General features: G+C 69.5%; 48 protein-coding genes and 1 rRNA gene (1 of these 49 running past the window's edge). 21 read left to right on the top strand and 28 right to left on the bottom strand.

Annotated elements, in window-relative coordinates:
• The 3 genes from G9Q41_RS09865 to G9Q41_RS09855 all read right to left on the bottom strand — a co-directional run.
• A protein-coding gene (locus G9Q41_RS09865) for a 6-phosphofructokinase (RefSeq protein WP_165632710.1) crosses the window boundary here: on the bottom strand, positions 1-903 show its 5' portion. Its footprint begins 135 nt before the window's first position; 903 of the gene's 1,038 nt are visible here — the first part of the coding sequence; its start codon is at positions 901-903; its stop codon lies beyond the left edge, outside the window.
• A 364-nt stretch (positions 904-1,267) separates the two neighbouring features.
• Complete coding sequence (locus G9Q41_RS09860; protein WP_165632711.1) at positions 1,268-1,771, bottom strand: polyadenylate-specific 3'-exoribonuclease AS; 504 nt, start codon at positions 1,769-1,771, stop codon at positions 1,268-1,270.
• A gap of 81 nt (positions 1,772-1,852) precedes the next feature.
• Entirely contained in the window at positions 1,853-2,650 is a 798-nt protein-coding gene (locus G9Q41_RS09855) for a lysophospholipid acyltransferase family protein (RefSeq protein ID WP_092520139.1), read from the bottom strand.
• Positions 2,651-3,052: 402 nt separating this feature from the next.
• On the opposite strand from G9Q41_RS09855, the gene G9Q41_RS09850 reads away from it, so the two are divergent.
• Positions 3,053-3,538 carry a DUF308 domain-containing protein gene (locus G9Q41_RS09850; RefSeq protein WP_165632712.1) on the top strand — a complete coding sequence of 162 codons (486 nt, stop codon included), beginning with the start codon at positions 3,053-3,055 and terminating at the stop codon, positions 3,536-3,538.
• Here the strand turns inward: G9Q41_RS09850 and G9Q41_RS09845 are convergent.
• Genes G9Q41_RS09845 through G9Q41_RS09830 form a run of 4 tightly spaced genes read right to left on the bottom strand, consistent with a single transcriptional unit; the run spans position 3,529 to position 6,615 of the window.
• Positions 3,529-4,032, bottom strand: coding sequence for a hypothetical protein (locus G9Q41_RS09845; protein ID WP_165632713.1), 504 nt, complete (start codon positions 4,030-4,032; stop codon positions 3,529-3,531). The genes G9Q41_RS09850 and G9Q41_RS09845 overlap by 10 nt on opposite strands.
• 6 nt (positions 4,033-4,038) lie before the next feature.
• Positions 4,039-5,280 (bottom strand): ArsA family ATPase, encoded by a 1,242-nt coding sequence (locus tag G9Q41_RS09840; RefSeq protein WP_165632714.1) that lies wholly within the window; start codon positions 5,278-5,280, stop codon positions 4,039-4,041.
• Positions 5,281-5,322: 42 nt separating this feature from the next.
• Positions 5,323-5,766 carry an SRPBCC family protein gene (locus G9Q41_RS09835; RefSeq protein ID WP_165632715.1) on the bottom strand — a complete coding sequence of 148 codons (444 nt, stop codon included), beginning with the start codon at positions 5,764-5,766 and terminating at the stop codon, positions 5,323-5,325.
• Between the two features lie 60 nt (positions 5,767-5,826).
• On the bottom strand, positions 5,827-6,615 hold the full coding sequence (locus G9Q41_RS09830) for a metallophosphoesterase (RefSeq protein ID WP_207630954.1): 789 nt from the start codon (positions 6,613-6,615) through the stop codon (positions 5,827-5,829).
• A 323-nt stretch (positions 6,616-6,938) separates the two neighbouring features.
• Here G9Q41_RS09830 and G9Q41_RS09825 point away from each other — a divergent pair, with 323 nt between their 5' ends.
• The gene (locus tag G9Q41_RS09825; protein WP_165632716.1) at positions 6,939-8,753 is read left to right on the top strand and encodes a long-chain fatty acid--CoA ligase; all 1,815 of its coding nucleotides are present in this window, start codon (positions 6,939-6,941) and stop codon (positions 8,751-8,753) included.
• Positions 8,754-8,994: 241 nt separating this feature from the next.
• Here the strand turns inward: G9Q41_RS09825 and G9Q41_RS09820 are convergent, their stop codons facing one another.
• Positions 8,995-10,047, bottom strand: coding sequence for a C40 family peptidase (locus tag G9Q41_RS09820; RefSeq protein ID WP_092520126.1), 1,053 nt, complete (start codon positions 10,045-10,047; stop codon positions 8,995-8,997).
• A gap of 631 nt (positions 10,048-10,678) precedes the next feature.
• A complete protein-coding gene (locus tag G9Q41_RS09815; protein ID WP_175454930.1) occupies positions 10,679-12,070 on the bottom strand; it encodes an NYN domain-containing protein in 1,392 nt (463 codons plus the stop codon).
• Between the two features lie 107 nt (positions 12,071-12,177).
• On the opposite strand from G9Q41_RS09815, the gene G9Q41_RS09810 reads away from it, so the two are divergent.
• The gene (locus G9Q41_RS09810; RefSeq protein ID WP_165632717.1) at positions 12,178-13,893 is read left to right on the top strand and encodes a DEDD exonuclease domain-containing protein; all 1,716 of its coding nucleotides are present in this window, start codon (positions 12,178-12,180) and stop codon (positions 13,891-13,893) included.
• 58 nt (positions 13,894-13,951) lie between these two features.
• On the opposite strand, the gene G9Q41_RS09805 is transcribed toward G9Q41_RS09810, so the two are convergent.
• From G9Q41_RS09805 to G9Q41_RS09785, 5 genes are all read right to left on the bottom strand, one after another.
• The gene (locus G9Q41_RS09805; RefSeq protein WP_092520116.1) at positions 13,952-14,368 is read right to left on the bottom strand and encodes a PPOX class F420-dependent oxidoreductase; all 417 of its coding nucleotides are present in this window, start codon (positions 14,366-14,368) and stop codon (positions 13,952-13,954) included.
• Between the two features lie 138 nt (positions 14,369-14,506).
• The gene (locus tag G9Q41_RS09800) at positions 14,507-16,195 is read right to left on the bottom strand and encodes a cytochrome bc complex cytochrome b subunit (RefSeq protein WP_092520115.1); all 1,689 of its coding nucleotides are present in this window, start codon (positions 16,193-16,195) and stop codon (positions 14,507-14,509) included.
• Positions 16,192-17,376 carry a Rieske 2Fe-2S domain-containing protein gene (locus G9Q41_RS09795; RefSeq protein ID WP_165632779.1) on the bottom strand — a complete coding sequence of 395 codons (1,185 nt, stop codon included), beginning with the start codon at positions 17,374-17,376 and terminating at the stop codon, positions 16,192-16,194. The genes G9Q41_RS09800 and G9Q41_RS09795 overlap by 4 nt, the downstream gene beginning before the upstream one ends.
• An 11-nt stretch (positions 17,377-17,387) precedes the next feature.
• Entirely contained in the window at positions 17,388-18,194 is an 807-nt protein-coding gene (locus G9Q41_RS09790) for a cytochrome c (RefSeq protein ID WP_092520112.1), read from the bottom strand.
• A gap of 112 nt (positions 18,195-18,306) precedes the next feature.
• Entirely contained in the window at positions 18,307-18,918 is a 612-nt protein-coding gene (locus G9Q41_RS09785; protein WP_092520103.1) for a heme-copper oxidase subunit III, read from the bottom strand.
• A gap of 627 nt (positions 18,919-19,545) precedes the next feature.
• Between G9Q41_RS09785 and G9Q41_RS09780 the strand changes: the two genes are divergently transcribed.
• Both G9Q41_RS09780 and trpD read left to right on the top strand, forming a co-directional pair.
• Positions 19,546-19,956: a hypothetical protein gene (locus G9Q41_RS09780; protein WP_092520101.1), complete on the top strand. Its 411-nt coding sequence runs from the start codon at positions 19,546-19,548 to the stop codon at positions 19,954-19,956.
• Positions 19,957-19,979: 23 nt separating this feature from the next.
• A complete protein-coding gene (gene trpD, locus G9Q41_RS09775; protein ID WP_165632718.1) occupies positions 19,980-21,032 on the top strand; it encodes an anthranilate phosphoribosyltransferase in 1,053 nt (350 codons plus the stop codon).
• A 303-nt stretch (positions 21,033-21,335) separates the two neighbouring features.
• On the opposite strand, the gene G9Q41_RS09770 is transcribed toward trpD, so the two are convergent.
• The 3 genes from G9Q41_RS09770 to coxB all read right to left on the bottom strand — a co-directional run bounded on the left by G9Q41_RS09770 (position 21,336) and on the right by coxB (position 23,191).
• Positions 21,336-21,617: an Lrp/AsnC ligand binding domain-containing protein gene (locus G9Q41_RS09770; RefSeq protein ID WP_017976214.1), complete on the bottom strand. Its 282-nt coding sequence runs from the start codon at positions 21,615-21,617 to the stop codon at positions 21,336-21,338.
• Positions 21,618-21,774: 157 nt separating this feature from the next.
• Positions 21,775-22,173 carry a cytochrome c oxidase subunit 4 gene (locus tag G9Q41_RS09765; protein ID WP_092520097.1) on the bottom strand — a complete coding sequence of 133 codons (399 nt, stop codon included), beginning with the start codon at positions 22,171-22,173 and terminating at the stop codon, positions 21,775-21,777.
• A gap of 70 nt (positions 22,174-22,243) precedes the next feature.
• Positions 22,244-23,191, bottom strand: a complete 948-nt coding sequence (gene coxB, locus G9Q41_RS09760; protein ID WP_165632719.1) for a cytochrome c oxidase subunit II — start codon at positions 23,189-23,191, stop codon at positions 22,244-22,246.
• A gap of 447 nt (positions 23,192-23,638) precedes the next feature.
• Between coxB and asnB the strand changes: the two genes are divergently transcribed.
• Positions 23,639-25,567 carry an asparagine synthase (glutamine-hydrolyzing) gene (gene asnB / locus G9Q41_RS09755; protein WP_092520095.1) on the top strand — a complete coding sequence of 643 codons (1,929 nt, stop codon included), beginning with the start codon at positions 23,639-23,641 and terminating at the stop codon, positions 25,565-25,567.
• A 66-nt stretch (positions 25,568-25,633) separates the two neighbouring features.
• Here the strand turns inward: asnB and G9Q41_RS09750 are convergent, their stop codons facing one another.
• Positions 25,634-27,784 carry a glucan 1,4-alpha-glucosidase gene (locus G9Q41_RS09750; protein ID WP_092520094.1) on the bottom strand — a complete coding sequence of 717 codons (2,151 nt, stop codon included), beginning with the start codon at positions 27,782-27,784 and terminating at the stop codon, positions 25,634-25,636.
• A 292-nt stretch (positions 27,785-28,076) separates the two neighbouring features.
• On the opposite strand from G9Q41_RS09750, the gene G9Q41_RS09745 reads away from it, so the two are divergent.
• Positions 28,077-29,561 (top strand): alpha-amylase family protein, encoded by a 1,485-nt coding sequence (locus G9Q41_RS09745; RefSeq protein ID WP_142077745.1) that lies wholly within the window; start codon positions 28,077-28,079, stop codon positions 29,559-29,561.
• Between the two features lie 486 nt (positions 29,562-30,047).
• Here the strand turns inward: G9Q41_RS09745 and G9Q41_RS09740 are convergent, their stop codons facing one another.
• Positions 30,048-30,413: an iron-sulfur cluster assembly accessory protein gene (locus tag G9Q41_RS09740; protein WP_092520092.1), complete on the bottom strand. Its 366-nt coding sequence runs from the start codon at positions 30,411-30,413 to the stop codon at positions 30,048-30,050.
• A gap of 264 nt (positions 30,414-30,677) precedes the next feature.
• Between G9Q41_RS09740 and G9Q41_RS09735 the strand changes: the two genes are divergently transcribed.
• The 5 genes from G9Q41_RS09735 (at position 30,678) to G9Q41_RS09715 (ending at position 35,163) form a co-directional block, all read left to right on the top strand.
• Positions 30,678-31,313, top strand: coding sequence for a DUF3043 domain-containing protein (locus tag G9Q41_RS09735; protein WP_165632720.1), 636 nt, complete (start codon positions 30,678-30,680; stop codon positions 31,311-31,313).
• Positions 31,314-31,577: 264 nt separating this feature from the next.
• On the top strand, positions 31,578-32,564 hold the full coding sequence (locus tag G9Q41_RS09730) for an aldo/keto reductase family protein (RefSeq protein WP_092520089.1): 987 nt from the start codon (positions 31,578-31,580) through the stop codon (positions 32,562-32,564).
• On the top strand, positions 32,561-33,118 hold the full coding sequence (gene cobU / locus G9Q41_RS09725) for a bifunctional adenosylcobinamide kinase/adenosylcobinamide-phosphate guanylyltransferase (protein ID WP_165632721.1): 558 nt from the start codon (positions 32,561-32,563) through the stop codon (positions 33,116-33,118). The genes G9Q41_RS09730 and cobU overlap by 4 nt, the downstream gene beginning before the upstream one ends.
• Positions 33,119-33,296: 178 nt before the next feature.
• Entirely contained in the window at positions 33,297-34,406 is a 1,110-nt protein-coding gene (cobT, locus tag G9Q41_RS09720) for a nicotinate-nucleotide--dimethylbenzimidazole phosphoribosyltransferase (RefSeq protein ID WP_092522433.1), read from the top strand.
• A 4-nt stretch (positions 34,407-34,410) separates the two neighbouring features.
• Entirely contained in the window at positions 34,411-35,163 is a 753-nt protein-coding gene (locus G9Q41_RS09715; RefSeq protein ID WP_092520085.1) for an adenosylcobinamide-GDP ribazoletransferase, read from the top strand.
• 121 nt (positions 35,164-35,284) lie between these two features.
• Here G9Q41_RS09715 and G9Q41_RS09710 read toward each other — a convergent pair whose 3' ends face one another.
• Both G9Q41_RS09710 and G9Q41_RS09705 read right to left on the bottom strand, forming a co-directional pair.
• Complete coding sequence (locus tag G9Q41_RS09710) at positions 35,285-36,388, bottom strand: branched-chain amino acid aminotransferase (protein ID WP_165632722.1); 1,104 nt, start codon at positions 36,386-36,388, stop codon at positions 35,285-35,287.
• A gap of 213 nt (positions 36,389-36,601) precedes the next feature.
• Complete coding sequence (locus tag G9Q41_RS09705) at positions 36,602-37,846, bottom strand: amino acid permease (protein WP_347567531.1); 1,245 nt, start codon at positions 37,844-37,846, stop codon at positions 36,602-36,604.
• Between the two features lie 371 nt (positions 37,847-38,217).
• Here G9Q41_RS09705 and G9Q41_RS09700 point away from each other — a divergent pair, with 371 nt between their 5' ends.
• A complete protein-coding gene (locus G9Q41_RS09700; RefSeq protein ID WP_092520078.1) occupies positions 38,218-39,711 on the top strand; it encodes a leucyl aminopeptidase in 1,494 nt (497 codons plus the stop codon).
• Positions 39,712-39,776: 65 nt separating this feature from the next.
• Here the strand turns inward: G9Q41_RS09700 and G9Q41_RS22670 are convergent, their stop codons facing one another.
• The gene (locus G9Q41_RS22670) at positions 39,777-40,130 is read right to left on the bottom strand and encodes an oxidoreductase (RefSeq protein WP_092520077.1); all 354 of its coding nucleotides are present in this window, start codon (positions 40,128-40,130) and stop codon (positions 39,777-39,779) included.
• A gap of 227 nt (positions 40,131-40,357) precedes the next feature.
• On the opposite strand from G9Q41_RS22670, the gene lpdA reads away from it, so the two are divergent.
• The 4 genes from lpdA (at position 40,358) to lipB (ending at position 45,536) form a co-directional block, all read left to right on the top strand.
• On the top strand, positions 40,358-41,728 hold the full coding sequence (lpdA, locus tag G9Q41_RS09690; protein WP_092522431.1) for a dihydrolipoyl dehydrogenase: 1,371 nt from the start codon (positions 40,358-40,360) through the stop codon (positions 41,726-41,728).
• 66 nt (positions 41,729-41,794) lie between these two features.
• Positions 41,795-43,570, top strand: a complete 1,776-nt coding sequence (gene sucB / locus G9Q41_RS09685) for a 2-oxoglutarate dehydrogenase, E2 component, dihydrolipoamide succinyltransferase (RefSeq protein WP_165632724.1) — start codon at positions 41,795-41,797, stop codon at positions 43,568-43,570.
• Between the two features lie 167 nt (positions 43,571-43,737).
• Positions 43,738-44,622: a TIGR01777 family oxidoreductase gene (locus tag G9Q41_RS09680; RefSeq protein WP_092520070.1), complete on the top strand. Its 885-nt coding sequence runs from the start codon at positions 43,738-43,740 to the stop codon at positions 44,620-44,622.
• 167 nt (positions 44,623-44,789) lie between these two features.
• Positions 44,790-45,536, top strand: a complete 747-nt coding sequence (lipB, locus tag G9Q41_RS09675; RefSeq protein ID WP_165632725.1) for a lipoyl(octanoyl) transferase LipB — start codon at positions 44,790-44,792, stop codon at positions 45,534-45,536.
• 51 nt (positions 45,537-45,587) lie between these two features.
• On the opposite strand, the gene G9Q41_RS09670 is transcribed toward lipB, so the two are convergent.
• Positions 45,588-46,535 carry an LLM class F420-dependent oxidoreductase gene (locus tag G9Q41_RS09670; RefSeq protein ID WP_165632726.1) on the bottom strand — a complete coding sequence of 316 codons (948 nt, stop codon included), beginning with the start codon at positions 46,533-46,535 and terminating at the stop codon, positions 45,588-45,590.
• A gap of 179 nt (positions 46,536-46,714) precedes the next feature.
• On the opposite strand from G9Q41_RS09670, the gene G9Q41_RS09665 reads away from it, so the two are divergent.
• From G9Q41_RS09665 to G9Q41_RS09655, 3 genes are all read left to right on the top strand, one after another.
• Positions 46,715-47,647, top strand: coding sequence for an oxidoreductase (locus G9Q41_RS09665; protein ID WP_165632727.1), 933 nt, complete (start codon positions 46,715-46,717; stop codon positions 47,645-47,647).
• Positions 47,648-47,800: 153 nt separating this feature from the next.
• On the top strand, positions 47,801-48,802 hold the full coding sequence (gene lipA, locus G9Q41_RS09660; RefSeq protein ID WP_165632728.1) for a lipoyl synthase: 1,002 nt from the start codon (positions 47,801-47,803) through the stop codon (positions 48,800-48,802).
• A 238-nt stretch (positions 48,803-49,040) separates the two neighbouring features.
• Positions 49,041-49,766 carry a DUF4191 domain-containing protein gene (locus tag G9Q41_RS09655; RefSeq protein ID WP_092520065.1) on the top strand — a complete coding sequence of 242 codons (726 nt, stop codon included), beginning with the start codon at positions 49,041-49,043 and terminating at the stop codon, positions 49,764-49,766.
• A gap of 213 nt (positions 49,767-49,979) precedes the next feature.
• On the opposite strand, the gene G9Q41_RS09650 is transcribed toward G9Q41_RS09655, so the two are convergent.
• Positions 49,980-50,435 (bottom strand): RDD family protein, encoded by a 456-nt coding sequence (locus tag G9Q41_RS09650; RefSeq protein ID WP_245695528.1) that lies wholly within the window; start codon positions 50,433-50,435, stop codon positions 49,980-49,982.
• A 262-nt stretch (positions 50,436-50,697) separates the two neighbouring features.
• On the opposite strand from G9Q41_RS09650, the gene glnA reads away from it, so the two are divergent.
• Complete coding sequence (gene glnA / locus G9Q41_RS09645; protein ID WP_165632729.1) at positions 50,698-52,122, top strand: type I glutamate--ammonia ligase; 1,425 nt, start codon at positions 50,698-50,700, stop codon at positions 52,120-52,122.
• A gap of 157 nt (positions 52,123-52,279) precedes the next feature.
• Here the strand turns inward: glnA and G9Q41_RS09640 are convergent, their stop codons facing one another.
• The 4 genes from G9Q41_RS09640 to rrf all read right to left on the bottom strand — a co-directional run.
• Positions 52,280-53,215 carry an NADP-dependent oxidoreductase gene (locus tag G9Q41_RS09640; RefSeq protein ID WP_165632730.1) on the bottom strand — a complete coding sequence of 312 codons (936 nt, stop codon included), beginning with the start codon at positions 53,213-53,215 and terminating at the stop codon, positions 52,280-52,282.
• A 156-nt stretch (positions 53,216-53,371) separates the two neighbouring features.
• Positions 53,372-56,449, bottom strand: a complete 3,078-nt coding sequence (locus G9Q41_RS09635) for a bifunctional [glutamine synthetase] adenylyltransferase/[glutamine synthetase]-adenylyl-L-tyrosine phosphorylase (RefSeq protein ID WP_165632731.1) — start codon at positions 56,447-56,449, stop codon at positions 53,372-53,374.
• 177 nt (positions 56,450-56,626) lie between these two features.
• On the bottom strand, positions 56,627-57,379 hold the full coding sequence (locus tag G9Q41_RS09630; protein ID WP_165632732.1) for a type 1 glutamine amidotransferase: 753 nt from the start codon (positions 57,377-57,379) through the stop codon (positions 56,627-56,629).
• A gap of 175 nt (positions 57,380-57,554) precedes the next feature.
• Positions 57,555-57,671: ribosomal RNA gene (rrf, locus tag G9Q41_RS09625) — 5S ribosomal RNA — on the bottom strand; the annotation flags it as partial.

Here is a 57,671-nt window from a genome sequence, read left to right as displayed (position 1 = left end):
CACCGCGTCCATCGCGTGCAGCCCGAACCGGGTGGCCAGCACCCGGTCGTACGCCGTCGGGGTCCCCCCGCGCTGGGTGTGCCCGAGCACCACGGCCCTGGACTCGTTGCCGGTGCGCTGGGCCAGCTCCTCCGCCAGCCAGGTTCCCACCCCGCCCAGCCGCACGTGGCCGAAGGCGTCGCGCTCACCGGTCTGCAGCACTTCGGCTCCCCCTTCGGGGATCGCTCCCTCGGCCACCACGATGATCGGCGCGTACTGGCGCTCGAAACGGCGCGTCACCCAGTCGCACACCCAGTCCACGCTGAAGCGCTGCTCCGGTCCGAGGATCACGTTGGCCCCTCCGGCCAGGCCGGAGTGCAGCGCGATCCACCCGGCGTGCCTGCCCATCACCTCCACGACCAGCGCGCGGTGGTGCGACTCGGCCGTCGTCCTGAGGCGGTCGACGGCCTCCGTTGCGATGTGCACGGCGGTGTCGAAGCCGAAGGTGTAGTCGGTGGCGTCGAGGTCGTTGTCGATGGTCTTGGGAACTCCCACCACCGGGACTCCCTCGCCGGCCAGGCCGTGAGCCACCCCGAGCGTGTCCTCGCCGCCGATGGCTATCAGCGCGTCGACGCGGTTCTCCTCCAGGGTGCGCTTGATCCGCTCGACCCCGTCGGACTCCTTGTACGGGTTGGTCCTGGAGGAACCGAGAACGGTGCCCCCGCGGTCGAGGACGTTCTCGACCGCGTCGAGGTCGAGCGGCGTCGTCAGCCCCTCCAGCGGGCCGCGCCAGCCGTTGCGGAAACCGACGACCTCCTTCCCGTACACCTCGATCGCCTTGCGCGTGACCGCACGGATGACGGCGTTCAGCCCCGGGCAGTCCCCACCTCCGGTGAGCACCCCGACACGTCCGGTCCCCGACATCGCGCCTCCTCGAAACCCACCGTCGTCGATGTGACATTGATCTCGGTTGCGAGCTTTTCACGGGCTAAATCGGTGCAGCAAGCAGCGGTGGGAGCCCAGCGACCGGACCGGAAAGCGCCGCGGCATGCCGCTGACCGGGCCGGAAACGCCGCCGAATCGCCGGGATCGCTCCTGCGGAGCGGACGGAACCGATCGGACAATCTCACCCGACCGATTGAGTAGGCAGGCCTCCGCGAGACCACTCCCGCGGGGCCACTTCCCGCGGGGCCGCCCGCGGACCGGTTCGACCGGCGCCGCGGGGCGCACTCCGAGCTCGGCAACTCCCACCCGGTCCTACGCGACGACCGAGCGGCCGAATCCGGCGCTAGCGGCGGGGGTAACCGAGCTGCTGCCGGTGCTGCTCGATCACCTGCCAGCGCCGCAGGTTGTGCTTGGCATCGGCGAGGGCGTCGTGGGCGTTGGCCGGGGCGGAGGGCAGCTTCGGCTTGCCCACCGCCTCCCACTGCTGCCGGAGGTCCCGGGTGAACTTGGGCAGCTTCGCCGGAAGGGCGGGCATCGCTCCCCACAACTGCGCGAACGCGACATGGTCGTAGGCGGCGTACCAGGCCCACAGCTCGATGTCGGAGGCGGGCGCGGTCAGGAACTCGTAGAGCTCGTCCCGGATTCTGGCGCGGGGACGCCAGGCATCGGCCCCGGCCGCGGGGAGCTGGGGAAGCACGTGCTGACGCACCCATGGCCCCGCCCGGCCGGCGTCGAACTCGGTGGAGACGGCGTAGAACTCACGTCCCGTCTCGTCGACCACGCCGATCGAGACGAGATCGATCGTGTGGCCGTCCTCGATGAACTCGCAGTCGTAGAAAAACCGCACTGGAAAAGGGTATGCGCCGTCCACCGAAGGCGGGACACGCCCCGTCCGCGAAGGGGTTTGCGCCGGACTGGGCGCTTCCCGTCAACCGGCCTTGGACTCGGGCATCCTGTCGCCGCCCGTGGACTTGCCGTCACCGGCGGACTTGCCTCCGCCCGTGGACCTGGCCGCCTGGCGCTCCCGCTTGCTGATCACCCGGCCGCTCTCGGCGATGTCGTCCTTGGCCCGCTCGGCGTAGACGTCCACGTACTCCTGGCCGGAGAGCTCCATCAGCGAGTACATGATCTCGTCGGTGATGGACCTCTCCGCGAACCGGTCCCCGGCCATCCCCTCGTAGCGCGAGAAGTCGAGCGGTTCCCCCACGATGATCCGCACCCGGTGCGGGCGCCACAGCTTGGTTCCGATGGGGTTCACCTTCTCGGTGCCGATCGTGATCACCGGAACCACCGGGACGTTGGCCTCGAGGGCCATGCGGGCGACGCCGGTCTTGCCCTTGTAGAGACGCCCGTCGGGGGAACGGGTCCCCTCCGGGTAGATCCCGAGGAGCCTCCCCTCGTTGAGCAACCGGATCCCCGTGTCCAGCGCCGCCTGGGCCGCGGCTCCGCTGGAGCGGTCGATCGGAACCTGACCCACTCCGCTGAAGAAGTACCGCTTCAGCGCACCCTTGAGCCCTTTCCCGGTAAAGTATTCACGTTTCGCCAGGAAAGTGACCCTGCGCGGAAGCTTCAGCGGCATGAGGAAGGAATCGGCCACGGCCACGTGATTGCTGACCAGAATAGCGCCGCCCGAGTCCGGAACGTTGTGCGCGCCCTCCACTTTGGGGCGACACCACAGTTTGATGAGAGGACCGAGAAGAACGTACTTCATCACCCAGTACAGCACCGCGTCGCTGCCTCCCTCGTGGCCCGATTACGTTGCCAGGGTACGGAGCAGCGATACGGCACACAATGCGGGCCCACCCACGCGATCACGCGCGGGGAGCGGTAGTCGGCGGACACGCGGCGCACCGCCACGCCACGGGCGTGGTGCATGGCAGAGTGTGTTCGTGCGCGATTGTGTGAACGAGGGCGGCGATTCGACGCGCCGAAGAACCGGAGCGGAGTTCCTCCCGTGGTGGAAGACGACGCGACCTTGCCCGGCGGCCCGTGAGCGGCGACCCTGGGAGCGGGTGGCTCACGACCGACCCGCTCCCGCAACGACCTCGTCGTCCGGTCACGCACCGACGAACGCGGAAAGCACCGGCCCCGAACCCATCATCCACCGCGAGCGCGTCAGGGACTCCACATGAACACGCGCCAGGGCAATTCCGACGGCCCGGAAGACATCGACAAGGCCTTCGCGGAGATCGTGGCCGAGCTGGAGCGCGATTCCTCCGTGCCGCAGTGGCCGGAGGAATCCTCCGGGCGGCCGAGCTCGGAAACCGCCTCCGCCACCGAGACCTCCCCCGCTCCCGCCGCTGAGGAGCCGAGCGGAACCGAGAAGGGCCCCAGGGACTGGGCACCGACGGAGGCGGAGGAGGACGAGGGGCACTACGAGCCTCCGGAGCCCCCGCCGTTGCCCAAACCGAGCGCGGGGACCGTGGGGGCCGTGGTGCTCGTGATCCTCGGACTGCTCGTCCTCTTCGTGCCCGTGGCCGCGAGCTCGCTCGGTCCGCTGACCATGCCCGTCGGTCTGATCGCCATCAGCGCGGGCATCGGGGGGCTGCTGCTCAGACTGCGAAGAGGCGATTCCGAACCCGAGGACGGCTGGGACGACGGTGCTCAGGTCTGATCGCCCAGTACGCTTCCGGCGACCCGCCTGACCGGTATCGGACGCACCCGTCCCTCCGCGGAGTCCGCACCCCGCTCCGCACCCGCCTCCGGCGTCGCGGTGGCCTCCGCGCGTTCGTCCGCGCGGGGGTGCTCCTCCTCGGCGGGATCCGCGGGGAAAGCGGCCGCCCCGGATCCGCTCTCCCCGCGGTCACGAGCAAGCGCGGACTCGCGCAGGGTGGCCAGCAAGCCGGCCAGCTGCTCCGGAAGCTCCGCGGAGCGCACGTTCCTCCCGTGCTGCCGCAGCAGTGACAGCGCCCCGCACAGCGGGCAGTACCGCTCGTCCCGCTGCCCTTCGCCGCCGTCGGCTTCCGCGCTCTCCTCCCGTGCTGCGGTGCGCTCGGGATTGCTCAGCTCCAGCAGGAACTGCTCGACGCGGGCCGCCACGTCCCGCAGCAGGCCGCGCACTTCCTCGGCCAGCCGCTCGTAGTCGGATCCGTCGTGCTCGTCGTGCAAGAGGACTCACCGCATCCACTGCTCGGGGTCCGGTCGGAAACGCACGCGCAGCCCGTCTTCACCCGCCGCTGCGTCGACGACGACGCAGCGGCGCAGCACGGAGGGCAGGGTGATCAGCCTGCGACGTCCGTCCACGGTGACGGCGAGTTCGTCGCCGACGCGCGCGAGCTCGGGTTCGGCCTCCGGCCCCAGCGGCAGCGCGAGCCGCAGGCAGTAGCGCGCCCACGCATCGGCGCCCTCGTCGCTCAGCTCGATCACGGGCACGCGCTCGGCACCGCTCAGCGGATCGGAGTCCCCGTAGGTCCGCTCGCCCAGTTCGCGCAGCATCCGGGGCCCCGCGGGTTCGTCGGCGCGGTACTCGACCGTCCGCAGCGGCAGCCCCAGTCCCCGCAACTCGTCCACGACCTCCAGCTGCTCCTTCCGCCGGGTCCGCATCCAGGCAGCGGCCTGCCCACGCGCCGATCCCGGATCGGGAACCATGCGGTTGACCAGCAGGCCGTCCACGTGGATCTGGTGCAGGGACAGGGCGGTCAGCGTGCGGCGGGTCTCCGCGGCGACCAGGGATTCGGGGGTAGTCACCAAACGCACGCTCGTGCGGGGGTCGGTGAGCGAGCCTGCCAGCGCTCCCAACCGTTCGGCGAGCCGGCCCAGCGCGTCGGCGGCGGCGTCCCAACGCCCCGTGTGCGGTTCACCGGCCGCTCCGGCCAGCACGCCCCTGATGACACGCCGGTGCCTGGGAAAAGCCCGTTCGAGGTAGCCGGACAGCGCTTCGGGCAGGGTCAGCAGGCGGAGGGTCTCGGCGGTGGGCCCGCAGTCGACGACCACCGTGTCCCAGGGGCCCTCGGTGGCGAGTCGCCGCACCTCGGCCAGCGCCAGCAGTTCCTCGACGCCGGGGAACCCGGTCAGCTCGGCGGCTTCCACCTCGGCGATCCCGGAGGAGGCCAGCAGGGTGTGCAGGTGTTCGCGCAGTTCGCCCCAGACCTCGTCGAGCAGTCCCCGGGTGGCCGTCTCCGCCGCGTGGAGTCGGACTTCGGCGGTTCCGGAGCCCGCACCGGTCTCCTCCGCCGGTACGGTCACTTCGCGGGGGTCACCGCACAACGCGCTGCCCAGGCAGTCCCCGAGGGAGTGCGCGGGATCGGTCGAGACCACCAGGACCTTCCCGCCCCGCGCCGCCACCCGGGTCGCCGTGGCAGCGGCCAGGGTGGTTTTGCCGACCCCACCCTTTCCGGTGAACATCAGCATTCGCATTTCTCGCCCCGCTCGAGCGCGGTCACCACGGTTTTCGAAGGCTCACCGGGCGGCTTCCACACGCCGCTTGAGCTCCTTCAACGCGGTGTCCATGATCATCTTTTCGGCCTTGCGCTTGAACAGCCCGATCACGGGAATGGACAGGTCCACGGCCAGGCTGTAGGTCACCTCGGTGCGCCCCTCCTGCAACGGTCGCAACGTGTAGCTGCCCCGCTGCTCCTTCTGCACCTGCCCCTCCAGGAGGTTCCAGCTGACCGACAGCTCGTCCGATCCCCACTCGTAGACGAGCGTGTAGGTGTCCTTGACCACGCCCGCGTCCAGCACGAACCTCACGCGCTCGGCTCTGCCCCCCTCGTAGCGGGACAGCACCTCGGTCTCCTTGACCGCCTCCGCCCACTCGGGATACGCGCCGAAGTCCGCGATCACGGACATGATCTCCGTGGCCGGCGCCTCGATCACGATGGACTGGGTGGACTGGTCGACCATGCCGGGCAGATTACAGGTCATCGCCCGTCGGACGGCCACCGGCAGGCGGGCGCGGAGCGCTCACCAGCGCAAGACGTACGGCTCTCCGTGACGTTTGAAGTGGCCGACGTTGACGCACTCGGTGCGCCCGATCCGCGTCCTGCCGGACAGGGGCTGGTGCACGTGCCCGAACAGCGACCAGCGCGGGTTGTCCCGCTCCACTCGACGCAGCACGCCCGCCGAGCCCCGCTCCGCTCTCCGGGCCACCACGTCGTAGACCAGTTCGGGGACCTGCGGGGGCACGTGGGTGCACAGCACGTCCACCTCGTCCAGCCCCTCCACCAGCTCGTCGAACTCCTCCTCGGGGCGCAGGTTGGGCACCCAGGGGAGGTCTTGGCGCAAGGTCCCTCCCGGGGGGAGCAGCGCCCCACCGACGAACCCGAAGCGCAGTCCGCCGATCTCCACGCTCTGACCGTCCAGCGCCCGGACGCCCTCACCCGTGAACTCGGGCCACAGCCCCGGCGCGTCCACGTTCCCCGCCGTCGCGTAGGTGGGAACCGGCATGGCGGCGAACAGTTCCGCGTACTGCTCGCGAACCGCCTGGCGAACCACCGTCACCGGATCCGAGAGGCCGTCCCACAGCGAGCGCAGGTAACCGGCCATCTCCGCACCGCGGCGGTTGCGGCGCAGTTCGGCGAAGTGACCGACCTTCTCCGGCCCGAACACGGCACCGAGAATCCCCTTCTCGTGATCGTGGTAGTCGACGAAGTCGACGAGATCGCCCAGCACGACCAGCGCGTCGGCACCGTCGCCCGCCCGCTTGAGATCTTCCACGTTTCCGTGCACGTCCGAGACCACATGCACCCGCAAGGTGCCTCCGTTCGCCGCCGAATATCCTGCTCAACCAAACTAACCGCTCATGAAGCCGCGCGGCGAAGGACTCGCGCCAGGATCCCGCGCCCGCTCCGGGCCGCCGCGAGCGGCCCGAAAAGCGCTCGGGGCACCGCGGGAGGAGCGGCGGGCACCGGCGGCGCCGCTCACCGGCAATCCGCCCGTCGGTGAGACGGCTCGTCGTGGGCGAGCACCCGGACCACGCTATGATTCCGCCCCACAACGAACAGGGGGGCTACCGCCCAGTAGCGCTCGGGGTTAGGTTGGCCATCACAATTTGGCGTGCTTTCGGAGGATGCAAAGTGCGAGAGTTCAGCGCCCCCGCCACTGTCACGGTGGCCGCCGAGGAGAACCTCACCGACATGGTGTGGGCCAATGCCGAGCGGTTCGGCGACACGGTCGGCTTCCGCCGCAGGGTTGACGGCACCTGGGTGGACGTGACGACGGCCGAATTCGCCGCGCAGGTGCTCGCGGTGTCCAAGGGGCTCATCGCAGCGGGTCTGCAGCAGGGTGACCGGGTGGGGCTGATGTCCCGCACCCGCTACGAGTGGAACCTGTTCGACTTCGCCATCTGGTCGGCGGGATGTATCACCGTTCCCATCTACGAGACGTCCTCGGCCGAACAGGCGGAATGGATCCTGAGCGACTCCGAGGCCTCGGCGGTCGTGATCGAAACACCGCAGCACCGCTCCGAGCTCGACACGGTCCTCGACGATCTGCCCGCCCTTCGGCACGTCTGGCAGATCGACGGCCCCGTCTCCGGGGAGGGCACCACCGCCGTGGCCGAGCTCACCTCGCTGGGGTCGGAGGTGGCCGACGAGCGGGTGCACGAGCGGAGGCGCGCGATCGGGGCGGAGGACACGGCGACTCTGATCTACACCTCCGGCACCACGGGGCGCCCCAAGGGGTGCGTGCTCACCCATCGCAACCTGCTCGCCGAGGTGCGCGGCGACCTGAACGCGTTCCCCCAGCTGATGCAGCCGGGCAACTCGATGCTGATGTTCCTGCCCATGGCGCACGTGCTCGCCAGGGTGATCACCATCTCCTGCGTCTACGCCAGATTGACCCTCGGCCACACCGGGGACGTCAAGAACCTCGTGGCGGACCTCGGATCGTTCCGCCCGACCTTCGTGCTGGCCGTACCCCGGGTTTTCGAGAAGGTCTACAACACCGCCAAGCAGAAGGCCCACGGCGAGGGCAAGGGCAGGATCTTCGACCTGGCCGAGGAGACCGCGGTGGCCTACAGCCGCGCGTTGTCCGGCTCCGGGAAACCGAGCGCCGTGCTGCGGGCCAAGCACTTCGTGTTCGACAAGCTGGTCTACAGCAAGCTGCGCGCCTCGCTGGGAGGACGTTGCATCGCGGCGGTGTCCGGAGGCGCTCCGCTCGGTGAGCGCCTGACCCACTTCTTCTTCGGGATGGGCGTGCCGATCCTCGAGGGCTACGGGCTGACCGAGACCACCGCGGCCGCGGCGGTCAACGTGCGGGACAACTACAAGATCGGCACCGTCGGCCGTCCGCTCGCGGGGACCTCCATAAGGATCGCCGAGGACGGCGAGGTGCTGGTCAAGGGCGACGTGGTCTTCCACCGGTACTGGAACAACGAGGCGGCCACCGAGCAGTCCCTCGAGGACGGCTGGTTCCACACCGGCGATCTCGGTTCGCTCGACGAGGACGGCTTCCTGCGGATCACCGGCAGGAAGAAGGAGATCATCGTGACCGCGGGCGGCAAGAACGTGGCTCCCGCGGTGCTGGAGGACCACATGCGGGCGCACCCGCTGATCAGCCAGTGCATGGTGGTCGGGGACCAGAAGCCCTTCATCGGAGTGCTGGTGACCCTGGACCCCGAGTTCCTGCCCTCCTGGCTCGAGGCCAGGGGACGCCCCAAGGACACCTCGCCGAGCGAGCTGGCGAACGACCCCGAGATGTGCGCCGAGGTGCAGAAGGCCGTCGACGAGGCCAACCAGGCGGTGTCCAAGGCGGAGCAGATCAAGCAGTTCCGCATCCTGCCGCAGGACTTCGCCGAGGACCGGGGTGAGATGACCCCGAGCCTGAAGGTCAAGCGCAACAAGGTCGCGGAGAACTACGCCTCCGAGATCGAGGCGATCTACTCCTCCTGACCGGTACGCACCACCGACGCGGTTCGCGTGACGCCGCGGGGGGACGACCCCCGCGGCGACGCCGAGGACAAGCTTCGAATCCGCACCGAGGCGGCCGGACAGAATTCCGACGGGAAGCTCCTCCGGGCGGTTTTCCGAACCGGTTCGGCTCCGGGGAACCGGCGCGACCGAACGAAGGTTCCCCGGTCACCGACAGCCGCTCACCGACGCGGCCGGGGCCGTGAAACTCCGATCAACCGACTCAGCCCACCACGCGGCGCATCCGGTTGACGGATGCGATCTGGTCGTAGGGCACGACCTTGACGACCTGCCCGCTCGTCGGGGCGTGCACGGCGTTGCCGTTGCCGACGTACATGGAGACGTGGCTGATCGGGCTGTAGTAGAAGATGAGGTCACCGGGTTTGAGCTGGGAAGCCGAGATCGGCTTGCCCACCTGCGCCTGCGCACTGCTCGAACGGGGCAGATCCGTTCCCGCTTGCGCGTAGGCCCAGTACATCAGTCCGGAGCAGTCGAACTGGCTGGGTCCGTCGGCACCGTACACATAGGGCGAGCCCTGCTTGCTCAGCGCTGCCTGGACCGCGGCCGAAGCCGATCCGGCACCGCCGGCGTACTCGTAGTCGGTCTGCCCGCCCCCTTGCAGCGATTCCTGCTGCTCCTGGCTCAGCTCCTCGATGTGTTCCTTGACCTCGGAGACCCGCTCCTCCATCTTGGACTTCTTCTCGGAGATCTCCTGCTGCAGGCGAGCCGCCTCCTGCTCGGCCTTGGCCGCGCGCTCACGGGCCTGCCGCGCCCTCTGCTCAGCGGCTTCGGCCTTCTCGGTAGCACTGCTCACGGCGGCGACGGCCTGCTGGTTGTCCCTGGCCAGTTCGTCCATGATCGAGGCGCGGTCCAGGAAGGAGTCCGGCGACTCGCTGGCCATCAGAGCCGAGAGCTGGTTCATCCGGGATCCCTTGTAGACGGAGCTGGTCAGCTCGTCCACCTGCCCCCTGAACTTCTCCTCCTCGGCCCTGGCCCGCTCGGCCGCCTTCTTGGCCTTGGCCTCGGCCTCCTTTGCCTTGGCCAGCTCGTCCTTGCGGGCCTCGTGGTCGTCCTTGGCCCGCTTGTACTTCTCGGTGAGCTGTTCGGCCTGGCGGGAGAGCTTCTGAAGCTGCTCGACGGCTTCGGACTTGTCGTCGGGCAGATCGGGGTCCGCGAGAGCCGGCGCGGAGCTCACGGTGACGGCGGTGGCCACCGCCGTAGCCGTCAGTGCTCCCCGCATTGAGCGTTTGAGTCCGTGCGAGGCCACTTCGCGCATTGCTCCTTCGTTTGCTCGGCCGCCAACCGGGAGGCCCCGTTGGAAGAAGCGCGCCCGATTCGGCGGCGAGCAGCACCGTGGGCAGGAGAGGCTTGCTCGTACTCCCGCGTGGGACCGTCCGCGCAACACCGGTGGCGCGCTCGGGAATGCTCCCGGCTCGGCTCCCCCGACGAGCCGATCCGGCGACAACTCCGCGGAGCCACCCCGGTTTGGGCGACTGATCGCCGCGAAGTCTCGGCTAGATTACGAGAGGTGAGCCGACTAGTCCAGAGTGGGGGCCACAACACGACGCAGCGTGATCAAAACCCTCCAAAGGCGTGCACGGTTTGACCTGGTCGGGTGGTTTCGTGGCGGAACCTCTCGCGGGCTCACAGCGCCTGAAATGGCGTGAGCCTGTTGGTCGGGAGTTTCTGTTCCTGCCCGTGACCTCTGCGCACTTCAGATGGAAGGCTCCGTTCCACGCGAGCGCTTTGAGCCTAATCAGGACGAGAAGCTCCGGTGCGTGAGTCGGATGCATCGCAAGGCCGGGCCGCTCGCCGCGTAGGTCGCTACTCACCAGCGGCCCAACACTCCCGAGGCTCCGACTCACGTGACGGCTACCCGACCACCCGCGCAAAGCTCCGCTACGGGACTAAGCCGGGTTGATCCGCTCCAGCAGCACCGCCGAGGCCACAGCATAGGCCCCCCGCTTGCGCACCGAGTCCACCACTTCCCTGTCCGATGTGGCCACCACGAGCTGGCGCCCTCTGGGCTCGGACTCGACCAGCCCCCTGATCACGTCGTCGGCCTGGACCCCCTGCTCGCTGAACAGCACCCGCACGCCGCGCGGTCCCGCGTTCGGCACAGCCACCACGTTCGCCCCGTCGAAGACGACTGTCACCTCCACGCCCGAACGCGCGGCCAGCACCGCGGACTGCTGGGCCAACCTGTCCCGCTGCTCGGCCAGCGGAAGATCCGGATAGCCGGTCTTGGTGACGTTGTAACCGTCGATGATCAGGTGCACGGCGGGCAACGCCAGCAGCCGATCCAGCGCGGCCACGTCCGGCACCTCGTCCGTGGTTCCCGAGTGCGCACGGACCCCCGAGACCGTCTCGGCAGGACGCGGGCCGGAGATCTCGTCACCACGCTGGTTGGCCCCGATCTCCCGCCGGAGCCCGGCCACCGACCCCTCCAGGGTCTCCAGCAACAGCGCCAGTCTGACCTCGTCCCCGCGCCTGGCCTCCCGGGCCGACTGCCTGGCCACCTCCGCCTCGCGGTCGGCACGTTGCGCCTTGGCCCGCTCGTCCAGCGCTCGTCCCCGCTCCCGGTCGCGCTCCCCGGCTATCTCGGCCACTTCCCTGTCCTTGACCTCGGTGATCCGCTCCAGCTCGGTCCTGAGGCGGGTCACCTCGTCCTTGTACTCCTTGAGCTGGACGCCCTGCTGCCGCAGTCGTTTGCGCAGCCGGTCCGCGTCGGCTCCGCTGTGCTGCTCGGCACGCTGGGCCGCTTCCCTGGCCTCGGCGAGCTCGCCGCGCAGCTGCTCGTTCTCCTTCGCGAGCTTCTCGGCCCGCGAAACGGCCGAGTCGCACCGATCGCGGAGCTTGCCGTGCTCGGTCCGGTACCCGATGAGCTCCACGTAGTGCGGGGCCGTCACGGTCCCCAGCAGCACCGCGGCGGTGGCCGCCGCCAGCGGGTCCGACTGCCAGGGCTCCAACACCCCGGGTCTGTTCTTCCTGCACCACTCCAGCACCGTGGCGCGGAACACGGCGGAGTCCCGCATGGCCGCCAACAGGTTCGACTTGCCCAGCTTCGCCCTCTTGGCAACGGCGAAACGCATCACCGGACGCAGCGACACCGGAACGTCGCCCGCGCGCATCTCACCGAGAGCGGCCGCTGCCAACTCGGCCATCCGCGTGCACAGCGGCCCGGGCAGCGCGTCCCAGTCGACGGCACTTCCCCCAGTGCTCCCGACTTCGGGAGCGGGGGCGGAGTCCGTCTCGGCGCGCGGGTCCTCGGCGTTGTCGCCCGTTGTTGGCGGTATCACTCTTCCAGGCTAAGTGCTCGACCCCGCATTACCCGCATCCGGCGGTTGTTGCAACACCGGAAGACTGTTCAACGCATGATCGGAGCCACCGCATACGCTCGCCAACCATGAGCCGGTTACCGGAGTCCGCCCAGCTGTCCTTCGCCGATCTGGGGCACCCCCTGCGCGAAGTCACCTTCGTGGTGGTGGATCTGGAGACCACGGGAAAGCACCACGAGCGGGACGGGATAACCGAGATAGCCGCGGTCAAGGTGCGCGGAGGCGAGGTCGTCGAGGAGTTCTCCACCCTGGTGGATCCCGGGCGCCCCGTGCCCGCGGGAGTCACGGCGATCACCGGGATCAGCGACGCCACGCTCGCCGGTGCCCCCGCGCTCGACACCGCGCTGCCCGCCTTCCTCGAGTTCGCGGAAGGCTGCGTGCTCGTGGCGCACAACGCGCCGTTCGACACGGGCTTCCTCCGCGCCGGATGCGCCCGGCTGGACCTGACCTGGCCGAACCCCTCCGTGGTGTGCACGCTCCGGCTCTCGCGGCGCGTCCTGTCCCGGGGCCGGACGCCGAATCACGGGCTGACCGCGCTCGCCGAAACGCTGGGAACCACTCACTCCCCCGCGCACCGGGCGCTGCAGGACGCCAGAACCACCAACGAGGTGCTGCACGCGCTGCTGGGACTGCTCACCCCCTCGGGAGTGCACACCCTGGAGGACCTGCTGGAGTACCTGCCCGGCGTGACCGCGCAGCAGCGCCGCAAGCGGAACCTGGCCGCCGACCTGCCGGAGAAACCCGGCGTGTACCTGTTCCGCGGCCCGAACGAGGAGGTGCTCTACGTCGGCACGGCGACGAACCTGCGGCGCAGGGTCGGGCAGTACTTCACGGCGGGCGAGCGCAGGAACAAGATCGGGGAAATGGTCGCGCTCGCCGAGCGCGTCGAGCACATCACCTGCGCGCACCCGCTGGAGGCCGAGGTGCGCGAACTGCGCCTGCTCGACGCCCACCGCCCCTGGTACAACCGCAGGTCCAAGAACCAGCGCAAGGTCTGGTGGGTGTCGCTCACCGAGGAGCCCTTCCCGCGGTTGCGGATCTCCCGGGCACCCGCCCGGAAGTCACTCGGTCCCTTCCGCACCAGGAACACCGCGCTGGAAGCGGTCGAAGCACTGCACGACGTCACCGGGCTGCGCGAGTGCACCGAGCACATACCGGCGGCGGGCGCCGCCGCACGCCCCTGCGCGGTTTACGAGCTGGGGCGTTGCGGCGCGCCGTGCGCGGGCCACGAGGCCCCGCGGGAGTACGAATCCCACGTGGTCCCGGTGCGCGAAGTGCTCACCGGTGAGGGCGACTCCGTGCTGCACCGGCTCCGATCCGAGATCGACAGGCTCGCGGCGGACCAACGCTTCGAGGACGCGGCCGAGCACCGGGACCGCCTCGCCGGGCTCGTTCGCACGTTGGATCGCGGGCAGCGACTGTCGGCGCTGGCCCGGATACCGGAGCTGGTCGCCGCCCGGCCGGACGGAGCGGGGGGCTGGCTGTTCGCCGTGGTGCGGCACGGACGGCTGGCTTCCGCCGGGACGGCTCCGCACGGGACGCCCCCGTTGCCGGTGGTCGACGCCCTGCGGGCCTCGGGCGAGACCGTCGTGCCGGGCGAGGGACCGCTGTTCGGGGCTCCCCCCGAGGAGGCCCACGTCGTCCACAGGTGGCTGACCGCGGGCGACGCCAGAATGGTCCGCTGCGACCTCCCCTGGGCCGAACCAGCGGGCTCGGCCGGGAAGTGGCGCGACTGGGGCGATTCGGCCTCGCTGGCGCGCACCCCCTACCCGGGAGTCGACTGAGGGCGATCCCCGTCCCCGGCTCGCCCACGGAGGCCCCGGCCACCCGACCGGGGTGCGATCACTCGAGGTCGGCGCTGGAAACGATCCGGGTGGGCGTGAGGTACACGGCGAGCTGCCCCGGCCCCGCGATCTTCTCGCCGACCTTCTCGGCCTTCTCCGCCCCCACGTAGTACGCGGCCACGGTGGTGGCCACGCGCAGGACCTCGTCCGGATCGTCCGTGGTCTCCGCGTTCGCCTGGATCTGCACGAAGGTGTGCGCGCTCTGCTCGTCCACGCACAACGTCAAACGTGGATCCCTGGCCAGGGCCGCGGCCTTTGCGCTGGCGGTTCCGGTGGTGAGCACGATCCGCTCCCCGTCCACCGCGAACCAGACGGGGGCCACCAGCGGACGCCCGTCCGCACCGAGGTAGCCGAGCTTGCCCGTGCGACCGCCCTGATCCAGAAAGGACCGCACCTGATCCGTGATCGTCGTCATGGGCACGACGGTAGTAGCCACGTCCCCGCCGAACCCCACACCTCACCGGAAAGCGGGACGAAAAAACCGGCGGTTCCCGCACCTGCCGCAGGTGCGGGAACCGCCGGTCCGGTTCACACGTCACTTCTCCGAAAAGGATCACTCCTCCGGTTGACGCGCCTTGCCACCGACGAGCTCGCCCCGTTCGGAGTCCTCCGACTCCGGGACTTCCTCGTGCTCGTCCGTTGCCGCGTGATCCTCCGCGCGGGCGGCCTCCAGCGCGGCCGTCTCCCCGCTCGGGTCGGGCTTGAGCCAGCCGCCCTCGACCGGCTTGCCCGCGGCACCCAGCTTGTTCATCTTCTTCGGCACCGGAGCCCCCTGGTACTCGAGCTCCTCCGGGTGCCCGTGCTCGTCCACGGGGCCGAGCGGCTGGTGCACCTCGACGAACTCCCCGTGCGGCAGCCGCCTGATGATGCCCGTTTCCAGACCGTGCTCCAGCACCTCGCGATCGGACTTCTGCAGACCGAGGCAGAGCCGGTAGGTGATGTAGTAGGCGATCGGCGGGGCGACCAGCAGACCGATCCGACCGATCCAGGTCATCGCGTTCAGCGAGATGTCGAACTGGAAGGCGACGATGTCGTTGGCACCCGAGATCATCAGCACCGAGAAGAACGTCAGCGCCATGGCGCCGAGGCTCGTGCGCACCGGAACGTCCCTCGGACGCTGCAGCAGGTTGTGATGCGCGTCGTCACCGGTGAGCTTGCGCTCGATCATCGGGTAGGCCAGCGCCACGGTGAAGATCAGCCCCATGAACAGCACCGTCGGGAAGAACACCGCGGGGATCGTGTACTCGCCCCACAGGTAGACCTCCCAGGCGGGCCAGAGCCGGCTGGACCCGTCCGTCCAGATCATGTACCAGTCCGGCTGGGACGCGGCCGAGACCTGCGAGGCGTTGTACGGACCGAGGTGCCAGATCGGGTTGATCTGGAAGATTCCGCCCATGATGGCCGTGACGCCGGTGACGATGGCGAAGAAGCCGCCGCCCTTCGTGGCGAAGACGGGCAGGATCCGCACACCGACCACGTTGCTCTCCTTGCGCCGCACACCGGGGAACTGGGTGTGCTTCTGGTACCAGACCAGAGCCAGGTGCACCGCGATCAACCCGAGGATGATCCCCGGGAGGAGGAAGATGTGCATCATGTAGAAGCGCGGGATCAGCTCGGTTCCGGGGAACTCCCCGCCGAACAGGATCCAGTGGATCCAGGTCCCGACCACGGGGATCGACATCGTGATCCCGGAGGCGATGCGCACACCGGTGCCGGAGAGCAGGTCGTCCGGCAGCGAGTATCCGGTGAACCCCTCGAACATCCCGAGGATGAACAGCAGGATGCCGATCATCCAGTTGGTCTCCCGCGGACGCCGGAAGGCGCCCGTGAAGAAGATGCGCAGCATGTGGGCGACGATCGACGCCATGAACAGCAGCGCGGCCCAGTGGTGCACCTGCCTGGCGAACATCCCGCCCCGCACCTCGAAGGAGATGTCCAGCGTGCTGGCGAAGGCACGGGACATCTCGATGCCGCGCAGGTTGGTGTAGGCGCCCTGGTACTGCACCTCCGCCATCGAGGGGTCGAAGAAGAACGCCAGGTAGGTGCCGGTCAGCAGCAGCAGGATGAAGGTGTAGAGGGCGACCTCACCCAGCAGGAACGACCAGTGCGTCGGGAACACCTTGTTGAACTGCTTGCGCAGCCCCGGCGCGATCTGGAGCCGTTTGTCCACCTCGTCGGCCTGTTTGCTCGCCGCGCGGTAAACCGCACTTTCCGACTTTGTCGGGGTAGTGATCGAACTCATGAATTCCGCTCCCAGTAGGCCGGACCGATCGGCTCGATGAAGTCGCTCTTCGCCACGAAGTAGCCCTCTTCGTCAACCGTGATCGGCAACTGCGGCAGAGCGCGCGTAGCGGGCCCGAAGACCGGCTTGGCATAGCTGTTGGCCACGTCGAACTGCGACTGGTGGCAGGGACAGAGCAGCCTGCCGGTCTGATCCTCGTACAACGAGGTCGGACATCCCAGGTGGGTGCAGATCTTCGAGTAGGCGTAGTAGTCGCCGTAGTTGAAGTCCTCCTGCCCCTTGCGCTCCACGGGGGAGTCGCCGGGCCGCAGCCGGATCAACATGACCGGGTTGTCGGAACGACGCAGGGCGTGCAGCAACGCCTCCTCGTTCCCGCGTTCGGACTCGCGGAACGGGAACACCGTCTCGAATCCGCCCTGGGAGAGGTCCTGCGCCCGCACCAGCGAGACCTCGTGGGCGTTGCCGGTGTTGCGCCGCAGGTAGACCTTCTCACCGCCGGTCTGCATCCAACCGGTGTGGTTGAGCGAGTCGGGGCCGGTCTCGGCCCACGGGTTCTTGACCATTCCGCCGAGAACCAGCACGCCCGTGCCCAGACCGAAGGCCCCGGCACCGAAACCGGCGGTGCGCTTGATCAGCGAGCGGCGGGCGATCGTGCTCCGGGAACCGGCGTCGGCCAGCTCGGCCGCGGCCGTCTGGCGGTCCAGCTCGGAGGAACCGTGGCCGTCGTGCCGCTGCTGGACGGCGACCTCGTGCGGCATGAACTTCTTCGAGTACAGGATCGCGCCGATGCCCACCGAGAGGATCGACAGCCCGAGGAAGAAACCGATCAGGGGGTTGTACAGCGAGTACAGGAAGTGTCCCCGGTCGTCGGCCAGCGGGTTGACGTAGCGCCACGGCCAGAAGATGAAGACCCCGATGAAGGCCAGCGCCGAGAACCCGGCCAGCGAGAACCACGCGGCGACCGCGCGTTCGGCGCGCCGTTCGGCCCTGGTCCCCTTGACGGGCCACGGGTCGGGGTAGTCGACGAGTTCGACGTCGTCCTGGGCCAGACCGAGCCGGACCTTCTCGTCGCGACTCATCTCCGCGAGTTCCGCCTCGGTCGGCTGCTGTTCGCCCTTGCCTGCGATGCGCTCGTTGTCCGAGTCACCGCCGTGCTGTTCGCTGCTGTTCTGCTCGCTCATATCCCGCTCACTCATGCCCTGGCTCCGATCCACAGGGTGAGGCCGACGAGGCTACCGAGCCCGATGACCCAGGCCACGACCGTCTCGGGCCCCGGCCCGTAGCCACCGAGCGCGTTGCCACCGGGGTTGTTGTTGCCGTCGGTCACCGACTTCACGTAGGCGATGATGTCCTCCTTCTCGTCAGGGGTGAGCTGACGTTCGGAGAACTTCGGCATGTTCGCCGGCCCGGTGTGCATCGCCTCGTAGATCTGCTGCTCGGTGGCCTGGTCCAGGTTCGGTGCGTTCTTGCCCGCGGAGAGCGCGATCCCCCGACCGGTGAAGTTGTGACAGGAAGCGCAGTTCAGTCGGAAGAGCTCGGCACCGCGCGCGGGGTCGTCGCCCTGCAGCTGCTCCCCCTTGGCCGAGGGCTGCTTCGGACCGCCTCCGACGGACTGGGCGTAGGCGGCGAGCGCCTGGATCTCCTTCGGGGAGAAGTCCACGGGTTTGCGCGGAGCCTGGGCCTCGTGGCGCATCAACGGCATGCGACCGGTGGAGACCTGGAAGTGCACGGCCGCACCACCGGATCCGATCAGGCTCGGTCCCCGATCCTCAACGCCCTGCAGGTTCTCGCCGTGACAGCTGATGCAGGAGCTCTCGTAGAGTTCCTTGCCTTCCCGGACCAGTGACGGATCCTCCGCCGCCGTAGCGGTCTGCGGTTCGGGGAGCAGCACGCTGTAGAGGCCGCCCGCGGCCACCAAGGCGATCCCTAGCGCCAGCACACCGGAAAGCCGTCGCCGGAACTTGGAACCCGCGCGGTTGCGTTTCTTTTTGGTGGTCATGAGTGCGCAAAACCCTTGCTGTCATGTTCGGGACGATTCAGCGGCAACAACATCACGCTCTGCTTCGTATCGCTGCCTTGCCCCTGGTTCCGTCGGCCCGGGCGGGCCTCTGTCATGGCACCAGGTAGATGACCAGGAAGAGCCCGATCCACACGATGTCGACGAAGTGCCAGTAGTACGACACCACGATCGAAGCCACGGCCTGGGCCGGCGTGAACTTGCTCATCCGCGTCCGGATCATCAGGATCACGAACGCGACGAGGCCACCGATCACGTGCAAACCGTGGAAGCCCGTGGTCATGTAGAAGACCGTGCCGAAAGCCGAGCTCGCCATCGTCGTGTGGTGCTCGGTGACCAGCGTGTGGTACTCACCGGCCTGTCCCAGCACGAAGATCAGGCCCATCACGAGCGTGAGCATGTACCAACGACGAAGCCCGTAGACGTCACCACGCTCGGCCGCGAAAACGCCCCACTGGCAGGTGAACGAGGACGCCACCAGGATGACGGTGAACGGTAGGGCGTAGCTCACGTTGAGCTCGGCGGGCGGCGGTGGCCACGGGCCCTCGTTCTGGGCCTTCACCGTGAAGAACATGGCGAAGAGCCCGGCGAAGAACATCAGCTCGCTGGCCAACCAAACGATGGTGCCCACGCTGACCATGTTCGGGCGGTTCAGCGAGTGCACGCGTTGACTGATTGAGGGCGCTGCCGTTGTCACGCGACGCATTATGTCGCGAACGATTTCGGCACGCCCGCTCGGGTCCCGCTCTTGTCCTTTTCGTCGACCGCATCCACCGGACGGGTTACCCGGAGTGAACGTCACCGCGCCCGTTGGACGCCGGGCGACGCGCCGCGTGCCGAATCCGCCCCACACCGGCGAGAGCGGCGACCGCACCACTCCGGGACACGACTCCACCCCGGAAGGGGGTCGACTCACTCACCTGCACAGACCAGGGATCTCCACGCGCTTTCCCCGAAGAGGACACCCGACTCCCCTCGCCCGGAGGCGAACTCCGCCGCAAGGACAGCCCACCGCTGCCCACCTGCCGGAGCGGAACGAGCCGGGCCGGGGAGCCCAGGCTCGACCACTTCGCGGTGATCGCGCTACGTGTCCGGGAACTCGGCGCCTCGCACGCGGGCGGACGCGCCCGCCGAGCGCTTTCGTCCGCCCCGCGCGAGCGGGGAGGCGCTGTCACGCGCCACTGCTGGTTCCCCCAAAAGTGACGAGACCTTCGCAACAGTGAGGTGTATTACCCCTCCACGAGCGGAACCGGATACGATGCGGGCACTCGTGAACACGCGGCACGAGTCACAACCAGACCTCACCGGCAGCCCCGGCAGCCAAGGAGTCCCCATGAACACTTCGGCGAGCAACGTCTGCGTGTTCAGCCACCGCCAGGAGATCCGTGACTCGATCATCACGGCCGTCGGACGCCGCCCCGCTCCCGACGTCAAACGGGTGCACTACACGGAGGCCACCACGGTGGCCGAGGTCATCGGGGAGGTCGACGCGGGCGGGGCGGACCTGCTCGTCCTGGACGGTGAGGCTCAGCCCACCGGTGGGATGGGAGTATCGCGGCAGCTGAAGAACGAGCTCGCCGACTGCCCGCCGATCGTGGTCACCGTGCGGCGCAAGGACGATCGATGGCTCGCCACCTGGTCACAAGCCGACGCGGTCCTCGTCCACCCGCTCGACCCGCTGAACGCCGCCGAGACCGTGGCCGAGATACTGCGTGCGCACGCCTTGCCCGCACCCCACGGTTGACACGAGTATTCGAGGACACCAACGTGCGAACTGCGACGACGACATGGCCCGATCTGCTGAACCGGCTCGTCTCCGGGGAAACTCTGGAAAGCACGGAGACGGCCTGGGCGATGGATCAGATCATGAGCGGTGAGGCCACCCCGGCCCGGGTGGCCGCGTTCGCGGTCGCGTTGCGCGCCAAGGGCGAAACGTCCTCGGAGATCCTCGGCATGGCCGACGCGATGGTCGAGCACGCACGTCCGCTGGAGATCTCCCAGCACGCGATCGACGTGGTGGGCACAGGAGGGGACCGCGCCGGAACGGTCAACATCTCGACCATGACCTCGATCGTGCTCGCCGCTTGCGGGGCCACCGTGGTCAAGCACGGCAACCGGGCCGCCTCGTCGAGCTGCGGCACCGCCGATGTGCTGGAAGAGCTCGGAGTGGCCATCGATCTGCCCCCGGAGGACGTCCACAGGTGCGTCTCGCGGCTCGGCATCGGATTCTGCTTCGCGGCCCTGTTCCACCCGGCCATGAAGTACGCGGCGGGACCCCGGCGCGAGCTCGGCATCCCCACCGCGTTCAACGTGCTCGGCCCGCTGACCAACCCCGCGCGTCCCGGTTCCGGGCTGATCGGTTGTGCCGACCGGCGGATGGCTCCGGTCATGGCCGAGGCCTTCGCCCACCGCGGTCACTCGGTACTGCTGGTCAGCGGGGACGACGGTATGGACGAGATCACCACGACCACGACGAACACCGTCTGGGTGGTCGGGGACGGTGCGGTGCGGCGGGAACGCATCGATCCCACGGACTTCGGCATCTCGCTGACCGCCCCGGACAAGCTCCAGGGCGGTGACGCGACGGTCAACGCACGGGTCGTGCGTGAACTGCTGGCGGGCGCGCGGGGCCCCGTCCGGGACGCCGTGCTGTTGAACGCCGCAGGCGCTCTCGCCGCCTACAACGGCCCGATCGCTGATCTGGGGGCCGCTCTGGAGGACGGACTGCGCCGGGCGGCCGAGGCCGTCGACTCGGGAGCGGCGGACAGACTGCTGCAGGACTGGGTCGCGCTCTCCTCCGAACTGCGCGCGGAGCACTGAGCCGCGTCCGGGCACGGGATCGCTCGAGGTGCCCCGCTAAGCAGCAAGGCGCCGAGCGAGGTTCCGCCACGCAACCACCCACGCCGGCCGAGTCACCGGAAAACCTTCCGCTCCAACGCGAGCGCTCTGAGCCTGGGCAGCCCGACCGACCGACCGCGGGTTCTCTCGTGGTGCTCTCACGAGGACGGTCCCGACGTTGTGTAGGTGGCTACCCGATGTCGGGGCACCCGCAGCGAGAGCCCGCGAGAGGTTCCGCCACGGAACCACTCACGCCAGTCGAGTCGCCGACCCTCTCAAGCCCTCTCAAGACTCGAGGCCGATGGAGAAGGTCTCCTCGGCATCCCTCTTGGAGTACGAGCGGAACGCGATGTGCGTGTCGGTGTCGAGCACTCCGGCGACCTTGTTGATCCTGCCCGGAACGATGTCCGCGATGTCCTCGTGCGCCCGTGCGCGCACCATCGCGATCAGGTCCACGTCCCCGGCGCAGGAGTACACCTCGGCCACACCGTCGATGTCCGCGATTTCCTGCGCGGCCTGGGTGAGGTACTCGGCCGAGGTCCGAATGAGCACGATCGCGGTAATCACGGTTGTCCTCCGTAAGGATTGCGGAACGAAAGCGGCTCGGCAGGAGCTCGCAGTGCTCGCCGGACCGTTGACAGCGACTCCAGCGGTCCGGAAAAGAACGCGGCCCGGCCGCGACCGCCCACCGTCGTGGACGAGTCGGGCCGGGCCTGCACGTGGTTCACTCGTGGTTCGGGCCGGTGTGGTACTCGAAGACCAGGCCGGAGACCGTGATCAGCACGGCCCCCGAGGACAGCACGATCATCCATACGTGGCCGAAGGCCAGCGCGATGCCCGCGAACGCGGAGGCGGCAGCCACACCGATGGGCCAGTAGCTGCCCGGGCTGAAGAAACCGAGTTCACCCGCGCCGTCGCTGATCTCGGCGTCCGAGCGGTCCTCGGGACGCAGGTCGATGCGCCGGGCCACGAACTGGAAGTAGCTCCCGATCAGCAACGAGAGTGCGCCAACGAGGATCAGCGCGACCGTTCCCACTGGCTCCTTCGCCCAGAAGCCATAAACCACAGCCGACAGGAAGAAGAAGAAGGTGATGATGTTGAAGATCTTCGCTTCGACCCTCATGGAGTCCTCACTCTCGCCCCGTGCGCCTCACTCGAGCGCACTCGTCCTCGTTGCCAAACAGTTCCCGCGATCAACCGTTCGTCGTCCCGGCGCCGGCGGTCTGCTCGTCCGGCAAGGAGTCCTGCCGGTCGGGGTCGAAGGGGATGGTCGTCACCGAGTTCGGCGAGCAGAGCTGCCCGCAGTCCATGGCCTCCAGCGCCTCGGGGGCGGTGTAGGCCTGTCCGGTCTCCGGATTGATCTGCGTGCGCAAGTCCATGTAGCGCTCGAACTTGTCCGGCGAGAGCGCGCGAACCTCGAAGTTCATCATCGAGTGGTACGTCCCGCACAGCTCGGCGCAGCGCCCCACGAACGAACCCTCTTCGTCAATGGAGTTCTGGTAGACGTTGTCCTGGTTGTTCTTGTCCGGGTGCGGGAAGGTGTCCCGCTTCCAGTGGAACTTCGGGACGAAGAACGAGTGGATCACGTCCTTGGAGCTCAGCTGGTACTCCACGGTGGAGTCGGTGGGGAGCACGAGCAGCGGCGTCCAGTCGCTGGTTCCGACCGTGCTGACCGGATCTCCGTTCGGGGTCGTGTAGCCCGGGTAGCGGAACTCCCAGTTCCACTGGAAGGAGACCACGTCGACGGAGACGTCGGGCTCGCTCTCCTCCGCCTGGACCTCCTGCTGGGTGGTCGCGGTGAAGTAGAACAGCACGACGACCATCACGAACGGTATGACGGTGTAGATGATCTCCAGTGGGTTGTTGTACTGGAACTGACGTGGCAACTCATCGCTCTTCTTGCGATGGAAGGCCACCGTCCAGAAGATCAGTGCCCAAACCAGCACACCCACGGCGAGAGCCGCGATCACCGACCAGGTCCAGAGCTGACGCATCGCCGCGGCGTCACTGGTGACGCCGGTCGGCCAGCCGAACCGCAGCACCTGGTCAGGGGTACAGCCCGTGGCCACGACACACACCAAACCGATCAGCCCACCGAGCTTGACCAGCCGTGGCACTCGGGTCCCGTCCTTCAGGGCCACTGCGCGACGCCTCCTCCATGTGAAACTCACCGGCACGGCGCTGGCGTTTTTCCTCCGTCCACGACGGAGGATCGGCCGCCGGAATACTGTAGCGACCCTAGCCCAGTAGTAGCCGCGATACTGCTCCGGGGTCAGGTGACCGCCCGAACCATGGTCACCCCCAGTGGCCCAGATCACCAGTCCGGAACCCGCCGCCGCGCGCAGCCGAGCTCCGCGCGGCGGAGCCGCCGGGGCTGCCCGCGGCAATCCGATCCACACTCGCGCGCCTCGCGCGGGCTCCTCGCGCTCCCCACCCCCGAAAGAATCACCATCGGAAGAGTGAACAAAGAGTGACTCCGCCCCGTGCGTGCAGCCCGGCCGGGCGGACACGGCATACTGGGGTCCCGATCACCCGCATCGGGGGTCAGCGAATCGAAATCCCCGCGACACGAGAGGTGCGCGAGACGCGTGTGCGGCCTGCTTGGACTGGTTTGTCCCACCGAAGAGAACGCCGGCAACGCAACGAACGCGGTGGCCAACGCGCTGCCGTGTCAGCGGCACCGAGGACCGGACGAGAGTGACACCTGGCACGGTGGTGAAGTCGTGTTCGGCTTCAACCGCCTGTCGGTCATCGACGTCGAACACTCGCACCAGCCGTTGAGCTGGGGGCCGCCCGAGTCCCCCGGTCGCTACACCATCCTGTTCAACGGTGAGATCTACAACTATCTCGAGCTGCGCGCGGAGCTGACCGAGCAGTACGGCGCCGCTTTCCACACGGACGGCGACAGCGAGACGATCATCGTCGCCTACCACTACCTCGGCCCCTCGATGGTCGGGCGCCTGCGTGGGATGTTCGCCTTCCTGATCTGGGACAACGAGCGTCACGTCGTCTTCGGCGCCAGGGATCCCTTCGGGATCAAGCCGATGTACTACTCCAGCGGCCCGAACGGTGTCGCCTTCGCCAGCGAGAAGAAGAGCCTCCTCCACCTGGCCCCGACGCTGGGAGTCTCCGAGGACGTCGACCGCAGGTCCCTGCAGCACTACCTGGTCCTGCAGTACGTGCCGGAACCGGAGTCGCTGCACCGCTCGATCAGGCGCATCGAGTCGGGGACCTCGTTCACCGTGGCCCCCGGCGGCCAGCTGGTGACCGAGCGCTACTTCTCCCCGAACTTCTCGTCTCGGGAGATCAAGGACGACGGTGCTGCCGACCAGCTGCACAACGACATCGCCGACGTGATGCGCGACTCCGTGGCCAAGCACATGCGCGCCGACGTGACGGTCGGGGCGTTCCTGTCCGGGGGCATCGACTCGACCGCGATCGCGGCGCTGGCCAAGGAGCACAACCCCGATCTGGTCACGTTCACGACCGGGTTCGAGCGCCAGGGCTACTCGGAGGTCGACGTCGCCGCCGAGTCGGCGGCGGCCATCGGGGTCAAGCACGTGGTGCGCACCGTCTCCCCCGAGGAGATGATGGAGACCCTGCCGCTGATCATCTGGTACCTCGACGACCCGGTGGCCGATCCGGCGCTGGTGCCGTTGTGGTTCATCGCCCGGGAGGCGCGCAAGCACGTCAAGGTGGTGCTTTCCGGGGAGGGCGCCGACGAGCTGTTCGGCGGGTACTCGATCTACCGCGAACCGCTCTCGCTGGCTCCCTTCGAGCGCGTTCCCGGCTCGGTGCGCAAGGCCATGGGGCGCGTGTCCACGGCCATTCCCGAGGGGGTGCGCGGCAAGGACCTGCTCCGCCGCGGGGCACTCCCGCTGGAGGAGCGCTACTACGGCAACGCGCGGATCTTCCGGGACGAGCAGCTCAAGAACCTGCTGACGCACTTCGACCCGAACGTCTCGCACACCGACGTCACCGCGGCGGCCTACCGGAGCTCCCAGGGCTGGGATCCGGTGACCCGCATGCAGCACGTGGATCTGTTCACCTGGCTGCGCGGTGACATCCTCGTCAAGGCCGACAAGGTGACGATGGCGAACTCGCTGGAGCTGCGGGTTCCGTTCCTCGACCACGAGGTGTTCCGCACCGCCAGCACCATCCCGCTGGACCAGAAGATCACCAAGGACACCACCAAGTACGCGCTGCGCCGCGCCCTGGCCAAGATCGTCCCCGGCCACGTGCTCGAACGCCGCAAGCTCGGTTTTCCCGTTCCCATCCGGCACTGGCTGCGCGACGAGATGCACGACTGGGCGCGCAACATCATCCGCGAGTCGCAGACCGACGAGCTGCTGAACAAGACCGCCGTGCTGCAGCTGCTGGAGGAGCACCGCTCCGGCGTGCTGGACCACAGCCGCAGGCTGTGGGCACTGCTGGTGTTCATGATCTGGCACGGCATCTTCGTGGAGAACCGGCTGACCCCGAGCGTTCCCGAACCGCACTACCCGGTCAAGCTGTGACCTCCGGGTGGGGGGACGCGACGCCGCGTCCCCCCACCCGATCTCCTCCCGACTCGCCGTGGCCGGTCAGCGCGCGTAGCGCTCGGCCACGACGTCCGGGGTCTCCACGTTCTCGCCCGCGTCCATGTTGCGCGCCAGCTGGATGAACTGGCTCATCGACCAGGCCAGCGGTGTCGCGGAACCGGTCCCCTCACCGAACACGAACCCGTTCCCGGACTCCCGGTCCCAGACCTGCTCGGGGATGAGGTGGCCCTCGTTGGCCATGCGCGCCATGGTCTCCAGGTGCTTGCTGGCCGAGCCGCCCGCGGCCAGCTCGTACTCCCCGCGCTCACCGGTCAGCAGCGGCCAGAGCCTGCCGACGCCCTCCCCCGCGTAGGGGTCGCCGCCGGCCTTCTCGCCGTAGCCGTCGTGGTTGTACCGGTACCAACCGGGCCCGTTCGGGGTCCGCACCCGCAGCTGCGCGTCCGTCTCGGCCAGCGAATCGCGCACCGCGGGCGCGTCGGCCGGTTTGACTCCGAGCCGGACCAGGTCGAGGAAACCCGCGTCGATGATCGCGCGCTCATCGTGGCAGCCGCCTCCGTTGTTCAGGCACAGCTCGTTCCCGTTGTTCGGGTTCCCGTCGTCGTCGATGCGCTGGTAGTACGCGCCGTCGCCGTGCGGGCCCGAGGTGGTGAACGTCCAGTCATCGACCTTGCGCTGCCACTCGTCGGCCGTGTCCAGGTAACGCTGCGCCGACTGCTCGTCACCGTGCTGGCGCGCCATGTCCGCGGCCGTGACCAGCCCGGCGATCTCGGCCGCGATCGTCGAGGGCGAGTAGCCGCCCTCCTCCTCCCAGCGCTCCTGGGGAGTGGACGGCCCGTTCTCGACTATGAAGTCGGCCGACTTCTTGAGCTTCGCCCATTCCGCGTCACCGGTACGGCCGAGCTCGTGGGCGAGCACGATCGGGTAGGCGACCTCGTCCAGCTGCAGGCTCTGCCAGTGCGGCTCCCCGTCGAGCCAGGTGTTCTGGGGGAAGGAGCCGTCCTCGTTCCACTGCACGTTCAGCAGGTAGTCGAGCGCGCGATCGGCCGCGGCCCGGTCACCGAGCGCCAGGGCCGCCGTGGCCGTGTGGTACAGGTCTCGCGACCACACCAGGTGGTAGCCGGGGGTGCAGCACTCGTCGGCGTTCTTGGCCCCGCCCCACGGGATCGAGGTAGAGGCGACGAAGGCTCCCCTCCTGGTCTTGTCCTCCTGCGACTTCAACGTCATGGCCGCGACGTTGTACTGGGTGGTCAGCCCGCGCGAGGTGACCGACTCCGGTGTCTCGCGCAGGGAGGACAGGTAGTCGTGCCAGCCCGAGTCGTACTCGGCTCGTGCCGCCTCGTACGTCCTGTCCAGAGCGGCCGTCGTCGCCGCCTTCGCGGCGCTGCGATCGGGGCCGAAACCGAGGGTGAGCGTGAAGGTGGTGTCCTTCTCGACCGGGATCCGGGCGGTCTGCACCAGATTGCCGGGATCGGCGGCCTCGGTGTACTCGCGGTCGAGTCGGTGGTCCGCGGAGAGGTCCTGGTAGCCGTCGCTGGAGGTCCCGCTGTAACCGCTGGTGGCCGCGTCGAAGCCGACCGACGAGGCCAGCGCGCTGGAGACCTCACCGTCGCTGGCCACGAGCGAGCCCTGCGAGGTGGCTCCGGTGTCGCCCATTCCGCTGCCGTTCAGCGAGGGGTTGTACAGCGCGTAGAGCTGCAGCGGCCCGCCCCGGAGCACCTCGAAGCGGGTACGCACCATCAGCACCGAGCGCTGCGGGTCGGTGACGTAGGTCTTGGTGATGCGGTAGCGGCCGTCGGCGTCGGTGTTGATCTGCCGGTAGCGCAGCGAACGCGAGTCGGGCAGTTCGATCCGCTGCTCGGTGGCGTCGCGCTCGAGCTCGGTGAAGTTCTCCCCGTCGCTGACCACGTACTGCATGTCCTGGACGTTGGGCACGTCCAGCTGCGGGTAGTAGACCTCGTTGAGCACCCCCTGACCGAGGGTGTGCCAGACCTTCGAGTCCGTCGTGGTCGAGGTGCCGACCCCGTTCTTCGCGCCGGTCGTCCACGCCGCGGAGATCCCCGGGGCCCCGGGTGCCTCCCCGGCCGCCACTGCCGGGGGCGCTCCGGCAGCGGCCGTGATCCCGGCCAGTGCCGCCGCGACCAGCCCGACCACGCGACCACCGCGGCCGACGCGTCTTCTCCGTCCAGTACGCATCGTCGATTCCTTCCCTCCTGCCTGGGCTCGCGAAGCACCGCCGGAGTTCGTCAGCTCCTGCGGGGCTTTCGCCTGATCAGACCGTGGCGGATTATCTGCATTCCTCCGCCGGCCGGCGCAATCGATAAAGAAGAATTCCCAGGAAAAGGACTTCTTTCATTCGTTCAGAATGGAACGCCGCTCCACGGGGCACGCGATTCGAACGGGAGAACTACCCAAGAGGTGTTGACTTTATCCTTTCAAGAAGCTCTGCTGTGTGCCGTACGACACCGCTAGAGGAGGAGGCGGTTTGATGCGACCGGTTGCGCTGGCGACGATCACCGCGCTCGCGGGTGCTGTCGTGGTTCCCGCAGCCGCGACAGCACCCGCAGAAGAAGCGGCTGCCGCACCTGCCACGGAGGCCGAGGGGCCGATCGTGCAGATGTTCGGGTGGCCCTGGGACTCGCTGGCCGAGGAGTGCCGGAGCTCGCTGGGCCCGGACAGCTACACGGCGATCCAGGTGTCCCCGCCCACCGAGCACGTACAACTCGCCGACCAGAGCTATCCCTGGTACGAGGACTACCAGCCAGTCAGCTACGACCTCCGGAGCAGGAGGGGTGACGCGGAGAGCTTCGCGAACATGGTCTCCGCGTGCAACGCGGCCGGGGTGAAGGTCTACGTCGACGCGGTGCTCAACCACATGTCCGGCTCGGGGTCCCAGGGCTCCGGCCCGGGCAGCGGGGGCACGGAGTACTCGAAGTACGACTACCCCGGCACCTACGTCGACTCCGACTTCCACGACTGCCGCGAGAACATCGCGGACTACACGGACCAGTGGGAGGTCCGCAACTGCGAGCTGGTCGGACTGGCCGACCTGAGAACGGGTTCGAGCAAGGTGCGCGACACCCAGCTCGCCTACCTGAACAGGCTGATCGACATGGGGGTCTCCGGGTTCCGCCTGGACGGGGCCAAGCACATGCCCCCGGAGGACATCGCGGCGCTCGTGGACGGTCTCCACGAGACCACCTCCGGCAACGAGCCGTACGTCTACCAGGAGGTGATCGCGGACTCCACCACCGGTGGGACGGAGTACACCGGCAACGGGGACGTGACCACGTTCACCTACACCGACCGCGTCTCCAACGCCTTCGCCACGGGCTCCGTCGCAGACCTGAGGAACCTCCCGGAGGAGACGAACCTCGACAGCGAGCAGGCGGTCGTGTTCGTGGCCAACCACGACACCGAACGCGACTCGCCACCGCTGAGCTACCGGGACGGGGCCGCCTACGACCTCGCCAACGCCTTCACCCTGGCCTTCCCCTACGGCACCCCGCGGATCCTGTCCGGCTTCGAGTTCGGTGCCGACACCGACGCGGGTCCGCCCTCCGACGGCCGCGGTTTCACCCGGCCCGCGGATTGCGCGGACGACGGCGCCTGGGTGTGCACGCACCGGCACCCGTCCGTGGCGGGCATGATCGGGTTCAACCGGGCCGTGCGCGGTACCGGGCTGACCGACTGGTGGGACGACGGCAACGGCGTGATCGCCTTCGGACGTGGCGACGCGGGATTCGTCGTGTTCAACTCCGGTGGTGCTCAAGGGCAGGACTCCGGGGAGACGACTCGCCGGTTCCGGTCCTCCCTGCCCGCTGGCACCTACTGCAACGTGCTGACGGGCCGCTTCGACAACGGTGAGTGCGGCGGCGAGACCGTCGAGGTGAACTCGGACGGCACGTTCACCGCGACCGTCGAGCCGAACTCCGGAGTGGCACTGCACCGGGCCGCCGTGCTCGGCGGGTGACCGCTCGGCGATTTCCCCGGCGGGGCGGTCCCGCCGGGGCCCGCGCGCGGAGCCGCTTTCTTTCGGGCAGGACTGCGGGAGCGCTGCCTCCCGAAACCCGCCGGTGAAGAATTCCCGAACCGACCGGATCCGCCGAAAACGCACCGGAAGGTGACCACCCGAGATTAATTCCCCCGCAAGAAGGGGGGGGGAGGTGCTCCGCGAAGTGGGAGTTCCTCCGGACGAAGAATTCCCGCACCTCCTCCGGTCGTCCGAACCACAACGGGGCCGAATTCCGGAGGTAAAACCACACCACCGCGGGGGTCTCACCGAAATCCCGGTCGGCAGCCGGGAAGGGGCGCCTCATCTCGATTCGTCCCCACGGTGTGGCGACACCCGGAGAGCGGCACGCCCCACCACGGACCGCTCGGGGACGTTGAGCGGCCCGGAACAAGAGCGCGGGGCGGCTCCTTCGAGCCACCCCGCACGAGACGTTCTCCGGATCGTTCAGTGGAACGAGTCGCCGCAGGCGCACGAGCCGCCCGCGTTCGGGTTGTCGATCGTGAAGCCCTGCTTCTCGATGTTGTCCACGAAGTCGATCTCGGCGCCCTGCACGTAGGGGGCGCTCATGCGGTCGACCACCACGTCCAGACCGTTGAAGTCACGCACCGCGTCCCCGTCGAGCGTGCGCTCGTCGAAGAACAGCTGGTAACGCAGACCGGCACATCCGCCCGGCTGCACAGCAATGCGCAGGTGCATGTCATCGCGCCCCTCCTGCTCGAGGAGGCTCTTGGCCTTGCTGGCCGCAGAGTCGGTCAACGTGACGCCATGAGCAGGCGCCTCGGTCTGCACGGTTGTCTCCTGGGCGGTCATGGCTCTCCCTTGCGGTTTGCGGCTGCTGGCAGGTTCCCGCGACCTCAACCGTCACGGTAAGTGCGAGTATTCCCGCGGGCCAACCCGCGCACGGCCGATTGTGACACCCTCGGGCACTACCTCACATGGTACGCGCGGAACGCGGGATTTCGACCGACGCCGTGCACACGACCACCGCGGCGGACCACGCTGCGACGAGCCGCGGCTGCAGGCTCGCCCTGACTCCTTGTTCAGTGCGCGCGCGGTGTCACTTACGCTGGTGGTGTGAAGTTCCTCCGTCGCAACAGTGCCGAACAGACCGCCACCGTCGACAACGACGGAGGCGACCAGGCGACGCGCAGGGAAGCGGGCGATCCCACCCAGCCGAAGGGCAAACCGACCCCGAAACGACGCGAGGCCGAGGGCAGGAAGCGCGGCCCGGTCCCGCCCCCGCCGCAGACCCAGCGCGAAGCGATCAAGCGGATGCGCCGCAACAAGCCCGAGAGGCGCAAGGCTGCGGCGGAGCGGCGCGAGCGGATGATGGCCGGCGACGACCGCTACCTGATGCAGCGCGACCGCGGACCGGTGCGCGCCCACGTGCGCGACGTCGTGGACTCCCGCAGGCATCTGATGGGCCTGTTCATGCCGCTGGTGCTGATCGTCTTCGCCGTGACGCTGCTCCGGAACCCGCTGCTGGAACAGCTGGCCACGGTGTTCTGCCTGGCACTGCTGGTGACGATGGTCTTCGAGGGCCTCATGCTCGGCAGGCTGGTCAACAAGCAGGTGCGCGCGAAGTTCCCCGACTCCGCGGAGAAGTCCCTCAGCCTGGGGTGGTACGCGTTCATCCGGGCGATGCAGCTGCGCAAACTGCGGGTCCCCCGCCCCAGGGTCACCCCCAGGGACGCCGCGAAGGTCGGTTGATCCGTCCGCACCGTGCTCACCGGGTGCGCGGGCTCGGCCCTGCGGGAGCGCGCGAGTCGACCATCCCGGGCGGTGCCGGGCGCGCGGACGGGTGAAAGCGGCTCCGCCGCTCGTCCCGCAACCGGCCCGGCCCGACGGGTGCTCGCCCGCTCCGCGCGGGCTCTTCCGCGGGGAGCGGTTCGTCCGCCCCGGGGACTCGACGGGCTCACCGGCACGCGGCCCCGCGGGTTGGTCCCGCGTTCTTTTTCGATCTAGGCTGCGCCCATGGAGTTTCGTCGACTCGGCCGGAGCGGCCTCAACATCAGCGAGATCGCCTACGGCAACTGGCTGACGCACGGTTCACAGGTCGAGGAGGAGCAGGCGCAGGCGTGCGTGCTGACCGCCCTCGACGAGGGCATCACCACGTTCGACACCGCCGATGTGTACGCGGCCACCAGGGCCGAATCCGTGCTCGGCCGAGCGCTGTCCGGGGTGCGCCGGGAGAGCATCGAGCTGTTCACCAAGGTCTTCTTCCCCACCGGCCAGGGGCCCAACGACCGGGGTCTCGGGCGCAAGCACATCATGGAGTCCTGCGAGGCCTCGCTGCGCAGGCTGCAGACCGACTACGTGGATCTGTACCAGGCCCACCGGTTCGACCAGAGCGTTCCGCTGGAAGAGACCATGACCGCCTTCGCCGACCTCGTCCGGCAGGGCAAGGCGCTCTACATCGGGGTCTCGGAGTGGAACGCCGAGCAGATCACCCGCGCCGCGGAGCTCGCTCGCGAGCTGCGGGTCCCGCTGGTGTCCAACCAACCGCAGTACTCGATGCTGTGGCGCGTGATCGAGCCGCAGGTCATCCCCGCCTCCGAACGGGCGGGCATGGGGCAGATCGTGTGGTCTCCCATCGCGCAGGGCGTGCTGAGCGGCAAGTACGCACCGGGGCAGCCCGCTCCCACCGGCTCCAGGGCCACCGACTCCACGGGCGGGGCCGACATGATCTCCCGCTGGATGCGCGACGAGGTCCTCGAACCGGTGCAGCAGCTCAAGCCGATCGCTGACGAGCTGGGACTGTCCATGGCCCAGCTGGCCGTGGCCTGGGTGCTGCAGAACTCCAACGTCTCTGCCGCCATCATCGGGGCCTCCCGCCCCGAGCAGGTCACCGACAACGCACGGGCCGCCGGAGTGCGGCTGGAGCAGGACGTGCTCGACAGGATCGACGAGATCATCGGGCACGTCGCCGAAACGGACCCCCGGCACACGAGGACCCCGTGACCGGGCGGGCACGGCGCGCGCTCGTCCTCGGCGGGGCCCGCTCGGGCAAGTCGGCTCACGCCGAGGGACTGCTCTCCGGATCGGCGGCCGCCACCTACGTGGCCACGGCCAGACGCGATCCGGACGACGCCGAGTGGAACGAGCGCATCGCCGAGCACGTCGCCCGCCGCCCCGAGTCGTGGCGCACCGTGGAGGTCCCCTCCCCCGGCGATCTGGCCGCCTTCCTCCGCTCCGTGGACGAGTCCGAACCGCCGGTGCTGGTCGACGACCTCGCCACCTGGCTGACCGGGGTGCTCGACGACGCGGGCGCCTGGGAGCGCGACCGGGCCGCGCTGCGCGACGTCGCGGAGCACCGCGCCGAGCTGCTGCGTGCCTGCGGGAGCTGCCAGGCCGAGTTGGTGGTCGTCTCCGCCGAGGTCGGTCTGGGCGTGGTCCCGGCGACCCGGTCGGCGAGGTTGTTCCGCGACGAGCTCGGGGCGCTCAACGCCGCACTGGCCGAGCTCTGCGACGAGGTCTCGCTGTTGGTCGCGGGAATGCCCCTTCGGCTACGTTGAGTCACTCCCCTACGGTGAGTCGACGAATCCAGCGTCGCGAGCACGCACTATCCCCCGATGCGGTGAGCACCGTCGTCCCGCAGCCCGACGGTGCGTCGCTCCGGCCGAACGATTACGGAGGTAAGGCTTGTCCACGGTGCCCGATTCGCAGTCGGCGGATTCCCCGACCGGAGAACAGGTGGACGACCCGAACCGGCCGCCCGTCGAGTTCGGCGCGGTGCCGTCACCCGACGACCAGGCGCACCGCCGGGCCGTCGCGCGGCACGGGGAGCTCACCAAACCGGCCGGCTCGCTCGGCAGGATGGAGGAGCTCGGCGTGTGGATCGCCGCCAGGCAGGGCAGCTGCCCCCCGCGGCGGTTCGCCCGTCCCAGGGCCGTCGTCTTCGCCGGGGACCACGGCGTCGCCCGCAACGGGGTCTCCGCCTACCCGAGCGAGGTCACCACGCAGATGGTGTCCAACATCCGCTCCGGGGGAGCCGCGATCAACGCGCTGGCCGCCAACGCGGGAGCCGGGGTCCGGGTCGTCGACATCTCCGTGGACGGCGCCACGGAGGAAGCAGTCTCCGCGCACAAGATCCGCCGGTCCTCCGGCTCGCTGGACGTGGAGGACGCGCTCACCGAGCAGGAGGTCCGTTCCGCCGTGCTCGCGGGGCGAGCACTGGCCGACGAGGAGATCGACGCGGGCGCGGACCTGCTGATCGCGGGTGAGATGGGCATAGGCAACACCACCCCCGCCGCCGTGCTCATCGCCGCGCTCACCTCGAGTGAGCCGGTGGCCGTGGTGGGGCGCGGCACCGGTATCGACGACACGGCGTGGATCCGCAAGACCGCGGCCGTGCGGGACGGCCTGCGCCGGGCGCGCAGGGTCTCCGACGACCCGCTGGCCCTGCTGCGCACCTCGGCGGGAGCGGACCTCGCCGCCATGGCCGGTTTCCTCGCCCAGGCCTCCGTCCGGGGCACCCCGGTCATCCTCGACGGGATGGTGGTCGGTTCCGCGGCGATGGTGGCTGAGGAGCTCGCGCCCGGAGCCGTGCGGTGGTGGCTGGCCGGTCACCGCTCCGTCGAGCCCGCGGCCGCGCTCGTGCTCGACCACCTCGACCTTCGCCCCGTGCTCGACATGGACATGCGGCTCGGCGAGGGCTCCGGAGCGATGGCCGCCCTGCCCGTGGTCAACGCGGCGGTGCGCGTTCTCGCCGAGATGTCCACGTTCGAGCAGGCCGGGATACGGGGGCCGACGGGGGCCGAGGCGACCGGGCGCACCGAGGTCACCTCCGACGCGGAGGGCTGAGCGCGTGCGAGGTCTTCGCCTGGCGCTGGCCTGGCTCACGGTGCTTCCCGTGCGGGTCGACGGCGTCGACGAACGAACCGGGGGGCGCGCCGTCTCACTGGCCCCGCTGGTCGGGGCCGCCCTGGGCGGGTTCGCGGCCGCGCTGCTGTGGACGTTGCTGACTCTGGGGGCCCCGGCGCTGCTGGCCGGGCTCGTCACGACGGCGGCCCTGGCGCTGGTCACCCGCGGCATGCACATCGACGGGCTGGCCGACACGGTCGACGGTCTCGGCTGCTACGGATCCGCCGAACGCGCCCTGTCGGTGATGCGGGACGGCAGCACCGGCCCCTTCGCCGTCATGGCCGTGGTCATCGTGGTCGGTGTCCAGGCCACCGGTTTCGCCCACGCGGCGACGAGCGGGCAGTGGGGGGTCGTCGTGCTCGCCTGCGCGGTCGGCAGGGCCGCTTTCCAGCTGTGCTGCGGGAAAAGCGTTCCGGCCGCCCGCCCGGACGGCATGGGCGCGCTGGTCGCCGGATCGCAGTCCCGCGGCACCACGGCCGCCTGGTGGGCAGCGCTGCTGCTGGCGGGAAGCGCCGCCACCTGGACGACGTGGTGGGTGGGCGCCGTGGCCGTGCTGCTCACCGGCTGCGCGCTCCGGCTGCTCCGCGGGCACGCGCACCGCAGGTTCGGCGGAATCACCGGGGACGTGCTCGGTGCCTCCGGCGAGCTCGGCACCACCCTGGTCCTCGCCCTGTGCGCCCTGGGGCCCGCCCAGTAGGAGCCCAGCGGGAGCTCGGCGTCCGCTGCCGGACGGTGGAACGTTTCGCGCGAAACCGTCACTCCGGACCCGTTCCGGAAAGAACGTTTCGCGCGAAACGTCCCGGGGTTCACGAGGCGGGTCAGGCCAGCCTGCTCATCCAGCCCTCCGGGTCGGCGAGCTTGCCGTACTGAATCCCGGTCAGCTGCTCGCGCAACTTCATCGTCAGCTCACCCGGCTCGCCGTCGGCGATGGTGAACTCGCCGTCGCGGTGCTTGACCCTGCCCACCGGCGTGATCACGGCGGCGGTACCGCAGGCGAACACCTCGGTCAGCTCGCCGGAAGCCGCCTTGGCCTCCCACTCGTCGGTGGTCACGCGCCGCTGTTCGACCTCGACGCCCAGCTTCTCGCCGAGGCTGAGCAGCGAGGAGCGGGTGACCCCCGGCAACAGGCTCCCGGTCAGTTCGGGAGTGACCAGCCGGGCCCGGTCACCGGATCCGAACACGAAGAACAGGTTCATCCCGCCCATCTCCTCGACGGCACGGCGCTCCACGGCGTCCAGCCAGACGACCTGGTCACAGCCCATCTCGGCGGCCTGGGCCTGCGCGACGAACGAGGCGGCGTAGTTGCCCGCGAACTTGGCCGCGCCCGTGCCTCCCGGGGTGGCGCGAACGTACTCGTGGCTGAGCCAGACGGTCACGGGCTTGACGCCGCCCGGGAAGTAGGAACCCGCCGGGGAGGCGATCAGCGCGTAGAGGTAGCTGCCCGCGGGCCTGTTCACCCCGAGCGTCTGCTCCGTGGAGATCATGAACGGCCGCAGGTACAGCGAGCTCTCGCCCTCTCCCGGAACCCACTTCTCGTCCGCGCTGACCAGTTCGCGCAGCGATTCGAGGAAGGTCTCCTCGGGAAGTTCGGGCATGGCCAGTCTGCGGGCCGAGTCCCTGAACCTGGTCGCGTTGGCCTCCGGCCGGAAGGAGGCGACCGAGCCGTCGGGCTGGCGGTAGGCCTTCAGCCCCTCGAAGATCGCCTGCCCGTAGTGCAACACCGTCGTCGCCGGATCCAGGTTGATCGAGTGATACGGCTCCAGGCGCGCGTCGTGCCACCCCTTCTCGGAGCTCCACCCGATCGTGACCATGTGATCGGTGAAGTACTTCCCGAATCCGGGATTCTCCAATACCTGAGCACGGTGCTCGGCACTTGCCGGTTGCGGGTTTTCGGTCCGGGAGAACGAGAGGGGTTGGTTCATGCGCGTACCGTATCGCGCCCTCGAGAGCAGTGGAAACCTGACCGGGAAAAGTTGGCCTTCCGAGTTCTACCCGTTTTCAATGTCGGGGCAGCGACCATCGTGGTTCCACTCGGTGCCCGACCGAGCACACCCCGTGCGGAAAACCCCCGGATCTCGGCGGCGAACCCCCTGCGCGCCGGACGAGATCCCGCCGGGAGGAGCACTGCGGGACGGTCAACCGCGCGTGGCCGCCCCCGCTCGGTCGGCCAGCCCCGCGCACACCGGCAGCACCAGCACCGCCCCCAGTGTGAACAACATCGCAGGCACGGGCATGCTCATCGCCAGGATCACGGACAGCCCCATCCCCAGGCAGGCCGTCCGCGTCGACCAGGTCCACTCGTCGAGCAGCAGCACCCTCGCCGCGGCGTTGACGAACGCGTAGTGCACCAGCAGGCAGCACGCGGCGGCCCCCATGGCCACAGCCGGGCTGACCAGCAGGGCGAGGACGACGGCCGCAGCGGCCAGGGCCAGATCGAACAGGTACGGGGTCCCGCTGCCCCCGCGACGTCCCAGCGAGGCGGGCAGCTCCCCGTCGGAGATCACGGCCAGCCCGGTGGAACGACCGGACTCGAGCGCTCCCAGCAGCACCGGGGTCATGGCCAACGCCGCCCCCAGACCGACCCCCGAGGTCAGCGTGGCCGCGTCCGCCGCGCGCAGCGCGTCCAGCAGCGGGACGGGGGACAGCCCCAACCTCGCCGCCCCCAGCTGGTGGAGCACCGCGAACGAGACGACCAGCAGCACGACCGCCGTCGCAGCGACCCCGAACAGCGCCCCGCGCCGCACCGCCGCGCGGGGGTGCCGGTCCCGTTCGGTGTCCGGAGCCGTAAGGCGCTCGAACCCGAGGAAGGCGAAGAAGAAGAACCCGGCCGAGGAAGTGATCGCCAACGGTCCGTGCTCGATCCCGGTGCTCACCGGAACGGGAGCGATCGACAGGCACGCCGTGACCACCACGGTCAGCACCGCCAGCGTCAGCCCCAACCAGAGCCACCCGGAAAGCCCGCTGATGCGCAGCCCCGCCGCGGAAACCAGCACGACCAGCAGCAGCACGGCCGCGGTGGTCACCGGGTCCGGCGCAGGCAGGTACTCGGCCACGGCACCGGCGATCGCCGCCATGGCGGCGACGTGTCCGAAGAGGCCGGTGCCCGCTGCCACACGTCCAGGGAGGATCCCCAGCTTGTCCCGCACGCAGCTGTAGGCCGCGCCCGCGCCCCGGTAGGACGCCGACTGGTGCGAAGTGGACACCACGGCGCACCACGCCGTGAGCGCCGCCAGCGGCACCGCGATCAGGGTCCAACGCCCGGCCGTGCCCGCAGCGGGGGCGATCCCCGCGAACACGCCTGCCCCCAGCATTCCCCCGAGGCCGAGCGGAATCGTCCGTAGCCCCACCCTCCACGGGGAGGCTCCAGCTAGTCCGGCCACGCAAACCATCCTCGTAGTAGTGCCGCTCCCCCGGTGGCACTTCGCACTCTTACGTGAGGGTGACAGTCTACGCCGACCGCCAACTCCGCCGTTCCGGCGACGCCGTGGCCGCCGAGCACGTCCCCCGAAGGCACCAAGCGGCGGAAGTCCAGCCCCGATGACCCTCCCCGCGAACCGCGCCCCGGGCCGCATCCCGCGCGGCCCTCTCCCCACGAGCCCGCACCACGCCGGGTGACGGGCCGGGAACCGAACGACACGGAACGGACTGCTGCGCGTCCGGGGCGAGCACCGTTCTACAGTGCCTGCGGAAGGGATAACCCGTGGGTCGACACCATCCCTCGTCCCCACGGCACGGTCCGGGAGGAGCATACGTGACAACGCCCAAACTCACCCTCGTCGACAACGCGGCCACCAAGCTGACGGTCGAGACCCTGGTGATCGGCACCGTCGAGGGAACGGACGGACCCGAACTCGCCCAGGGAACCAACGAACTCGCCGCGGCCTTCGACGGGAACCTCACCGAGGCGCTGGCCCTGCTCGGCGCCAAGGGCAAGGCCGAGGAAGTGGTCCGGGTTCCCGCGAGCGGATCGGTCCGCGCGAACGTGCTGCTCGCGGTCGGCCTGGGCAAGCGCGACGAGAACGGCGAGATCCCGAGCGAGGCGGTCCGCCGCGCCTCCGGAGCCGCGGCCCGCACGCTGAACGGCGTCTCGCACGCGGCGACCACGCTGTCCGCTTTGGACCTCTCCGCGACCGTCCAGGGAACCGTGATGGGGGCCTACGCCTACACGCGCTACAAGTCCCAGCCCGGTGAGGAGCCGGTCGCCAAGGTCGACCTGGTCGTGCCCGAGGCCAAGAACGAGACGGCGAAGTCGGCGCTGAAGGGCGCGACCGCGATCGGGGAGGCGGTCAACACCGCGCGCGACCTGATCAACACGCCTCCGAACGACCTCCCCCCGGCCACCTTCGCCGAGCGGGCCAACGAGCTCGGCAAGGCCGCAGGCCTGGAAATCGAGACGATGGACGCCGACGAGCTGCGCAAGCACGGCTACGGCGGAATCATCGGGGTCGGCTCGGGATCCTCCCGGCCTCCGCGGCTGGTGCGGATGCGGCACAAGGGCCCCAAGGGCGCGCGGAAGGTGGCGCTCGTCGGCAAGGGCGTCACCTTCGACACCGGGGGCATCTCCCTCAAGCCCGCGGCGGGCATGGAGGACATGACCTCGGACATGTCCGGTGCCGCCGCCGTGGTGGCGACCATGGTGCTCGCGGCCAAGCTCAACTACCCGCTGGACATCACGGCCACGGTCCCCATGGCCGAGAACATGCCGTCCGGCAGCGCCTACCGCCCCGGCGACGTCCTCACGATGTACGGCGGCAAGACCGTCGAGGTGCTCAACACCGACGCCGAGGGCAGGCTGATCCTGGCCGACGCGATCACCCGCGCCTGCGAGGACGAGCCCGAGTACCTGATCGAGGCCTCGACCCTCACCGGCGCGCAGCAGGTCGCGCTCGGCAAGCGCACGCCGGGAGTGATGGGCAGCGAGCAGTTCAGGGGCCGGGTGGCCGAACTGTCCCAGGCGACCGGTGAAGCGGGTTGGCCCATGCCCCTGCCCGAGGAACTGCGCGGCGAGCTCGACTCCAAACTGGCCGACATGAGCAACGTCACCGGACAGCGCTGGGGCGGCATGCTGGTCGCCGGGCACTTCCTGAGCGAGTTCGTGGCCGAGAACACCCCGTGGGCGCACATCGACGTGGCCGGCCCCGCGTACAACTCGAACTCCCCGTGGGGCTACACCCCCAAGGGCGGAACGGGTGTTCCGGTGCGGACCATGGCGGCCACGCTGGCCGACATCGCAGAGCACGGCTGACGCCCCGGAACCTCCCCGGACGGATCCGAACGGGCGACGCCGCCGCGAACACCGCCGCGGGCGAGCTATTCCTCCTCCAGCCTGCGGCGGTACTCGCGGCGGCGCAGCACGCGCTGCTTTCGCTGGTAGTCCCGCATCCGCTGCGGGTAACCGACCTTGTGCACCTCGTAGAACGGGATGCCGAGGCGGTGCGTGAAGCGCATCGCCTTGTCGCGGTCACCTATCCGGCGGCGGGTCCACTCGCCGTCGTGGGCGACGAAGACGATCGTCGCCTCGGTCATCTGCGTCGGCGGCTCCAGGAACCCCTCGACGCCCCGTCGCTCGGACGCCCACTGTCGGAGATGCTCGGTATCCTGGTTCCGCTCCGCTCGTGGGCGTCTCTGCCCTCCACGACGGCGTAGACGCTCGAACAACCCCACGCTTCCCTCCTTGAGCAGCTACCACGATATTGCCAGTCCGGGCATAAAAACCGGTTCGTCCGTTGTTGAGAAGCACGAGGACTGTGATCTTCGCGCCATTTGTCCCGGGAACCCCAGCAGCCCGTGTCGCGCCCGTGGCTCACGTGGTGACAAGATGGCTTCCGGCGGCGGGGATCCTCCGTCCCAGCAGCAGTGAACGAACAATGATGCCTGTCGAGGAGTGCGAAGTGACCGACACGTCCGCCGATCTAGTCATCCTCGGTGGCGGCTCCGGCGGCTACGCCTGCGCTTTCCGCGCGGCGGAGCTGGGCCTTTCCGTCACCCTCATCGAAAAGGACAAGCTCGGTGGGACCTGTCTGCACCGAGGGTGCATCCCCACCAAAGCCTTGTTGCACGCCGCCGAGGTCGCGGATTCCACACGCGAGAGCTCACAGATCGGTGTGAAAGCCTCCCTCGAGGGCATCGACATGGACGGTGTCAACTCCTACAAGAACGGCATCGTCACCAAACTTCACAAGGGCCTGCAAGGGCTGGCCAAGGCCCACGAGGTCAACTACGTGGAGGGCGCGGGCACGCTCGTCGACGCCAACACCGTCGAGGTCGACGGGACCCACTACACCGGGAAGAACGTCGTGCTCGCCACCGGCTCCTACTCCAAGACCCTGCCGGGGCTGGAGTTCGGCGGTCGCATCATCGCCAGTGAGCAGGCACTCAACCTCGACCACGTCCCGGAGAAGGTGGTCGTGCTCGGCGGCGGCGTCATCGGAGTCGAGTTCGCCAGCGTGTGGCGCTCCTTCGGAGCCGAGGTGAACATCGTCGAGGCCCTCCCCCACCTGGTGCCCAACGAGGACGAGTCCAGCTCGAAGCAGCTCGAGCGCGCCTTCCGCAAGCGCGGCATCAAGTTCTCCACCGGGGTTAAGTTCACCGGTGCGCAGCAGACCGACGAGGGCGTGACGGTCAGCCTGGAGAACGGCGAGACGCTGGAAGCCGACCTGCTGCTCGTCGCCGTCGGCAGGGGGCCGAACACGGCTGGGCACGGTTACGAGGAGGCCGGGGTCTCGCTGGAGCGCGGCTTCGTGCGCACCGACGAACGTCTCCGCACCAACCTCCCCGGCGTCTACGCGGTCGGTGACATCGTCCCCGGCCTGCAACTGGCGCACCGCGGTTTCCAGCAGGGCGTGTTCATCGCCGAGGACATCGCCGGACTCAACCCCCCGGTCATCGACGAGGCCGGCATCCCGCGGGTGACCTACAGCAACCCCGAGGTGGCCTCGGTCGGACTCACCGAGAGCGAGGCGCGGGAGCAGTACGACAAGGTCGAGACCTTCACCTACGACCTGGCGGGCAACGGCAGGAGCCAGATCCTCAAAACCTCGGGCTCGGCCAAGGTCGTCCGCGCCGCGGACGGCCCGGTGCTCGGTCTGCACCTGGTCGGTGAGCGAGTGGGCGAACTCATCGGCGAGGCGCAACTCATCTACAACTGGGAGGCTCTCCCCGAGGACGTGGCCCCGCTGGTTCACCCCCACCCGACGCAGTCGGAGGCACTCGGCGAGGCACATCTCGCCCTGGCGGGCAAACCTCTGCACGTACACGGCTGACGCGCAGCGCTCAACCGGAAGAACGCCCGTCCACCACACGCCACGAGTACGAGGAGTCAGCAAAAGATGGCCTTCTCTGTCCAGATGCCGGCACTCGGTGAAAGCGTCAGCGAGGGCACGATCACCCGGTGGCTCAAGCAGGTCGGGGACACCGTCGAAGTCGACGAACCTCTCCTGGAGGTCTCCACCGACAAGGTCGACACGGAGGTCCCCTCCCCCGCCGCCGGTGTAGTGCAGCAAATAGTGGCCAGCGAGGACGACACCATCGAGGTCGGTGGTGAACTGGCCCTGATCGGGGACAGCAGCGAGACCCCGCCCGCGCAGGAGCAGCAGGCGCAGGCCGCCGAGCAGCCCGCGCCCGAACCGGCACCGGAACCCGCTCCCGAACCCCAGCAGTCCTCGGCCCCCCGGCCCGAGCAGTCCGCCGGGGCTGGCGCGGCCCAGGGCTCCGACGTGCAGATGCCCGCCCTGGGCGAGAGCGTCACCGAGGGCACGATCACCCGGTGGCTCAAGCAGGTCGGGGACACCGTCGAAGTCGACGAACCTCTCCTGGAGGTCTCCACCGACAAGGTCGACACGGAGGTCCCCTCCCCCGTCGCGGGAACGATTCTGGAGATCACCGCGGGCGAGGACGACACCATCGAGGTCGGTGAGAAGCTCGCCGTGGTCGGTGAGCAGGGTGCGGCCCCGGCCGGGGCGCCTGCGCCCGAGGAGCCGAAGCAGCCGGAACAGCCCGCCGCCGCACCGCAGCCCGCTCCCGAGCCCGCCAAGGAGGAGGCGCCCGCACCGCAGCCCTCCCCCGAGCCGCAGCAGCCGGAACAACCAGCCGCTGCCCAGCCCGCCGCGGAACCCGCGGCGGACCAGGAGGAGGCCGCGGCCTCGGCCCCCTACGTCACCCCGCTGGTGCGCAAGCTCGCCAACGAGCACGGGATCGACCTGCGTTCGCTGCAGGGAACCGGCGTCGGCGGACGCATCCGCAAGCAGGACGTGCAGGCGGCCATCGCCGCGCGCTCCCAGCCGCAGGAGACCGGCGGGCAGCAGGCCTCCGGTGCCGAGGCACCGGCGACCGAGCCCGCGACCACAGCCGCCGACCAGGAGCCCTCCTCGGAGGCCAAGGCGCTGCGCGGCACCACCCAGAAGATGTCGCGGCTGCGGCAGGTGCTGGCCCAGCGGATGGTCGACTCCCTGCAGACGGCGGCGCAGTTGACCACGGTCACCGAGGTCGACGTCACCAGGATCGCCCGGCTGCGGGAGCAGGCCAAGGAGAACTTCGAAGCCGCGGAGGGCGTCAAGCTCTCCTTCCTGCCCTTCTTCGCCAAGGCCACGGTCGAGGCGCTGAAGCTGCACCCGAAGCTCAACGCCTCGGTCAACGAGGAGGCCAAGGAGGTCACCTACCACGGTGCGGAGCACCTCTCGATCGCCGTGGACACCGACCGCGGGCTGCTCAGCCCGGTGATCCACGACGCGGGCGACCTCAACCTCGGCGGCCTGGCGCGCAAGATCTCCGACGTCGCCGAGCGCACCAGGGAGAGCAAGGTTAAGCCCACCGAGCTCAGCGGGGGCACGTTCACGCTGACCAACACGGGCAGCCGCGGGGCCCTGTTCGACACCCCGATCCTGAACCCCCCGCAAGTGGGCATGTTGGGGACCGGGATGGTCGTGAAGCGCCCGGTGGTCGTCTCCGACGAGGCGGGAGGCGACACCATCGCCATCCGCTCGATGGTCTACCTGGCGCTGTCCTACGACCACAGGCTCGTCGACGGCGCCGACGCGGCCCGCTTCCTGAACACGATCAAGCAGCGGTTGGAGGAGGGGGCCTTCGAGGCCGACCTCGGTCTGTGACCGAACCCGCGCGGTGAATCCCTCCGCGGGAAGCGCCGACACGGCCGGGGCCGTCCCACACCACCGGGACGGCCCCGGCCTTTTCGCGTCCTGCCCCGCGCCACCTGTAGCACCCCGGTCGAGCGGAGGGCCTCGCGTTGTGACGATCATTGCGCGAAGATCGGGACATGCGCGTGGTGATCGCCGGCTCCTCCGGCCTACTGGGAAGTCATCTCGTCCCCGCGCTGCGGCACGCACGGCACGAGGTGTTTCGCCTGGTGCGCGGCACGGCGCAGGCCCCGGACGAACGAGAGTGGGATCCGAGCGGAGGTGAGCTCGACGAGCACGCCCTCGACGGCGCCGACGCCGTCGTCAACCTCTGCGGTGCGCCGCTGATGGGCAAGCGGTGGACGCCCGAGCGCAAACGGGAACTGGACCACTCGCGGACCAGGAGCACGGCCGTGCTGGCCGAGGCGGTCCGCGCCAGGGGAATCCCGACGTTGATCAACGCGTCCGGGGTGTCCTACTACGGGGACACCGGCAGCAGAGTGGTCACCGAGTCCGCAGAGCCGGGAACCGGTTTCCTCGCCGAGCTGTGCCGCCGCTGGGAATCGGCGGCCGAGCACGCCGCTCCCGCCAGGGTCGTACGGCTCCGGATCGGTCCGGTGCTGTCCCCCTCGGGCGGGCTGCTGGGACCGCTCAAACCGCTGTTCTCCCTGATGCTCGGCGGCAGACTCGGCTCGGGCGCGCAGTACGTGCCCTGGATATCCCTGGACGACGCGACAGCCGCGATCCGTTTCGCGCTCGAGAACGCGGAGCTGTCCGGCCCGGTCAACCTAACCGGCCCCGAACCGGTCAGCAACGCCGAGTTCACCAGGGCCCTGGGCGAAGCGCTCGGACGCCCCACCCCGTGGGTGATTCCCGCCTTCGCCGTGCGGGCCGTGCTGGGCGAGCTCGCCCAGCAGCTCGTGCTGACCGGGCAGCGGGCCGTTCCGGGTGTGCTGGACGAGCACGGTTTCGCCTTCCAGCACCGGAGCGTGCGGGCTGCCCTGGGGACAGCCATCTCCGCGTGAGAACGGAAACCTTGGTGGAGCTTGGCGTGGCGGTGCGGGCGGCGGAACCTCCCGCGGGCTCTCGCTCCGGGAGGCCCGACATCGGGTAGCCACCCCCGCGACGGTCGCACGGGGCTCGCCGACCGTGCGGTGAACCGCTCGGGATCCGCGAGCGTTAGGCTGACGACGTGAGTGACAGTGCAAGCTCGTGCCGCTCCGCCTCGCACGAGATCGAGGTGCGGGAGCTGGGCACGATCGACTACGAGACCGCGTGGCAGCGCCAGCGGGAACTGGCCACGGCGCGCGCGGAGGACTCCGGGACGGACACCCTGCTGCTGCTGGAGCACCCCTCGGTCTACACGGCCGGCAAGCGCACCAAACCCGAGGACCGGCCGCAGGACGGCACACCGGTGATCGACGTCGACCGCGGCGGCAAGATCACCTGGCACGGGCCGGGGCAGCTCGTCGGCTACCCGATCCTGCGGCTGGCCGACCCGGTCGACGTGGTCGACTACGTGCGCAGGCTGGAGCAGGCACTCATCCAGGTGTGCGCCGAGTTCGGGCTGAGCACCGGACGCGTCGAGGGACGCAGCGGTGTGTGGCTCGCCGCCGACGGGGACCGTCCGGAACGCAAGATCGCCGCGATCGGCATCCGCGTGCAGCGCGGCGTGACGATGCACGGGCTCGAGCTCAACTGCAACTCGGACATGAGCGAGTTCGACCGCATCGTGCCCTGCGGGATCAGCGATGCCGGGGTCACCTCGCTGTCGGCGGAACTGGGCAGGGAGGTCACCGTTGCCGAGGCGCTTCCACTGGTGCGCAAGGCCGTGCCGGACGCCCTGGACGGCGTTCTCGAGGTCACCGAGTGCGACATCCGGGCCGCTGCCGAGGCACCGGCCGGTATGACGTTCTCGCTGGACCCGAGCCTGCGCTGACCCCGCTTTCCGCGGGGCTCGTCGCGCGGGCGGCCGGCACGGAACCCGCGCTCAGTCCAGGCTGCCCGCCACCTCGGAGGCCACCAGCTCGAGGTGGTCCGGATCGGTCAGGTCCAGCACCTGGAGGTAGGCCCTGGTGATGCCGGTATTCCTGCGCCACCGGCCGATCTTGTCCACCACCTCGGCCGGGGTGCCCGCCAGGCCGTTCGCGCGGAGCTCGTCCACGTCGCGCCCGATCGCCTCGGCGCGCCGGGCGAGCTCGGACTCGTTCCTGCCGACGCACAGCACCAGCGCGGCCGAGCGCACGATCTCGGCCGGATCCCTGCCGACCTCCCGGCACGCCGCGTCGACGCGTTCGAACTGGGCCCGCGCCGTGTCCTCGTCCACGAAGGGGAGGTTGAACTCGTCGGCGAACCTCGCCGCCAGCTCGGGGGTTCGCTTCTTGCCCGCCCCTCCGATGAGCACGGGAGGACGGGGACTCTGCACCGGCTTCGGCAGCGCCGGGGAGTCACTGATCCGGTAGTGGGCCCCCTGGTAGTCGAAGGTGGAACCGGAGGGCGTGGCCCACATCCCGGTGACGATCTCCAGCTGCTCGCTGTACCAGTCGAAGCGCTCCCGCAGCGGTGGGAACGGGATGCCGTAGGCGGTGTGCTCCTCCTCGTACCAGCCGCTGCCGAGCCCGAGCTCGACCCGCCCCCCGGACATCTGGTCCACCTGGGCGGCCGAGATCGCGAGCGGACCGGGCAGGCGGAACGTCGCCGCGCTCATCAGCGTGCCCAGCCGCAACCGCGAGGTCTCGCGCGCCAGCCCGGCCAGCGTCAACCACGCGTCGGTCGGGCCGGGCAGTCCGCTCACGTCCCCCATTCGCAGATAGTGGTCGGAGCGGAAGAAGGCGTCGTAGCCCGCCTCTTCCGTGGTGCGCGCCACCCGGAGCAGGTCGTCGTAGGTGGCCCCCTGCTGGGGCTCGGTGAAGATCCTGAGCTTGAATTCTTCGGTCACGTGCTCGAGGCTAACGAGCTTCGGAGCGCCCCGCTCCCGCGTACCGCCCCGCTGCGGGTGCTCTCCCCTGATCGAGCAGTGCAGGCGCGCCACCTCCGGGCTCGTCCGACCGCCGAGCGGCGACCACCGAAGGAGGACGCGGCGTTGTCCGGGTGATCACCGTGGGGTAGGACTGCGGCATGACCAAGTGGGACGAAAGCGCCATCCCGGACCAGACCGGCAGGACGGTCCTGATCACCGGGGCGAATTCCGGCCTGGGGCTGCACAGCGCCCGCGTCCTCGCCGAGCGCGGCGCGCGGGTGCTGCTCGGCTGCCGGGACTCCGAACGGGGGACGACCGCGTTGCGCGAGGTCGCGGCCACGGCCGCGACACCTCCCGAACTGATCCGGCTCGACCTGGCCGAGCTGAACTCGGTCCGCGACGCCGCCCCCGCCGTCAGGGAGCGCACCGGCGACCGGCTGGACCTGCTGATGAACAACGCCGGAGTCATGGCGACCCCGCACCGGAGCACCGCGGACGGCCACGAGCTGCAGTTCGGGACCAACCACCTCGGCCACGCCGCGCTGACCTGGTTGTTGATGCCCGCCCTGCGCGGTTCGGCGAGCGCGCGAGTGGTGACCCTGACCAGTCTCGCCCACCACGGCGGCGGGCTCGACACCACGGACCCGAACTTCCGGCGCCGCCGCTACACCCCGATGCGGGCCTACTCGCAGTCCAAGCTGGCCAACCTGCTGTTCACCCGCGAGCTGGACAGCAGGCTCCGCGCGGCGGAAGCCAACGTGATCGGCGTCTCCGCGCACCCGGGAACGACCGCGACCGAGCTGCTCCCCAACTCCACCCGGCAGCGCGGGCTGCCCGGCCCCGTGGACAAGGTGCTCCGCTCGGTCACCGGTGCGATCAACCAGCGGGTGGAGATCGGGGCACTTCCCCAGCTCTACGCGGCCACCGCTCCCGGGGTTTCCGGTGACGACTTCTTCGGCCCCTCCCGGGTGGCCGAGACCCGCGGGTTCCCCAAACGGGCCAGGAAGAGCCCCGCGGCCGAGGACGACGCGACCGCGAAGCGCCTCTGGGAGATCACCGCCGAGCTGACCGGTGTGGAACCACCCCGCTAGCACCCGCCCCGCCCGCTCGCGGGTGCGCGGTCGCCGTGGACGGCTTCGGGGCGCTGACCCGGTGCTCCGGAATCCGCGGGTGCGACCTTCGAGTGAAGATCGGGTGACCTCGGTCATTGTCGCCGTCCGGCCACCGGGGCGTAACCTGTAGTCGTGACTGTGGCGCCGGAGGGGCGGAAGTTGTTGCGGCTGGAAGCCCGCAACAGCCAAACGCCGATCGAGAAGAAGCCGTCCTGGATCAAGACGCGTGCCCGCATGGGTCCGGAGTACCAGGAGCTCAAGGGACTGGTACAGCGCGAGGGCCTCAACACCGTCTGCGAGGAGGCGGGCTGTCCCAACATCTTCGAGTGCTGGGAGGACAGGGAAGCCACCTTCCTCATCGGCGGGGACCAGTGCACCCGCCGCTGTGACTTCTGCCAGATCGACACGGGCAAACCCGCCGCGCTGGACACCAGCGAGCCGCGGAAGGTCGCGGAGTCGGTGCAGGCGATGGGCCTGCGCTACTCGACCGTGACCGGTGTGGCCCGTGACGACCTGGAGGACGGCGGCGCCTGGCTGTACGCGGAGACGGTGCGTCAGATCCACGATCTGAACCCCGGAACCGGTGTCGAGCTGCTCATCCCGGACTTCAACGCCGAACCCGACCAGCTCGCCGAGGTCTTCGGATCGCGTCCGGAGGTGCTCGCGCACAACATCGAGACGGTTCCGAGCGTGTTCAAGCGGATGCGACCCGCCTTCCGCTACGATCGCTCGCTCAAGGTGCTCACGCTCGCCCGCGAGGCCGGGTTGGTCACCAAGTCCAACCTGATCCTCGGGATGGGCGAGACTCCGGAGGAGGTCGAGCCCACGCTCCGCGACCTGCACGAGGCGGGCTGCGACATCATCACCATCACGCAGTACCTGCGCCCCAGCCCGCGGCACCACCCGGTGGACCGCTGGGTCAAGCCCGAGGAGTTCGTGGAGCACACCAAGGCGGCGGAGCGGATCGGGTTCCCCGGGGTCATGGCGGGCCCGCTGGTGCGGTCCAGCTACCGCGCCGGGAGGCTGTACGCCAAGGCCACCGAGCACCGCGGCATGCCGCTTCCGGAGAACCTGGCGCACCTGGCCAAGGCCGGAACGGCGGCCCAGGAGGCCAGCAACCTGCTGTCCCGCTGAGCCTGCGGGCGCCACCGGCGCCCACCCGGCCGCGGTGACCGCGGAAATTCCGCGCTCGCCGCTTCGCGAACCGACGATCGGGACCGAAGCGGTGCGGGTGGGCGCACCGGCACCCGCCCACCCGCACCGCCGGCCCGCGCGTGCGGGCCGCGCCCCGGGAAGCGCTCCTCAACGAGCCGCTTCGGCCCGGGGCGAACCGTATGGACGCCTCCCGCATCCCCGGCCGTATCCTGTGGGTATGGCCAAGCAGGACCGGGCCGCCAAGAAAGAAGCGGCCAAGCAGAAGCGGCAGGCGTCGAGCGCCCGCCGCAAACAGCTGTTCGAGGCGTTCAAGATGCAACGCCGGGAGGATCGGCTGCTCGTACCGCTGATGCTCGCGGTGCTGCTCGGCACGGCCGTAGTGGCGTTCCTACTCGGCCTCGTCTGGGGACTGCAGTGGTTCTTCCTCCCCGTGGGCGTCGTCCTCGGTGCGCTGGGAGCGGTCATCATCTTCGGCAGGCGCGTGCAGGCCAACGTCTACAAGAAGGCCAGCGGGCAGCCCGGCGCGGCGGGCTGGGCCCTGGAGAACATGCGGGGCAAGTGGCAGCTGGCCCAGGGAGTGGCCGGGACCAGTCAGCTCGACGCGGTGCACCGGGTCATCGGCAAGCCGGGGGTCGTGCTGGTCGGCGAGGGCTCCCCGAACCGGGTCAAGAACCTCATGAGCCAGGAGAAGAAGCGCATCTCCCGGCTGGTGGGCGACACCCCCATCTACGAGTTCATCGTCGGGGACGAGCAGGACCAGGTCCCGCTGAGCAAGCTCCAGTCCAAGATCATGAAGCTGCCGCGCAACATCAACGCGGGCCAGATCGACTCCCTGGACAAGCGCCTCGAAGCCATCGGGAACAGGGGGACGGCCGCGCCCAAGGGCCCCGCTCCGCAGGGCGCCAAGATGCGCAACATGCAACGCGCCACCCGCAGGAAGTAGCCCGCAGGAAGTAGCAGGGAAAGCTCCCGTGGCGTAGTCCACGCCTCTCGCACACGGGCGCGGCCTCCGCCACGGAGCGCGGAGGCCGCGCACCGGAGGCGGTCTCCGCCGGAACGTGCGCGGGCGGAACGGGGTGCGGATGAAGCTCCGGTTACCCGCCCTCACCCGTCCGCGGGAACTGTTTCCGGGGACGTAACAGAGCGGTCAACACCGTCAACGGCGCAGCACGACAGTTCCGCTCACCCGGTCGTGCCAGGACCTGCCGTCCAGGTTCCACAGCACCGCTGGGACGATCACCGCGCTCAGGACGCAGCGCAACAGCGCCCTGGGGATCCCCACGGTCGCCGAACCGTCGAGCCGCGCCACCCATATCCCGACCACGGCCATCCCCGGGGTGAACCCGAAGAAGGCGACCGGGACGAAGGTGATCAGCACCCACGCGAGCAGGCTCCAGTTCTTCGGGAGCTCAGGCGCGGTGAACAATCCGGCCACCAAGGCCGCCAGCACGATGTCCAGCAGGAACCCCACCGCACGTCGCCCGGTGGGCGCCGCGGAACCGGAACCGCTTTCCGGCAGGCCGATACGTTCGCCGCGCCAGCTCTGCTGCGGCTCGGCGGACTCGCGCGCGGCCGCTGGGCCGGACAACCAGGACCCGAGTACTCTACCCACGAGACCCAGCATACGGGCCGTCCCGGAGGTCGCCTCCTCCCACACCGCGGACTCCCCGACCACGAGCACGCGCCCGCACGACCCGCCCCCCGGGGGGCTGAACGGGCAGCACAACACGATCGAAAACCCGGCCGCGTTTCGTTAACGTCGGCGAAACACGGGGGTGACGGTGGGGCAACACCCCGTCCTTAACTTCGTTCCCGAGTCGGCGGCAAGAGCTTGCCCCGATGAGCGGCACCAACGCGTGAAGGAGCCATCGAGGGTGTTCAAGAATCCAGACGAGGTCCTACGCTTCATCTCCGACGAGGGTGTGAAGTTCGTCGACGTCCGGTTCTGCGACCTGCCGGGCGTCATGCAGCACTTCACCGTCCCCGCCTCGGCGTTCGACCACGACACCTTCACCGAGGGGTTGGCCTTCGACGGCTCTTCGGTGCGTGGTTTCCAGTCGATCCACGAATCGGACATGCTGCTGCTGCCCGACCCTTACACGGCCCGGCTCGACCCGTTCCGCATCGAGAAGACGCTGATCCTCAACTTCTTCGTGCACGACCCGTTCACGTTGGAGCCCTACAGCCGTGACCCGCGCAACATCGCGCGCAAGGCGGAGCAGTACCTGAACGAGTCCGGAATCGCCGACACCGCGTTCTTCGCGTCCGAGGCGGAGTTCTACATCTTCGACTCGGTGCGCTACTCCGAGGACGCGAACTCCTCCTTCCACGAAGTGGATTCGGTCGAGGGGTGGTGGAACACCGGACGGGCCGAGGACGGCGGCAACAAGGGGTACAAGACCCGCTACAAGGGCGGCTACTTCCCCGTTCCGCCCTACGACCACTACGCCGACCTGCGCGACGAGATAACCAGCGAGCTCATCAAGGCCGGCTTCGACGTGGAACGCGCGCACCACGAGGTGGGCACCGGCGGCCAGGCCGAGATCAACTACAAGTTCAACACCATGCTGCACGCGGCCGACGACCTGCAGCTGTTCAAGTACATCGTCAAGAACACCGCGTGGCGCAACGGCAAGACCGTCACCTTCATGCCGAAGCCGCTGTTCGGCGACAACGGTTCGGGCATGCACTGCCACATGTCGCTGTGGCAGAACGGCGCCCCGATGTTCCACGACGAGTCCGGTTACGCGGGGCTGTCCGACACCGCCCGGTACTACATCGGCGGCATCCTGCATCACGCCCCGAGCCTGCTGGCGCTGACCAACCCGACGGTGAACTCCTACCACCGGCTGGTCCCCGGCTTCGAGGCCCCGGTCAACCTGGTGTACTCGCAGCGCAACCGCTCCGCCTGCATGCGGATCCCGATCACGGGCACCAACCCGAAGGCCAAGCGCGTCGAGTTCCGCTGCCCCGACCCCTCCGGCAACCCCTACCTCGGGTTCGCCGCGATGCTGATGGCGGGCCTGGACGGCATCCGCAACAAGATCGAGCCGGCCGAGCCGATCGACAAGGACCTCTACGAGCTTCCGCCGGAGGAGGCCAAGAACGTCCCGCAGGTTCCCTCCAGCCTCGCCGAGGCCGTGGACAACCTGGAGGCCGACCACGACTACCTGCTCGAGGGCGGCGTGTTCACCGAGGACCTCCTGGAGAACTTCATCGCGCTCAAGCGGGAGAACGAGATCGACCCGCTCCGGCTCCGTCCGCACCCGTACGAGTTCGCGCTCTACTACGACGTGTGATCGACGGATCCCCGCGCTCGTGAGCAGAAAGGGCCCCCGCGCTCGGCGGGGGCCCTTCTGCGTGTCTCTGCCCGTCCGGTCAGCGGATCCACGCGGGGCGGGAGACGCGGGCGGCGTGTCCGCCGGACACGCGTCGACGACACCCGCCCGCGAGCTCTCACTCGACCGTGAGAACCAGCTTTCCGCGCACGTGACCTTCCTCGAGCAGTTCGTGGGCCCGTGCGGCCTCGTTCAGCGGGAAGCTCCGCTGCACCTCGACGTGCAGCTCACCGCGGTCGATGAGCCCACCCAGCCAGTTCAGCTCGCCCGTGTCGGGACGCACGAACACGTAGTGACCGCCCTGGCCCAGCACCGTGTCCGGGTCCTCGACCGAGGCGTGCCGCGTGCTGTCCCGCAGCATCCCCGGAGTCTCGGTCAACGCCGTGCCCCCGGCCAAGTCCACGGCGGCGTCGATCTTGCCATCACCACCGAGAAGCTCGGCGACCCGCTCCGGCAGACCCGGACCGTAGGTCACCGGCTCCGCCCCCAGCTCGCGCAGGAACTCGTGATTGCGCTCCGAAGCGGTGCCGATCACCCGCTCGGCGCCCAGCGCCCGCGCGATCTGCACGGCCAAGTGCCCCACGCCGCCCGAGGCAGCGTGCACCAGCACCACGTCCCCGGAGTCGGCATCCACGGACCGCAGCATCTGCAGCGCGGTCAACCCGGCCAGCGGCAGCCCGGCAGCCCGGGTGAAATCGACCGAGCTCGGTTTGTGCGCCAGAGTGCGCTCCGGGGCGGAGACCAGCTCGGCGTAGGTCCCATTCTGCACGTGGTCCTCGCGCACGTAGCCGACGACCTCGTCGCCCGGCTTGTACTGCGTCACCGCGGGCCCCACAGCGCGCACGACCCCGGAGACGTCCCAACCGGAGATCAACGGGGTGTGGTGCGGGAACGCCCCGCGCAGGTATCCGCGCCTGATTTTCCAGTCCACCGGGTTGACTCCGGCCGCCCTGGTCTCCACCAGCACGCGGTCGGGGCCGACCAGCGGATCGTCCAGCTCCTGTTGTGAAAGAACGTCGGGTTCGCCGAATTCGGTGAGCGCCATAGCCTTCATGCCCGTTCCAACACCGTTCCGGAGCAACCGTATTCCACTGTTCGGCGGCGAAAGCTCCGAACGAGCCAGCCGGATTCCTCGTCGGGACTCCTCGCCTGCAGTCGCGCCTCATTGGCCGCCACGCGCAGCGGGCAGGCACCACCGCACCCTCCGCGGTCACCGCTGCGGGGCCTCGTAGAAGATCCGCTCCACCACACCACGAGCCCGCCTGGTCGCGCGCAGGTAGTCGTCCAGCACCTGCCCCGAATCGGAACCGGCCGGATAGCCCAGAGCCGCCGCCACCGCGGCCAGCTCCCCCGAGCGCTTCGGCAGCTGATCGCTCCCCTTGCCGCGCACCAGCATCACGGCGTTGCGCGCCCGCATCGCCGTCGTCCACGCGGCCTCCAACAGCTGTCCGTCCTCGCCGTCCAGCACTCCCTCCTGGACGGCCACCCGCAGCCCCTCCACGGTCGAAGTCGTCCTCAACTCGGGGAGATCACCGGCGAAGCGCAGCTGCAGCAACTGCAACGTCCACTCCACATCGGCCAGACCGCCGCGGCCGAGCTTCGTGTGCGTGGCCGGATCGGCACCACGCGGCAAGCGCTCAGCGTCCACCCGCGCCTTGATGCGGCGGATCTCGCGCGCCCTGGTCGCGTCGAGCCCGCCCTCCGGGTACCGGATCGGGTCAACGGCGCGGCAGAAGCGCTCCCCCAGCTCCTCGTCCCCCGCCACGGGACGAGCACGCAGCAGGGCCTGCGCCTCCCAGACCTGAGCCCACCTCCGGTAGTAGTTCAGGTAGGAGTCCAAGGTGCGCACCAGCGGCCCCGAACGCCCCTCCGGGCGCAGGTCGGTGTCCACTTCCAGCGGAGGGTCCTGACTCGGCTTGCCCAGCACCCTGCGCACCTGCTCGACCACGACCGCGGCGAAGCGGACGGCGGTGCTGTCCGGCACCCCCTCCTCCGGTTCGCAGACGAACATCACGTCGGCGTCCGAACCGTAGCCGAGCTCGGCCCCGCCCAAGCGGCCCATGCCGATCACCGCGATGCGGGCGGGCTCCCGCGCGGCATCCACCACTCCCCCGGAACCGGACCACTCCGCCCTTCCGGCCACGTCGCGCACCGCCGCGTCCAGCGTCGCCTGCAGCACCGCCACCCACACACGGGACAGGGCGTCGAACACCGCGCGCGGGGACATCGCGCCCAACAGGTCGGCGCAGGCGATGCGCAGCAACTCGTGCCTGCGCAACGAGCGGGCGGTCGCCGCGGCCCGGTCCGGGTCGACGTGCCGCGACACGGCACTGCGCAACGACCGCGCCACCTCGTCCGGGTCCCGTCCGGCCAGCTCCTCGACGTCCGACAGCAGCCGCAGCACCTCCGGGGCGCGCACCAGCAGCTCGGGCACCAGCTTCGAGGTGCCGAGCAGCACGGCCAACCGCTCGACCACCACGGCCTCGTCGCGCAACAGCCTCAGGTACCACGGCGTGTCCGCCAGGGCCTCCGAGACGTTGCGGTAGGCCAGCAACCCGCCGTCGGGGTCCGGGGTGTTGCCGAGCAGATCCAGCAGCACGGGCAACAGCGCACCCTGGATGCTGGCCCTCCTGGACACCCCCGAGGTCAGCGCGGCGATGTGCCGCAGGGCACCGTCCGGGGAGGTGTAGCCCAACGCGGAGAGCCGCTCGACCGCGGCACTGGTGGTCAACCGCAGCGCCTCGCTCGGAACCTTGGAGACCGACTCCAGCAGCGGCCGGTAGAAGAGCTTCTCGTGCAGCCTGCGCACCCTGCTGCTCTGCTTGCGGTACTCACCGAGCAGCACGTCCGAGGCCTCCTGGTGTCCCTGGGAACGCAGCCCCATGGAACGAGCGAGCCGGTGCAGCGTCGCGCGGTCCTCGGCCGGGGGGAACAGGTGCGTGCGCCGCAGCCGCCGCAGCTGGAGCCGGTGCTCCACCCCGCGCAGAAAGGCGTAGGAATCGGACATGCCCCCGGCGTCGCTGCGTGCCACGTATCCCTGCTCCCCCAGGGCGCGCAGCGCCTCCGTCGTCGATCGCGAACGGATGGTCTCGTCACCCCTGCCGTGCACCAGCTGGAGCAGCTGCACCGCGAACTCGACGTCGCGCAGACCTCCCCTGCCGAGCTTCAGCTCCCGGTCCAGCTGGTCCTGGGGAACGTGCTGCTCCACCTTCTGCCGCATGGAGCGCACGTCGATCACGAAGTTCTCCCGCTCCGCGGCCGTCCACACCAGCGGCTGAACGGCCTCCGCGTAGCGCTGCCCCAGCTCGGAGTCCCCCGCCACCGGTCGGGCCTTCAGCAGGGCTTGGAACTCCCAGGTTCGTGCCCAGCGGCGGTAGTAGGCGAGATGACCGTCCAGGGTGCGCACCAGGGCCCCCGCGTTGCCCTCGGGGCGCAGCGCTGCGTCCACCTCGAAGAAGGCCGCACCCGCTATCCGCATCAGCGTGCTGGCCAACCTGGTCGCCGCCCCCAGGTCCTGCTCGGACTCCGCGACGAAGACGACGTCCACGTCGCTGACGTAGTTGAGCTCGCGACCACCGCACTTGCCCATCGCGATCACCGCGAGCCGGGGCGCCTGCTGCTCGCCGCCGATCTCGGCCGCGGCCACCGCCCAGGCGGCCCGCAGAGCGGCCACGGCCGCGTCGGAAAGCCAGGCCGTCACCTGCTCGTAGGACGGCTGCGGCATGTCGGGGTCGGCCACCCCGGCCAGATCGGCCGCCGCGATCTCGAGCAGCTGTCCGCGGTAGACCGCACGCAGCTGGCTGACGGCGGCCGTCCCCCGCGTCGCGGCCACCGGGCAGTCGGGAGGTTCCTCATCCGCGGCCAGTGCGCCCACGCTGTGCAACAGCTCTGCGGTGAAGTCCCCGGAGCGGGGGCGGTGTCCGTCCTCCGCTCCGGTCAGCCGGCGCCAGTCCCCGGGATGGGCGACCAGGTGATCCGCCAGCGCGCCGGAGTAGCCCAGCACAGCCAGCAACCGGGCGCGCAGTTCCCGGTCGGCGAGCAACTGTTCGGCGAGCTCCGTCCAGTTCTCCCCCAGGGACTCCCGCAACCGATCCACCGAGTGCAGCGCCAGATCGGGATCAGGGGTGCGGGACAGCGTCCCGAGCACCTGCTCCGCTTCCGGCAACGGTCCGCTGTCGAACCACCATCCGGCCGCGCGAAGCTGGGTCTCGGCTCGCTCCACGTCGCTGAAGCCGTACCGCGCCGGGGACGGCACCGCACCGGAGCGTTGCCAGTTGGTTTGGGCCATGTCCAGCACGGTAATGCGATCACGTGACGAGGACAGAGCCGACCGCGCAAGATCAGCCGTGTTCGTGATCACCGCGCCGCAGCACCAGTGCTGCCCTGCCTGCCACCGGGCCTCGGTTGCCCGCTCGGATCGGGCGTTCTTCACCAGCTGACCGGGCGAGCCGAGCCGCGCGGTCGCTCAGGCGAGCGGCAGGGAACGTGTGGTGGTCCGCTCTTCCGGAGGAGTGGCTGCCAGCTCGAAGAAACGCTCGGCCACCGGTTTCCACGACTCCTCCAGGTCGGCGTGGAACTGCTCGAGGTGCTCCTCTTCCAGTTGGCCCGGGCGCATCGTCGCTGCGATCTCCGGATCGGCGGCGACCATCCCCCGGACGATCTCCGGGGTGGTCTCGATGTGGAACTGCAGCCCGTAGGCGCGGGTGCCCACCCGGAAAGCCTGGTTCTCCCCGCGCGGCGAGGCGGCCAGCAATTGGGCGGTCGGGGGCAGCGTGCTTATCTCCTCGCGGTGGAACTGGAAAACGTCCGGGGTCAGCGGGAGCGGTCCGATCAACACGTCCTCAGCTGCCGCGTCCCGCTTGGCAACCAGCAGCGTTCCCGCCTCGGGGCCGTCGGCACGCGTCCGGAGCCTTCCGCCCGTGGCCATGGCGAGCAGCTGGGCGCCGAGGCCGACCGCCAGCACCGGAGCTCCGGAGCTCGTCGAAGTGCTCAGCAGTTTGCGCAGCGCACCGAGCCAGGGGTACTGCGGATCGGCCGTGGCGCTCATCTCCCCGTCCAACACGACCACTCCCGAGTGCTCGTCCGGTCGTTCCGGGAGGTCCTCCCGCGCGGGGTCGACAACGTCGAGCTCGGCACCTGATTCCCCGAGCCAGTCACCCAGCTTTCCCACTGGAGTGGTTTCGGAGGGTTGCACCACAAGAATCCGCACGTCGGCCATGTGACCCACGATACTGTTTCGCGGCCAGTGGATCACTCACGGTGCCGTGGAACCGGTTGTGGTGGGCGCATGGCGTCGGGGGTGGGCGTGCAGGTGGCAGGTGGGCCCCGGGGGGGTGTGGTATGTAAAGTGCCCGGCCCCCGCGTTGGGGGGCCGGGCACAGAATGGGGGGTTGGGTCGGCGGTGTCCGAGTCTCCCACACCCGTGGGGGTGCAGTACCTTAGGCGCTGGAGGGCTTAGCTTCCGGGTTCGGGATGGGCACCGGGCGTGTCCCCTCCGCTGTAGCCACCGA

It is taken from the genome of Actinopolyspora sp. BKK2 (genome assembly GCF_011291845.1).
GTDB classification, from domain to species: Bacteria; Actinomycetota; Actinomycetes; order Mycobacteriales; family Pseudonocardiaceae; genus Actinopolyspora; species Actinopolyspora saharensis.
Note: the sequence above shows the minus strand (reverse complement) of the source record. Positions and strands in the feature narration are given on the sequence as shown.

What these genes read in the sequence shown, in the direction of transcription:
- G9Q41_RS09850 (WP_165632712.1), top strand. Translation starts at nt 3,053, where the DNA reads ATGAACACGCGCCAGGGCAATTCCGACGGCCCGGAAGACATCGACAAG.
- G9Q41_RS09840 (WP_165632714.1), bottom strand. Translation starts at nt 5,280, where the DNA reads ATGCGAATGCTGATGTTCACCGGAAAGGGTGGGGTCGGCAAAACCACC.
- G9Q41_RS09835 (WP_165632715.1), bottom strand. Translation starts at nt 5,766, where the DNA reads ATGGTCGACCAGTCCACCCAGTCCATCGTGATCGAGGCGCCGGCCACG.
- G9Q41_RS09820 (WP_092520126.1), bottom strand. Translation starts at nt 10,047, where the DNA reads ATGCGCGAAGTGGCCTCGCACGGACTCAAACGCTCAATGCGGGGAGCA.
- G9Q41_RS09810 (WP_165632717.1), top strand. Translation starts at nt 12,178, where the DNA reads ATGAGCCGGTTACCGGAGTCCGCCCAGCTGTCCTTCGCCGATCTGGGG.
- G9Q41_RS09805 (WP_092520116.1), bottom strand. Translation starts at nt 14,368, where the DNA reads ATGACGACGATCACGGATCAGGTGCGGTCCTTTCTGGATCAGGGCGGT.
- G9Q41_RS09800 (WP_092520115.1), bottom strand. Translation starts at nt 16,195, where the DNA reads ATGAGTTCGATCACTACCCCGACAAAGTCGGAAAGTGCGGTTTACCGC.
- G9Q41_RS09795 (WP_165632779.1), bottom strand. Translation starts at nt 17,376, where the DNA reads ATGAGCGAGCAGAACAGCAGCGAACAGCACGGCGGTGACTCGGACAAC.
- G9Q41_RS09790 (WP_092520112.1), bottom strand. Translation starts at nt 18,194, where the DNA reads ATGACCACCAAAAAGAAACGCAACCGCGCGGGTTCCAAGTTCCGGCGA.
- G9Q41_RS09785 (WP_092520103.1), bottom strand. Translation starts at nt 18,918, where the DNA reads ATGCGTCGCGTGACAACGGCAGCGCCCTCAATCAGTCAACGCGTGCAC.
- G9Q41_RS09780 (WP_092520101.1), top strand. Translation starts at nt 19,546, where the DNA reads ATGAACACTTCGGCGAGCAACGTCTGCGTGTTCAGCCACCGCCAGGAG.
- G9Q41_RS09765 (WP_092520097.1), bottom strand. Translation starts at nt 22,173, where the DNA reads ATGAGGGTCGAAGCGAAGATCTTCAACATCATCACCTTCTTCTTCTTC.
- G9Q41_RS09750 (WP_092520094.1), bottom strand. Translation starts at nt 27,784, where the DNA reads ATGCGTACTGGACGGAGAAGACGCGTCGGCCGCGGTGGTCGCGTGGTC.
- G9Q41_RS09745 (WP_142077745.1), top strand. Translation starts at nt 28,077, where the DNA reads ATGCGACCGGTTGCGCTGGCGACGATCACCGCGCTCGCGGGTGCTGTC.
- G9Q41_RS09740 (WP_092520092.1), bottom strand. Translation starts at nt 30,413, where the DNA reads ATGACCGCCCAGGAGACAACCGTGCAGACCGAGGCGCCTGCTCATGGC.
- G9Q41_RS09730 (WP_092520089.1), top strand. Translation starts at nt 31,578, where the DNA reads ATGGAGTTTCGTCGACTCGGCCGGAGCGGCCTCAACATCAGCGAGATC.
- G9Q41_RS09710 (WP_165632722.1), bottom strand. Translation starts at nt 36,388, where the DNA reads ATGAACCAACCCCTCTCGTTCTCCCGGACCGAAAACCCGCAACCGGCA.
- sucB (WP_165632724.1), top strand. Translation starts at nt 41,795, where the DNA reads ATGGCCTTCTCTGTCCAGATGCCGGCACTCGGTGAAAGCGTCAGCGAG.
- G9Q41_RS09680 (WP_092520070.1), top strand. Translation starts at nt 43,738, where the DNA reads ATGCGCGTGGTGATCGCCGGCTCCTCCGGCCTACTGGGAAGTCATCTC.
- G9Q41_RS09665 (WP_165632727.1), top strand. Translation starts at nt 46,715, where the DNA reads ATGACCAAGTGGGACGAAAGCGCCATCCCGGACCAGACCGGCAGGACG.
- G9Q41_RS09655 (WP_092520065.1), top strand. Translation starts at nt 49,041, where the DNA reads ATGGCCAAGCAGGACCGGGCCGCCAAGAAAGAAGCGGCCAAGCAGAAG.
- G9Q41_RS09640 (WP_165632730.1), bottom strand. Translation starts at nt 53,215, where the DNA reads ATGAAGGCTATGGCGCTCACCGAATTCGGCGAACCCGACGTTCTTTCA.
- G9Q41_RS09635 (WP_165632731.1), bottom strand. Translation starts at nt 56,449, where the DNA reads ATGGCCCAAACCAACTGGCAACGCTCCGGTGCGGTGCCGTCCCCGGCG.
- G9Q41_RS09630 (WP_165632732.1), bottom strand. Translation starts at nt 57,379, where the DNA reads ATGGCCGACGTGCGGATTCTTGTGGTGCAACCCTCCGAAACCACTCCA.